Origin of the sequence: Staphylococcus nepalensis (assembly GCF_002442935.1) — a bacterium.
Classification (GTDB): Bacteria; Bacillota; Bacilli; order Staphylococcales; family Staphylococcaceae; genus Staphylococcus; species Staphylococcus nepalensis.
Window position 1 is genome coordinate 1,499,460 of sequence record NZ_CP017466.1, and the last position, 57,671, is coordinate 1,557,130.

Consider the following 57,671-nt stretch of genomic DNA (forward strand, 5'->3'; position numbering starts at 1 on the left):
CAACAAGAAGCTAAATCTATACCAGAAATTTTTGAGGAATTCGGTGAAGAAACGTTTCGCAGTTTGGAATATAAATATTTAACTATATGTATTAACCAATTTGATATCATTTCCACTGGTGGAGGTATCATAGAAGGGGAACACGCTTATAATTTATTGAAAAATCAAAATTACGTTGTATGGCTAGATTGCGAATTAAACATTTTATACAATAGAATTAAAAATGACAGCAATAGACCAAATGCAAATAATAAATCATTTTCCAAACTAAAAAGCTTGTATTCATCTAGGGTTTCAAGATATAATGAAATCGCATTCATCAAAGTGAATAGTAGTAAATCGCTTTCAAACTTATATAATGAGATAATGAAATCGATGTAAAGCGAATGACCAGTATTAGAGAGAATGGTACATGATTTAATGTATCCATCGCCGAAGGTGCAAGTTTAACGAAACTCTCAGGCAAAAGGATAATACTGAGACGCATTCCTGGATTTATTGACAGGGTAGGCTTAGTCTACTCTGTCTTTTTTAATATAACAATAGGGGGTTTATTAATGGCTAATGAATTAAAACACACACCACTTTATCAAAATTTTGTGGATCTCGGGGCAAAAATTGTTGAATTTGGTGGCTGGGCAATGCCAGTCCAATTTTCAAGTATCAAAGAAGAACATAATGCTGTTAGAACTAAAATGGGATTATTTGATGTCAGCCACATGGGTGAAATTCTTATAAAAGGCCCTGAAGCTGATAAACTTGTACAATACTTGCTTTCAAATGATACTGACAATTTAGAAACAACAAAAGCTCAATATACAGCATTATGTAACGAGCATGGTGGTATTATTGACGATTTAATTACTTATAAACTCAGAGAAAAAGAATATCTATTAGTTGTAAACGCTGGTAACACTGATAAAGACTTTGAGTGGATGAAAAATAATGCTACTAACTTTGATGCAGAAGTTTTAAATGTATCAAGTGATTATGGACAATTAGCTGTTCAAGGTCCAAATGCACGTGACTTTGTTCAAGAACATGTCAATATAGACATCTCTGAAATGTCTCCTTTCGAATTTAAACAAGATGTTGAATTCTTTGGAAAAAAAGTGATACTGTCACAATCCGGTTATACTGGTGAAGATGGTTTTGAAATTTATTGTAAATCTGAAGATACGCCATATCTTTGGGTATCCATTTTAAAATATGATGTGGCCCCTTGTGGTCTAGGCGCAAGAGATACATTAAGATTAGAAGCTGGTTTACCATTACATGGACAAGATTTAAGTGAATCAATAACGCCTTATGAAGGTGGGATAGCATTTGCAGCTAAACCCTTAATTGATGCAGATTTTATCGGAAAAAGCGTTTTAAAAGATCAAAAAGAAAACGGTTCGAAACGAAGAACAGTTGGAATTGAAATGATTGATAAAGGAATTCCAAGAACAGGTTACACAGTTTATGATGTCGATGGTAATGAAATCGGTGAAATTACATCAGGTACGCAATCTCCATTAAGTGGTAAATCCATTGGTTTAGCTATAATAGATAGAGATGCTTTTGAAATGGGAAAAGAAATTATAGTGCAAATTAGAAAAAGACAAGCTAAAGCAAAAATTGTTAAAAAAAATCAAATTAGTAAATAATTTAAAGGGGTGTTACTGTGAGTCATCGTTATATTCCGTTAACAGAGCAAGATAAACACGAAATGCTAGAAACTATTGGTGCTGGTTCAATCAATGAATTATTTGGAGATGTTCCAAAAGACATTCTATTAAATAGAGAATTAGCTATCCCAGATGCAGAATCAGAAACAACATTAACTAAAAGACTAAGTAAAGTTGCAAGTAAAAATATTACTAAAGAAACACACACATCATTTTTAGGCGCTGGTGTCTATGATCACTATGCCCCAGCAGTAGTAGATTCAATGATTTCACGTTCAGAATTTTATACGGCTTATACACCATATCAGCCTGAAATTTCCCAAGGTGAATTACAAGCCATTTTTGAATTCCAAACGTTAATATGCGAATTAACTGATATGGATATCGCTAACTCATCTATGTATGATGGGATTACAAGTTTTGCAGAAGCATGTATTTTAGCATTTAATCAAACTCGTAAAAATAAAATTGTTGTTTCTAAAGGGATGCACTACCAAGCATTACAAGTATTACACACTTATGTTAAAACACGTAAAGAATTTGAAGTCGTTGAAGTGGATTTAGATGGAACAATCACTGATTTAGAAAAGCTTAAAAATGCTATTGATGACGAGACTGCAGCAGTTGCGGTACAATATCCAAACTTTTATGGCTCAATTGAAGATTTAGAAAAAATCCAAGCTTTAATTGAAGATAAAAAAGCATTATTTATCGTTTATGCAAACCCAATTGCACTTGGATTATTAACACCACCAGGTAGTTTTGGAGCGGATATCGTAGTAGGAGATACTCAACCATTTGGTATCCCAACGCAATTCGGTGGACCACACTGTGGTTTCTTTGCTACTACTAAAAAATTAATGAGAAAAACCCCAGGACGTCTAGTTGGACAAACAGAAGATCAAGATGGAAATCGTGGTTTTGTTTTAACTTTACAAGCGCGGGAACAACATATCCGTAGAGATAAAGCAACATCTAATATTTGTTCAAACCAAGCTTTAAATGCTTTAGCTTCATCTATATGTATGTCTGCTTTAGGTAAACAAGGTATTTATGACATTGCAGTTCAAAATTTTGAAAATGCAAATTATGCTAAAGAGCAATTTAGGCAACAAGGCTTTGAAGTTAGCAATGGTACATCATTCAACGAATTTGTCGTTAAATTTGATAAATCTGTCAAAGATATCAATGATGCGTTAATCCAAGAAGATATTATCGGAGGTTTCGATTTAAGCGAAATTGGAGAAGGCTTTGACAGTCATATGCTGATTGCTGTAACAGAATTAAGAACTAAAGATGAAATTGATACATTTGTTAAGAAAGCAGGTGAATTAAATGGTAGTAAGTAAATCTAGTCCATTAATTTTTGAGCGTTCTAAAGAAGGTCGTTATGCGTATTCATTACCTAAAAAAGAAATTGATAATAAAGCTGTAGATAAATTATTAGATGATAAATTTATAAGAAAAGACAAAGCTGAATTCCCAGAAGTGGCCGAGTTAGATTTAGTTCGTCACTATACAGAATTATCAAATAAAAACTTTGGCGTAGATACAGGTTTTTATCCTCTTGGCTCTTGTACGATGAAATACAATCCAAAAATAAATGAAAAAATTGCAAGAATCCCTGGATTTGCTGAATCACATCCATTACAAGATGAATCTCAAGTGCAAGGTTCATTAGAAATCATCCATAGCTTGCAAGAAGAATTAAAAGAGATTACAGGTATGGATGAAGTTACACTACAACCAGCAGCTGGCGCCCACGGAGAATGGACAGCGCTTATGATTTTCAAAGCATATCACGAAAAAAATGGCGAAGGACATCGTAATGAAGTCATCGTTCCTGACTCAGCTCATGGCACAAACCCTGCTTCAGCAGCGTTTGCTGGATTTAAAGCTGTAACTGTTAAGTCTAACGAACGCGGAGAAGTTGATATTGAGGACTTAAAACGCCTTGTTAACGACAACACAGCTGCAATCATGCTCACTAACCCTAATACGTTAGGTATTTTTGAGCAAAATATTATGGATATTCGAAATATTGTGCATGAAGCTGGTGGCCTATTGTATTATGACGGTGCTAATTTAAATGCAATTATGGATAAAGTCAGACCAGGCGACATGGGATTTGACGCTGTTCATTTAAACTTACACAAAACATTTACAGGACCTCATGGCGGCGGTGGCCCAGGTTCAGGCCCAGTAGGCGTTAAAAAAGAACTTGCCCATTTTTTACCAAAACCAATGGTGGTTAAAGAAAACGACGTCTATAAATACGATAATGATATTGAAAACTCAATCGGACGTGTTAAACCATTCTACGGGAACTTTGGAATTTATTTAAGAGCATACACTTATATTAGAACTATGGGTAATAAAGGCCTTGAAGAAGTTTCAGAAGCTGCAGTATTGAATGCAAATTATATTAAAGCACGCTTAAAAGAACATTTCGAAATTCCATATGAACAATATTGTAAACACGAATTTGTCCTAAGCGGTTCTAAGCAAAAAGAATTTGGTGTTCGTACATTGGATATGGCGAAACGTTTACTAGACTTTGGTGTCCATCCGCCAACAATTTACTTCCCGCTTAACGTAGAGGAAGGTATGATGGTAGAACCAACAGAAACAGAATCTAAAGAAACGTTGGACTATTTCTGCGATACTATGATTGAAATTGCTAAAGAAGCAAAAGAAAATCCTGATAAAGTATTAGAAGCACCACATACAACAATTATTGATCGTTTAGATGAAACACAAGCTGCGCGTCATCCAGTATTGAAATTTGAAAATTTACGTTCAGAAAAATAAAAGTTCTGAAAGCGTCATATTTAAGGTATAAGTTAGACATCCCATTTTTTAACATGATGTCGTTTGTCCTCTAAAACAAAGGTAATTAAAAAACGTTAAGATATCAATATCCCAAGTATTTTATAAAACGGGTGGTTTTTACATAAATCTAAGTAAAAAATCACCCGTTTTTTTAAACATTTATTTAATTTGATATATTTACAAACATCAAATTTACGTTTGGCTTAATCTATACGTCTTTAAATGTAGACGATGCGCTTATGGCTTTGTTTATCAAATATTAAAAATATTACCAGTTAAATTTCTATTTTAAATACTCATTGAATGCGTTATTAGTTTGTGTACATCGTAACGTTAATAGATATTTACTACCATATAATTATGCCAATTTTTATTGTGTTGTTCCTCAGAATATATATGAATGAGAGATGACGAAATCCAAGTATATTGGTAAAATCTGAATAGAGTTTAAATATAAAAAAACACCTTCATTATTAAATGAAGGTGTTTTTTACTTTGAACATAAACATTTATATCTCATGCTCATTTAAATAATTGATTAATAACTCATTTTTTTGATTTGATTTTACCAGTCCATTTTTTATATCCGCCTTTGAGCATATATATATCTTTATACCCATTCTTCTTTAAAATTCTAGCGGCACGATAGCTAGCAATTCCGTTAGCATCACAAAGATAAATAGGTTGGTCTGTTCTCAAACCTTGAAACCTTTGTTTGAACATTGTGATTGGAATGTTACGAGCACCATTGATATGACCATAATCATAATCTACTTTTTCTCTCACATCAATAACTTGAGCTTTACGCAAACCATTATGGAATTCATTTTGGTTTAATTCAATGACCGCTTTTTTGTTCAAATATCTGTTAAATAACATATAAGCGACGATTATTATTAAAATTGCTAAAGCTATAAACCAAAAATTACTCATCTTGCATCCTCCCTAATTAACCGATATTATATATTATAAGACTGTTAGCACAATTTATCAAAATATTTTTATCACAAACTGTACACATTGCTAACAAATTTTAACAATTATTGAAAACGATAACACAATTTGGCTGTTACCACAATTTAATTTTAATGAATGGAGTTTTGAGTGTGACTGAAACATGGCATTTTATCAATACAGGTAGTAATGATCCATTTTATAATATGGCAATGGATGAAGCATTATTAAATTTTGTTTCAAGAGGTGAGATTGACCCGGTAATCAGATTTTACACATGGAATCCAGCAACACTTTCAGTAGGTTATTTTCAAAGACTAACAAAAGAAATAGATATACATAAAGTAAAAGAAAAAAGTTATGGCCTTGTTAGAAGACAAACAGGTGGTAGAGGTGTACTTCATGACAAAGAATTAACTTATAGTGTTATTGTACCAGAAACTCATCCAGAAATGCCAAAAACTGTTACAGAGGCATATAGAGTTATTTCAGAAGGTTTACTTGAAGGTTTTAAAGTGTTAGGTTTCAATGCTACTTTTGCCATACCGCGTTCTAAAGAAGAAAGAGCTAAATTAAAACAGCCAAGAAGTGCAGTTTGTTTTGATGCGCCAAGTTGGTATGAGTTAGTAGTAGAGGGACGTAAAATCGCAGGCAGTGCACAAATGAGACAAAAAGGCGTGATACTTCAACATGGCTCATTGTTACAAGACATTGATGTGGACGATTTATTTGATATGTTCATATATAAAAACGATCGCTTAAAAGAGAAAATGAAACAAGCTTTTGTTGATAAAGCTGTGGCAATAAATGACATATCAGATAGACATATTACATTAAAGGAAATGGAACATGCTTTTGAAGAAGGATTTAAAAAAGGATTAAATATAGATTTTAAACCTTTAACATTAACGCCAAAACAAAATGAAGAAGTAAAAAATTTAATAGAAAAATATAAATCTGAAGAATGGAATTATAGGAAATAAATTTATGAACCATTTAGGATTAAATACAAACGGGCCTGGGGTATAAATATCTCAGGCTCGTCATTACATATAACAAGTAGATAATTGGAATAAAACATAAAGTTATATTTTTTATTGGGTTGAATGAGTAAAATATAAGTCTGTGCTTTATCCCTTTGTAAACTTTTTCCTAATGATCCATATAAAAACGGACCGAAATCCTAAATGAAATTTCGGTCCGTTTTCTATACCACCTCATGCTATTCATTTATGAAGTTTCAAAACATCAACTACTTTTTCTTGTTTCGTTTTCTATATTTTCTTTGAGCACGTTTGTATTTTCTTTGATCTTCTGTTAAAAAGAAGAAATAATAAATCGCATAAATAATTCCTGCAAAAATAGCTAAACTAATAATCATTTTTACAAAACTAAATAAAAACGCATCTAAGTTAAGTAATAAGCCGATTAATGCAATAGCGATTACGATATAAAATATTGCTTGTTTCAAAATAAACACTCCTATTTGATTGTATCCTTAGTTATTGTTAATACTCACCTTTGACAAAGTAGCTTGACCTTTTTGGATTTTCTTTTTGTCTTTTTCATTATAACCGTCTCTAATGTCATCCATAGCTGAATTGAGTTCTTTATTTAATTTATTTATATTTTTACTTTTCTTTTTATCTTCATCACTCATTTTATCTTTATCAATTTTACTTTTATATGTAGTGTAAGCAGAATCAAGTTTATTCGTAATATCTGTTAATTTTGATTGTATTTTTTCGCTTTTTTTGTTTTTTGATACGTCATCTTCAATATTAGTGTAATCATCAATTGCTTTAGTAACATTTTGATAATATTCAGAAGAAGCTTTTATATGATTTAGCTTATTTTTGTTATTTTTAGCGTTTTTAATATTATCCTTATCTTTTTCCAATGCAGAAATATTTGTTTTTTCTTTCTTGATTTCAATTTTTAAATCTTGGATATCACTCTTTAATTTATGATTTTCATCACGTAGTTTTGTTGTCTTATCTTCTAATGGGCCTAAATTTTGACTCCCACACCCAGCGAGTATACACGAAGCTACTAAAATAGCGACCAATTTTTTCTTCATAACTCTCTCCTAATTCAAAAACTATAAATTTATACAATAATTATGCTATCATTTTAATGTATATAAAGGAAATGTACAAATTTATTGAATAGGGGGATTAATATTGAATAGAATTGAAAAATTAAATGCTGCAATAGAGGCAAAACATTTAGAAGCGGTTATTGTGTTGTCAGACTACAACAGACGATTTTTATCTGGGTTTACAGGAACGAGTGGCGCACTTATCATCACAAAGGATGAAAAATTATTAATTACTGACTTTAGGTACATAGAACAAGCTACTACACAAGCACCTGATTTCAAAATTGTTAAACAACAAGGTCAACTTGTAGAATCTATTAAAACTACGCTAGAGAAATTAAATGTACAAAATGTTGGTTTTGAAGGTAATTTAGTCAGTTATGATACTTATTTACAATTGAGTAAATCTTATATAAGTTTAATCAGTATATCAGGTTTAATTGAAAAAATAAGAGAAGTTAAAGATAAAGATGAAATCGCATTTATTCAAAAAGCTGCTCAAATTGTTGACGAAGCTTATGAATATATCTTAACAGTTGCTAAAGCTGGTATGACAGAACTACAGTTAAAAGCTAAATTGGAAAGTAAAATGTTAGAACTAGGTTCAGAGGGGCCATCTTTTGACACTATTGTTGCTTCAGGGGTTCGCGGTGCACTTCCACATGGCGTAGCAAGCGATAAAGTAATTAACGAAGGTGAATTGATTACATTAGACTTTGGTGCTTATTACAAAGGTTATGCATCAGATATTACCCGTACCTTTGCTATAGGTGAACCAGAGCAACAATTAAAAGAAATTTATAATATTGTATTAGAAGCTAATTTAAAAGGAATAGAAGCTGCTAGAAAAGGGATAACTGGTAAAGCGTTAGACGCAGTTGTAAGAGACTATATCACTGAAAAGGGGTATGGTAATGCATTCGGGCATTCTTTAGGTCATGGTATCGGTTTAGATGTTCACGAAGGCCCTAATTTATCTAAAAAATCTGAAACAGCTTTAGAGATAAATAATTGTGTTACAATTGAACCCGGTATATATTTAGATGGTATTGGTGGCGTTCGCATAGAAGATGACATTTTAATCACTGAAAATGGTTGCGAACGCTTTACTAAATCGTCTAAAGACCTTATTATTTTATAGAAGACCTTATATTAAGGAGGAGACTGAATGATTTCGGTTAATGATTTTAAAACAGGTTTAACAATTTCTGTAGATAATGGCATCTGGAAAGTGTTAGATTTCCAACACGTAAAACCAGGTAAAGGTGCTGCCTTTGTACGTTCTAAACTACGTAATTTACGAACAGGTGCAATTCAAGAAAAAACATTCAGAGGCGGAGAAAAAGTTGAAACTGCAATGATTGAAAATCGTCGCATGCAATATTTATACGCTGATGGAGACACTCATGTTTTCATGGATAATCAAACATTTGATCAAATTGAACTACCTGCTGATTATTTAGAACATGAATTGAATTTCTTAAAAGCAAATATGGAAGTTCAAATTCAAAGCTATGAGAATGAAACTTTAGGTGTTGAATTACCTAAAACTGTAGAACTTACTGTAACAGAAACAGAACCAGGTATTAAAGGTGACACTGCTACAGGTGCTACTAAATCTGCTACTGTTGAAACGGGTTATACGTTAAATGTACCTTTATTCGTTAACGAAGGTGACACTTTAGTAATTAACACAAGTGATGGTAGTTATGTATCAAGAGCTTAATCTTTTTAACGTCATAAGTTTCTAAAAAATTTATGGTACTCAAAAGCCTTTCCACTCTATTTATTGGAAAGGCTTTTATTATTTAAGGATAACCATATTACATACGATATAAAATTAGAGGGGTTTTAAAAAGTAAAATAACTCAAAAATTTCGATGGCATTGAGATAAAAAATATTTTATACGGTTATAGCGCAACGAGTTATAATAGAAAGTGTGTATATGCTTGAATTGAACATTTTACTAAAGTAAAATAAACTAGGTAAATGAAAACAATCTGAAGGAGTCAGTATTTATGAATTTTAAAGAAATTAAAGAATTAATTGAAATTCTTGATCAATCTAGCTTAACTGAAATTAACATTGAAGATAAAGGGAACATCGTTAATTTAAAAAAAGAAAAAGAAACTGAAATCATTACGCCGCAAGTTTCACAACAACCAATGCAACAAGTAGCGCCGCAACAAGCCGTTACACCAATTCAATCAACAAGCGAAAGTTCTGAAGAAGGAAGCGCCGCACAAGAAAATGACAACTTAGAAACAATTAACGCGCCAATGGTTGGTACTTTCTACAAATCACCTTCACCAGAAGAAAGTCCATATGTTCAAGTAGGCGATGCAGTGTCTAACGAATCGACTGTTTGTATATTGGAAGCGATGAAACTATTTAACGAAATACAAGCTGAAGTCACAGGGGAAATTGCAGAAATACTAGTAGAAGACGGTCAAATGGTAGAGTATGGCCAACCGTTGTTCAAGGTGAAATAATGAATAAAATTTTAATTGCAAATAGAGGGGAAATTGCTGTAAGAATCATTCGTGCTTGTCATGATTTAGGTTTACAAACTGTGGCTATATATTCTGAGGGAGATAAAGATGCATTACATACTCAAATTGCTGATGAAGCATATTGCGTCGGCCCTACTCAATCTAAAGATTCTTATTTAAATATCCCTAATATTTTATCTATTGCAACTTCTACAGGTTGTGATGGCGTTCACCCAGGGTATGGCTTTTTAGCAGAGAACGGGGATTTTGCTGAACTTTGTGAAGCCTGTCAACTTAAGTTTATTGGACCAAGTTATGAGTCTATTCAAAAAATGGGAATCAAAGACGTTGCAAAAGAAGAAATGAAACGTGCTGAAGTTCCTGTTGTGCCTGGTAGTGAAGGTTTAGTCCAAGATATTAAAGAAGCCAAAAAAATTGCCAAAGATATTGGTTATCCAGTGATTATAAAGGCAACTGCTGGTGGCGGTGGTAAAGGTATACGTGTAGCACGTGATGAAAAAGAATTAGAAACAGGTTTCAAAATGACGCAACAAGAAGCTGAAACAGCATTTGGTAATGGTGGACTATACTTAGAAAAATTCATCGAAAACTTTAGACATATTGAAATACAAGTAATTGGAGATAGTTATGGTAATGTGATCCACTTAGGCGAACGTGATTGTACAATACAAAGACGTATGCAAAAACTTGTGGAAGAGTCCCCGTCTCCTATTTTAACTGATTCTAAAAGACAAGAAATGGGTAATGCAGCAGTAAGAGCTGCAAAAGCAGTAAACTATGAAAATGCTGGAACGATTGAATTTATCTATGACTTAAATTCTAATGAATTTTACTTTATGGAAATGAATACACGTATTCAAGTTGAGCATCCTGTAACTGAAATGGTAACTGGCATTGATTTGGTGAAATTACAATTAAAAGTGGCCATGGGTGAGAAGTTATCATTTACTCAAAAAGACATCCATATTCAAGGACATGCTATAGAGTTTAGAATTAATGCTGAAAACCCATATAAAAACTTTATGCCTTCTCCAGGAAAAATCACACAATATCTTGCCCCAGGTGGTTTTGGAGTAAGAATTGAGTCAGCATGTTATACTAATTACACAATACCACCATATTATGATTCTATGGTAGCCAAATTAATTGTGCACCAACCAACAAGAGATGAAGCAATTATGACTGGCTTACGAGCATTAGGAGAATACTTAGTATTAGGCATTGATACTACAATTCCATTCCATATTCGTCTTCTAAATAATGATATTTTCAGAAGTGGCGAATTTAATACTAATTTCTTAGAAACTTATAATATTATGGATGATCAAACTAAATAGGAGGTATGTGAAATGGTTAAAGTAGCAGAATCATCACATTCCAATTTAGGAAAAATAGAAATTGCGCCTGAGGTTTTGACTATTATTGCGAGTATAGCAACCTCTGAAATAAAAGGGCTAGAAGGACATTTTAAAGAAATTAAAAACTTAAGCGTGGAAAAGATTACTAAAAAACAATTATCGCGTGGTATTAAAGTAGATACAAAAGATGATGGGATTCATATAGACGTATATTGTTCACTATCTTATGGTGTTAATATCTCAGAAACTGCAAGAAAGATACAAACAACCATTTATAACTCTTTAACTACTATGACAACGATTGTTCCTAGCCAAATTAATGTCCACATTACACACATTGAATCTACAAATTAAATATATAATGCAAATTGACTTTAATGCAGTCATTGAAAAAGAACTAAGCTTTTAAATAACTTATGCTTTTCTTTTCTAAAATGAGTAATAAAGTAAACAATGCGAGAAGGAGTTTATAATGAGTCGAAAAGAATCAAGAACACAAGCCTTTCAAACTCTATTCCAACTAGAAATGAAAAATAGTGATTTAACCATAGATGAAGCGATTAGCTTTATCAAAGATGATAATCCCGATTTAGAATTTGATTTTATTAGCTGGTTAGTAACAGGTGTCAAAGATCATGAATCTGTATTAGATAATAAAATTGCGCCTCACCTTAAAGATTGGACGATTGACAGATTATTAAAATCTGATCGAATTATACTAAGAATGTCTACATTTGAATTGTTAAATAGTTCGACACCACAAAAAGTAATCATAAATGAGGCTGTTGAATTGGCAAAACAATTTAGTGATGATGAACATTATAAATTTATTAATGGTGTATTAAGTAATATTGAATAAAAGAGTGATATAATATGTCAGATTATTTAAGTGTTTCGGCTTTAACAAAATATATCAAATATAAATTTGACCAAGACCCACATTTACAAACTGTACTACTTAAAGGTGAGCTTTCTAACTTTAAAAAGCACAGTAGTGGTCACCTTTATTTTAATGTTAAAGATAAAAATAGCGTTATTAGCGCGATGATGTTCAAAGGTAATGCCTCAAAAATAGATTTCGAACCAAAAGAAGGGGACGAAGTATTATTAGAGGCACGCGTTTCTGTGTATGAAAGACGTGGTAATTACCAGATTTATGTCAATAAAATGCATATTGATGGAATTGGTAATTTATATCAAAAATTAGAACAATTAAAAAAGAAATTAACTAAAGATGGCTATTTTGATTCAAACCATAAAAAGTTAATACCTAAGTTCCCCCAAAAAATCGCAGTATTAACTGCCGGTACAGGGGCTGCGATACGTGATATTCATACTACAATCAATAGTCGCTACCCTTTAGCAGAACAAATTCAAATTAACACCTTAGTACAAGGGGAACAGGCTAAAAACGATATAATTGAAAAAATAAAGCAAGCTGATGAATTAAATGTAGATACAATTATAATCGGACGTGGTGGCGGTTCTATTGAAGATTTATGGAATTTTAACGAAGAAGATGTGGTAAAAGCAATTTATGCTTGTGAGACGCCTATTATCTCAGCAGTAGGTCATGAAACAGATTTTACATTAAGTGATTTTGTGGCAGATGTGCGTGCAGCAACGCCTACTCAAGCCGCTGTTATGGCTACGCCAGATCAATATGAACTTAGACAATATCTCCAACAACTCAAGCTTTCGCTTACAAGGTTTATTAACCAACATATACAACAGCAAAGAAAGCATTTAGAACATGTTGCTTCTTACTACAAATTTAAAACACCAACTCTGTTATATGATCAACAAATTCAAAAGCGTGATGATTTAGAGAAACAGCTTAATTTAAATATAAATTTCAAAATCAATCAGCATAACCAACAATTACAGTTAATGAAACAGAACTTTAACTTAAAATACTTTAAGCAAAGTATCCACAGAGAACAAACAACGATTTCTCAAAAACAAATGGAACTTAATAAATTAATGAATCATTATATTACAAAACAAAAAAACAATTTAACTGCCAAACTAGAAAGCTTAAATAATCTGAGTCCAACAAATACAATGTTACGTGGTTACACTATTGTAAACAAGGAAGACAAAGTGATAACGAGCACTAATGATTTGGTTGAAAATGATAACATTGTGTTAACAATGAAAGACGGCATTGTTGATGCACAAGTTAAGAAAGTAAGGTGTAATGATGACCAATAACACGCAAAGTTTTGAAGAAATGATGAAAGAATTAGAAAATATAGTTCAAAAATTAGACAGTGAAAATGTTTCATTAGAAGAGTCTTTGAATTTATATCAACGCGGTATGACCTTATCTGCTAGTTGTGATGAAACATTAAAAAATGCTGAAAAAAAAGTGAATGAACTAATGTCAGAAGAAAGTACTGATAACGTTCAAGAAACGGATAAGGTAGAAGATAATGACGAATAATAAAATGAATCAATTAATCAAAGAAATCAATCAACTATTAGGACAAACGATTCCTCATTCCTCACTGGGTACAGATTTAGAAGACAGCATGCGATACTCATTAGAAGCCGGAGGTAAACGCATTAGACCGGTTTTACTATTATTAACATTGGATATGCTATCAACGGATTATAAACTTGGTTATACATCTGCACTCAGTTTAGAAATGATTCATACTTATTCATTGATTCATGATGATTTGCCACCAATGGATAATGATGATTATCGTAGAGGTAAACTTACAAATCATAAAGTTTATGGAGAATGGAAAGCCATTCTAGCTGGGGATGCATTACTTACTAAAGCTTTTGATGTTATTGTCAACGATGCAAATCTCAAAGATAGTGTGAAAATGAACCTTATTAAACGTTTATCGTTTGCCAGCGGCCATTTAGGTATGGTTGGTGGACAAACACTAGATATGCAAAGCGAAGGCTCTGCTATTGACCTAAATACTTTAGAGCACATTCACCATGCCAAAACAGGGGCGTTATTAAAATTTGCTGTAATGGCAGCAGTAGATATATCTGAACCTGAACAAAATGTTGCCGATTTATTAGAAACATATAGTGAACACCTTGGTTTAATGTTCCAAATCAAAGATGATTTATTAGATGTATATGGCGATGAAACAAAATTAGGAAAAGCCACAGGCAGTGATATCGAAAATGATAAAAGTACCTATGTATCATTATTAGGTCAAAGTGGTGCTGAAGAAAAGTTACAATCACATACTAAATCTGCGTATGAATGTTTAGAACATTTACCAAAACAATATGATACACGTAACCTTGAATACGTTATAGAATTGTTCAATAATAGAGAATCTTAAATATTTCATAAGCGCGTCATTTTTACTTTAGTTTAAAACATAACAACCAAAAGAAAAACAAATCATAGATAGGGCCAGGGATTAGAACCTAATTAACTCATTAGAATTTGCGATTGGAACAGTACTCGCATTTTCAAAAATTTTTCTGTTCCATTATACATGCTTTTGTTGGCTAGAAAAAAGTTAAGAACTAAAACTTTGTTTTAAGAAATTTAACTTTAGAAAAGTTTAAGATTAAAAGGCTACATTAGGTCAAACGCATGTGTAAGCACATTTTTATTTTTACAGCACTATCTATTACTTATAATACATTTTGTGGCCGAGACATTAATAACGTCTCGGCCACTCATTTTTGTTGAACACAAACTATTATACTCGTTGGTAATGCTAGCAATATAATGGCCAACTTTACTTTGCGATACCTTCAAAGGGTAAGTCAACCAATGCTAACAACAATCCTCTATGTATAAAAGGTTGTTTATACTTTGAAATTTATAAACATATAAATAAATATTCATAATTTGACAGATACCACTATACTTAGTATTTTCAAAAATGATGAATTTGCCACAATTATAAACTATTAATAATTGCTTATCACTCGGTATATCAATATGGCGTTGCGATTTTATAAAATTAACTTTAGTAGTAGTATCATCTTCCATGTGTTAAAATCATTGTATAAATATTCGTTTATAGAGGTGCTATACATGGCTAAAAAATCAGTAAGACATATAAAAATAAGAGAAATTATCTCAAATGAAAAAATAGAAACACAAGATGAATTAGTAAAACGTTTAAATGAATACGAATTAAACGTAACACAAGCGACGGTTTCAAGAGATATCAAGGAATTACAATTAATCAAAGTCCCCACACCGTCAGGACAATATGTTTATAGCTTGCCAAATGATAGAAAATATCATCCCTTAGAAAAACTTGGCCGTTATTTGATGGATTCTTTTGTGAATATTGATGGGACTAGTAATTTACTTGTACTTAAAACATTACCAGGTAATGCACAATCTATCGGAGCTATTTTAGATCAAATAGATTGGGACGAAGTCTTAGGTACAATCTGTGGTGACGATACTTGTTTAATCATATGTCGTGATGAATCTGCCAGTGAAAAGATTAAAACGCGTATCTTTAATTTATTATAAGTTTAAGGAAGTGATTAATACATGCTACAAACCTTATCTATTAAACAATTCGCAATTATTGATGAATTAGAAATACAATTTGGGCAAGGTCTGACTGTTTTAAGTGGCGAAACAGGCGCCGGTAAATCCATTATTATAGATGCAATTGGACAATTAATCGGCATGCGTGCTTCATCCAATTTTGTTAGACATGGAGAGAAAAAAGCAATCATTGAAGGAATCTTTGATATCGATGATAGCAAAGAAGCCATCTCGATTCTTCATGATTTATCTATTGATGTAGATGAAGACTTTTTATTAGTCAAAAGAGAAATTTTCAGCTCTGGTAAAAGTATTTGTAGAGTCAATAACCAAACAGTTACTTTACAAGACTTACGTAAAATTATGCAAGAATTGTTAGATATACATGGCCAACATGAAACGCAAACATTATTAAAACAAAAATATCATCTACAATTATTAGACAATTATGCAGAAAATACATATAAAGATTTACTCGATAAGTATGTGGTAACTTATGATAAGTATAAAGCTAAGAAAAAAGAATTAGAGGATTTAGAATCAGCTGATCAAGCTTTATTACAACGTTTGGACTTATTAAAATTTCAATACGAAGAATTGCAAGAAGCAAATTTACTTGAAGATGAAGTAACACAACTTGAAATTGATATCAAACGTATCCAAAACTCAGAAAGTTTGAGTTTAGCATTAAATAATGCACATGTTACATTAACTGATGAACATGCAATTACAGATCGTTTGTATGAATTAAGTAATCAATTGCAATCTATTAGCGAGATACTACCTGATAAATATGATCGTTTGAAAGAGGACGTAGACCAGTTTTATTATACGCTTGAAGACGCTAAACACCAATTATATGACGATTTAACCAACACAGAATTTGATGAACAATATTTAAATGAGTTAGAATCTAGGATGAATTTATTAAATAGTTTAAAACGTAAATATGGTAAAGACATTAATGAGCTCATCATTTATCAAGACAAAATGGCAGATGAAATTAATAAAATAGAAAATTACGAAGAAAGTACTGCGCAATTACGCCAAGAAATCGATGATTTATACCATAATGTTATCGAATTAGGCGAAAAACTATCAAAAGAAAGACGAAAGGTTGCACAATCATTGCGTAATCATATAGTAGACGAAATCCAGAATCTTCAAATGAAAGATGCTAATTTAGAAATCTCATTCAAAACATTAGATGTGCCAAATCGAGAAGGTATAGAGCTTGTTGAATTTTTAATCAGTCCAAATAAAGGTGAACCATTAAAAAGTTTAAATAAAATTGCCTCTGGTGGAGAACTTTCTAGAATTATGCTTGCATTAAAAACAATTTTTGTTAAAACAAGAGGACAAACAGCAATATTATTCGATGAGGTTGATTCTGGCGTCTCTGGCCAAGCCGCACAAAAAATGGCTGAAAAAATGAAAGGGTTAGCTAAACATATTCAAGTCATATGTATTTCTCATCTACCCCAAGTTGCTTCTATGAGCGATCATCATTTGTTTATTAGTAAAAATACAAGTGCAGATAGGACGACAACACAAGTCCAAGAATTGACAGGAGAAGAACGAATCGATGAAGTAGCAAGAATGATTTCTGGAGCAAGCGTGACTAAACTCACTAGACAAAATGCTAAAGAAATGATTGAGCAAAACCATAAATCATAAATAAGATATCGCTTTTATTTTGTTATTTTAGGGAAAAGACAGAGTAAGACAAATAATCAGTGAAGGGTGTCGATTTTATGCAGTACCAACATTTAATTGAACCGTCAAACACATTAACTGGAAATGTAGCTGTTTTATATGCAAATGACGAGAAAATGATTGCTGTTTTAGTAAAGGTGTTAATGATGACTGATATTGATATCTACATCTACGATACACAAGATACTACTGAAATCATACGTTCTTTTAACTTAGAGTCACAAATTTTAAATAGAATTCATACTTTTACGTTTTCAAGTGATTATCAATTATTGAAACAATGTTCAGAAGATTTATCTCGTGGAAAAATTTCAGTTTTAATGAAAGGCAATATGAAAGCTTCTTCACTCTTATCATTTATATTGAGTAATAAAAACTTTATAGATAATTATGGCTTTTTAAATCACCTCGTATGTTTCAATGTACCAAATTATCATAAAACATTAATGGTTAGTGACGTAGCTTACAATATTTCACCTACCATAGAAGAGAAAAAACAAATTATTAATAATTTAGTTCATTTTAGCAAAAAATAGGGTACACCCACTTTAACATTGGTTTATTATCTTCAGTAGAATCCCCTCATAAAAAGATTCAATCCTCAGTGGATGCTGAAAAAATTAAACACATTTTTAATAGGGAAGCAAACGACTATTTAAATATTGATGGCCCCATTCTTTTTGATAATGCAATTAGCAAAAAGAATGCAATTCAAAAGAACATTAAATCTAATATTGCTGGAGATGTTGATGCGTTGATTGTCTCAAATACTGATGTTGGTAGTGTATTGTCTAAATCATTGGTTTATTTTAGTAATGCCAGTGTAGCAAGTTTATTACTTGGTGCAAAATTCCCAATCGTATTCACATCAAGAACTGAGAACAAACAAAATAAATTGGATTCTTTATTACTTGCTTTGAGAGCACAAAATTAAATTCAACTACTAAATTTATTTGAATTATTACACTAATATTAAGGTTATTAATTTTATAATGGCAAAATTTGATGTAAAATAGTAAAGGATATTAGTTAATAGATCAATTTCGAGTTTAAATTTTATATTATTCTAATTAATAGGTGCTGAGTTTTTCTATTAATTGAATTCTTATTGTAATCATTGTCGATAATCTTATAACATGGTAATCGATTAAAAGTATTGGTTTCTTCTAGTAATCATAAATTCAAGTGTGTATCGTTTTTTAATGATTTTAAAGTAAAGATACTGCAAACAAATCACTTTTAAAATTTAAAGGTGATTTCATTCGCATGTTTAAATAAATAACTTTGAAACAATATAGTTTACACAGTATGTGATTACCGTTTGAAATTTTGTTTGGCTAGTATATTTTAAACACTATATTTCTAGTTATCATCATATCATTTCAGGTAAACTAAATTTTAATCAATACAGCATACATAAACTTGTATAAATAGGATGCTTTAAGAAAAGGCTAATATGATAGTTAGGAGTCAAAACATGGCAGATGAAAAATATGATTTAGTAATTTTAGGTGGAGGAACAGCTGGATACGTATCAGCGATCAGGGCGTCTCAGCTAGGTAAAAAAGTGGCGTTAGTAGAAAAATCTATGTTAGGAGGCACATGCTTACATAAAGGATGTATACCAACAAAAGCGCTTTTGAAATCTGCTGATGTGTTGAGGACAGTAGCAAATTCAAGCGAATTTGGCGTCGATATAGATAATTTCAAATTGAATTTTTCGCAAATCCAAGCACGTAAAAATGAAGTGGTTCAACAAATGTTTAGCGGCGTTAAACAACTGATGGATCATAATAAAATAGATGTTTTTAATGGCGTTGGACGCATTTTAGGTCCTTCTATCTTTTCACCACAAAGCGGCACAGTTTCAGTAGAATACGAAGATGGAGAATCCGAGTTAATACCAAATAACAATGTACTTATTTGTACTGGATCTAAACCTATGTCATTACCATTTTTACCATTTGATGGAGACATAGTGTTATCTAGTGACGATATATTAAAATTAGACGAATTGCCACAATCGCTTGCTATCATTGGTGGTGGGGTTATTGGTTTAGAGTTTGCGTCTCTCATGGTAGATTTTGGTGTTCAGGTTTCAGTAATTGAAGCCGGTGAAACTATTTTACCGACTGAAAGCAAACTATTGGCTAAGTCTCTACAAAATGAATTAGAAAATAGAGGCGTGACATTTTACATAAATACACAATTAGCAGAAGCACAGTGTTCAGTAAACGAAAATAATATTGAATTAATACTCGGAGAAGATGTTCAAGTATATGACAAAGTATTAGTCGCAATTGGTCGTAAACCGAACACTACAGATATCGGGTTAAACAATACGAAAATTGAGTTGACCGACAAACAGCACATTGTTGTTAATGAATATCAACAAACAAAAGACAAACATATTTATGCTGCTGGTGATTGTATAGGTAAATTACAATTAGCTCATGTTGGTTCAAAAGAAGGGTTGACAGCTATTGAGCATATGTTTGATGTTTCGCCAATACCTATAGATTATAATAAAATGCCTAAATGTGTTTACACCCAGCCTGAAGTTGCAAGTATTGGTAAAAATAAAAATGAAGCGACTCATGAAGGTATAAAAGCAAAAGCAGTTAAAGTGCCATTTAAAGCAATAGGGAAAGCAGTAATTGAAAATACCAAAAATCTAAATGGCTTTTGCGAAATCGTGATTGATCAAGAAAATGATACGGTATTAGGCCTCAATATGATCGGACCACATGTGACCGAACTTATTAATGAAATATCATTGTTCCAATTTATGAATGGTTCAACTTTAGAATTAGGTTTAACAACCCATGCACATCCTTCACTTTCAGAAGTGTTAATGGAACTAGGATTAAAAGTTGAAAACAAATCAATTCACGTTTAATTAAGGAGGATTCAAAATGTTTGATTATAAATCAGCAGGTCTTAGTAAATCTGAACTACAATCTATGTATAAGTGGATGGATTTAGGCCGAAAAATTGATGAACGCATGTGGTTATTAAACCGTGCAGGGAAAATCCCATTTGTTATAAGTTGTCAAGGACAAGAAGCAACACAAATTGGAATGGCTTTTGCAATGCAAGAGGGAGATATTTCATCACCCTATTATAGAGATCTCGCACTAGTAACATATTTAGGTATGACTCCGCTAGATTCAATGTTAGCCGCTTTTGGTAAACGTGATGATATTAGTTCTGGCGGAAAGCAAATGCCATCACATTTTAGTAAAAAAGAAAAAGGCATCTTATCTCAAGGTTCACCAGTAGCAACACAAATTTTACATGCGGTCGGTGCAGCTTTAGCACTCAAAATGGATAACAAACAAAACATCGCAATGACAACTGTAGGTGAAGGTAGTTCAAACCAAGGCGATTTCCATGAAGGATTAAACTTTGCCGGCGTACATAAATTACCTTTTATTTGTGTCATAGAAAATAATAAATATGCTATTTCTGTACCTGATTCATTACAATATGGTGCAGAAAAATTATCAGATCGTGCGTTAGGATATGGTATTCATGGTGAGCAAGTAGATGGTAACGATCCGATTGCTGTTTACAAAATAATGAAAGAAGCGCGTGAGCGTGCATTAAACGGTGGCGGCTCAACTTTAATTGAAGCGATGTGTACAAGGATGACAGCACATTCGTCTGATGATGACGATACATATCGTCCACAAGAAGAACGAGACGCGTTAAAATCATTAGATTGTAACCTTAAATTTAAAGCATTTCTATTAGAAGAAGACATTATCGATGAACAATGGTTAGAGGAAGTAGAGAAAGAACATAAAGAGATTATAAATCAAGCGACAAAAGAAGCTGAAAAAGCACCTTATCCATCACCAGAAGAAACTTATACACATGTTTACGAAGAAGGGAGCTTAAATAATGGCTAAAATATCTTATTTAGAAGCTATCCAACAAGGCTTAGATCAAGCAATGGAAAAAGATGACAACGTATTTGTATTAGGAGAAGATGTTGGTAAAAAAGGAGGCGTCTTCGGTGTAACGTTGGGATTACAGGAAAAATATGGCATCGCACGTGTATTAGACACGCCCTTAGCCGAATCTAATATTGTAGGGACTGGCATCGGTGCAGCAATGATGGAAAAACGACCAGTTGCTGAAATACAATTTGCAGAATACATTTTACCTGCTACAAACCAAATTATGAGTGAAGCGGCAAAAATGAGATACCGTTCAAATAATGATTGGCATTGTCCTATAACAATCCGTGCTCCTTTTGGCGGGGGTATACATGGAGCGTTATACCATTCACAAAGTGTGGAGTCTATTTTTTCATCTACGCCAGGTTTATCTATTGTTATCCCTTCTTCGCCATACGATGCAAAAGGGTTACTGCTCTCATCTATTGAGTCTAACGATCCCGTTTTATATTTTGAACATAAAAAAGCTTACCGCTTATTAAAAGAAGAAGTGCCAGATTCATACTATACTGTGCCGATTGGTAAAGCGGATGTAAAACGTGAAGGTGAGGATATTACAGTATTTACATATGGTCTATGTGTAAATTACTGTATACAGGCTGCTGATATGTTAGAAGAAGAAGGTATTAATGTAGAGGTAGTTGATTTACGTACGGTATATCCTTTAGATAAAAAAACAATCATTGAAAGAGCAAAAATGACAGGGAAAATATTATTAGTCACTGAAGACAACCTAGAAGGTAGCGTTATTTCTGAAGTTGCTGCTATTATTTCCGAAAACTGTTTATTTGACCTCGACGCACCTATCATGAGATTAGCTGGACCTGATGTGCCATCAATGCCGTTTGCGCCGACGCTTGAAGATGAGTTTATGATGAATCCAGAAAAAATAAAAACGAAAATGCGTGAACTCGCAGAATTTTAAGGAGGCACAATCATGGAAATTAAAATGCCTAAACTCGGCGAAAGTGTACATGAAGGAACAATAGAACAATGGCTGGTTTCTGTAGGCGATAAAATCGAGGAATATGATCCTCTTTGTGAAGTGATTACTGATAAAGTAACAGCTGAAGTACCTTCTTCTTATGCAGGGACAGTTCGCGAAATCATTGTTGAAGAAGGTACTACTGTTGAAGTTGGAGAAGTTATTTGCTACTTAGAGACAGAAGAAACAGTATCGAACGATAGCGATCAGACCCACCCAAAAACTGAAACTGAAGTGAAATCAACACAAAATGATAAAAATACAAAGGGTCAAGCGCATAATAATACAAGTTTATCAGAAAGCGAACCTAAAAATAACGGTAGATTTTCACCTGTAGTATTTAAACTGGCTTCTGAACACCAAATAGATCTTTCCCAAGTTACGGGTACTGGCTTTGAAGGTAGAGTAACTAAAAAAGATATTGAAAATGTCATTAAAGAAGGAACTCATAAAATAGGTTCTGAAATCATTGCACCTAAAGATTCTCCTAAAGTAAGTAAGCAAGTTCAATATAATGAACCTTCTCCAGGTTCAGCTATACCAGTTAATGGTGTACGTAAGCAAATAGCAGAAAATATGGTGCACAGTGTCAATGAAATTCCACATGCATGGATGATGGTCGAAGCTGACGCTACGAATCTTGTTAAAACGAGAGATTACCATAAAAACAGTTTCAAAGAAAACGAAGGTTACAACTTAACTTATTTTGCATTCTTTGTTAAAGCTGTAGCTGAAGGGCTAAAAGCATATCCGCTTCTAAATAGTAGCTGGCAAGACTCTGAAATAGTGATGCATAAAGATGTTAATATATCAATTGCCGTAGCTGATGAAGAGAAACTATATGTACCAGTTATTCAAAATGCGGATGAAAAATCACTTAAAGGTATAGCGAGAGAAATAAATGATTTAGCTCAAAAAGCACGTAACAAAAAGTTAAGAACAGAAGATATGCAAGGTGGCACATTCACAGTGAATAACACCGGAACATTTGGTTCAGTGTCATCGATGGGCATCATTAACCACCCTGAAGCAGCTATTTTACAAATTGAGTCTATTGTTAAAAAACCCGTAGTCATTGAGGATATGATAGCAATTAGACATATGGTTAATTTATGTATTTCGATTGATCACCGTATTTTAGATGGCTTACAAGCAGGAAGATTTATGAACTTTGTAAAAACAAGAATTGAGCAATACTCTATTGAAAATACAAGTATATACTAAGATTGTTATTGCATTATTTATCAAATGCTCAATGTTTTTAAAATTAGAGCGATGTATTTCATATTTATATTATGTTTGTGTGGAATACCATTTCGTCCTCTCAGCTAAACATCAAAACGCTTGATATAAATGTATTTTGGTACCAGTTACCGGCTAACAATTTTATACCATGATGCAGCTCTGACATTGCTTTGTCATAAGTATTTGTTAAAGATGTCATTAAAAAGAAGTAAGCCTTTGAAATCAAAAGTGTTCATTTTGGTTTCTAGTTTACTTCTTTTATTTTATATTTTAAGTATTTATTTCAATGTCTTTAACGTTTCCATGGAGTTTGTCATGCCTTACACATTGAACGCACATGTTGAACTATTGTTTAGATATTAGTAGAATGAAGTTAATAAATTGATAATGAAAGGTGATTTGAAAATGGATTTAAATTTTGATTTATATATGAATGACGTAGTAAGCCAAGCTAGAAATGAAATAGAAGAGGCTGGATATGAGCAATTAACAACTGCAGAAGAAGTAGATAAAGTATTAAATCAAGATGGGACTTCACTCGTTATGGTGAATTCAGTTTGTGGTTGCGCAGGTGGCATCGCAAGACCAGCAGCAACACATGCTTTACATTATGATGTATTACCAGATAGACTTGTTACAGTTTTTGCTGGGCAAGATAAAGAGGCAACGCAACAAGCAAGAGATTATTTTAAAGGTTATGCGCCATCTAGTCCATCATTTGCGTTAATAAAAAATGGTGAAATTACTGAGATGATAGAACGTCACCAAATCGAAGGTCATGATGTCATGGATGTCATCACTCAATTACAAAACTTATTTGAAGCATATTGTGATGAAAGATAGAGGATAAATCGATGTCGCGGTTAAATCCATATCGAATCGGATTTAGAACAATTAAAACAGCTATCGGCATGGCGCTGGGGATTATTATCGCTAAATTCATAGGTTTAGATAATTTTGCTTCTAGTGCCATTTTAGTTGTGCTTTGTATTAAGCACACGAAAGTACACTCTCTACAAGCAATTGTATCTCGGTTTGTCTCATGTTTATTAATCTTAATTATAGGATCTTTCGTTTTTAGTTACTTAGGTCAAAGTGCCATTGTACTCGGACTCATCGTACTTCTGTTTATACCACTCACTGTAGTTTTCAAAGTACAAGAAGGCGTGGTAACAAGTTGCGTTATCCTACTTCACGTGTTTAACGCAAATACCATCGATATACACTTATTTATAAATGAAGTTTTACTGTTAATTGTAGGTCTTGGTATTGCTTTTATAATGAACTTAATCATGCCTAGCTTAGATTTTAAATTAAAGCAATATAAAGACGAAATAGAAAGTCAATTTATAGTTATATTTGAAAGATTCAGCGCTACGTGTAAAGACCCAAAGCAAACTTTAAATATTTCTTTTAATCAATTACAACTCACAATTCAAAAAGCAAAATCAATAGCCTTTAGAGATGTTAAAAACCATTTTGTTCGTAACGAAAATTCTTATTACCACTATTTTGATATGAGAGAAGAACAACTAGAATTATTAGAAAGAATGGCTAAAATGATTAATCATATTGAAACGCAAGATGCAATTTTGTCAAAAATATGTGGCTTATTTTCTGAAGTTGCTACAAATGTAAATAGTAATGATTATACAGTGTTAAGATTGCATTCTTTATATGAAATAAGAATAGAACTAAATCAATTAGATTTACCAAAATCACATGCTTCTTTTAGAACGAGAGCGAATATGATGCAATTGTTAAATGAATTGGAAAAATATTTAGAAGTCAAATCACAATTTGGTTCTTTAAAACTGCACAAAAATAAAAAACTACCAAACCTTTCATAAAATAATAAAAAGCGAAACATATACAAATTGATCACCTTAACTTGTATAGTGAGAAAGCATAAAAATCTATCTTTTTAAAGATTTTGTATAGCTCTGGCAAGTATAATTAGAAAAGGTGCAAACGTTGAAATTTTTTTACAAGCAATCTGAAGAGACCTATCTGGGTCTCTTTTTTATATAAAGGAATCAATAGGGGTATATGACATGTGAACTCAAGTTTATACTTAATTGCTAACCAACTTTATAATCGCATTACAACGCTCATAACTTATATCCATAGACGCATTTTGATTCTAGGTATTCTCCTCATCAATATTATAGATAAACGTATGATATTGACGTTGCAAGTTTTTTAGCTAGTTTTTAAAATTAGATTAAAAAAAATATCATTTAACGATGGCATCAATAACACCTAAACCGTTAAATGATATTTTAACAAAATCTGTTTTTTAATCAGTTCAAATTTTTTATTTTAACTTGTTAAAGGAACAATACTTGTTAATATTAATGCAAGTACTACGGCCACTAACATTATTACAATAATAACTCTTAATACTTTGTTGTTATTCAAAGTTTATTCCTCCAAATCTTATATAAGCATTTCACTTTTTCAAATTAAATCATTCTCTTGATTACAATAATACATCACTTTCACTGCATTATTATATCATAATACGCGTTATACGTATAAACATATTAGTTTTTCTTAACTTTGTATTTATGTAAACTAATATAAGTAATCACGATGTAGAAAAGGGGATTTAATAATGATAAATAAACAACGTCTTTTAGATACGTTTTTAGAATTAGTGAAAATCGACTCAGAAAGCGGTAATGAGCAACCAATTCAAAGCTATCTCAAAGCTATCTTAGAAATGTATAATATAGAAATGGTTGAAGATAACGCAAGTAGTGAGACTGATTTAGGGGCAAATAATTTAATATGTACATTAAAATCTACGCCCAATTTAGCCTCTCTCGACAAAATATATTTTACAAGCCATATGGACACCGTAGTGCCTGGTCAAAGCGTCAATCCAACAGTGAAAGACGATGGATACATATATTCGGATGGATCCACCATATTAGGTGCAGACGATAAAGCAGGATTAGCTGCAATTTTAGAATTTATTCGCGTTCTTTCTGAAAAGAATATACCTCATGGCCAAATACAATTTATTTTAACTGTAGGCGAAGAAATTGGTTTAAAAGGTGCTAAATTTCTCGATCAATCATTACTAGATTCAGATTACGGTTACGCAATAGATGCAAGCGTACCTGTAGGCACAACTGTTATCGGTGCACCGACTCAAATGAAAATAAATACAACAATATATGGTAAAACCGCGCATGCAAGCACGCCTACTAAAGGGATAAGTGCTATCAACATTGCTGCTAAAGCTGTTAGCGAAATGAATTTAGGCCAAATTGATACTTATACTACGGCGAATATTGGTCGCTTTGAAGGAGGTTCAGCAACCAATATAGTAGCTGATAAAGTAACTCTGAACGCAGAAGCACGTTCCCATTCAGAAGAAGGTATCATCAAGCAAGTCAATCACATGAAATCTGTATTCGAAACGATAGCTAAGAAATACGATGGCCATGCAGAAGTAGATATAACGAAAAGTTATCCTGGGTTTAAATTGTCTGATGACTCAAAAGTAACTACTGTGGCAAAAGCTAGTGCCTCTTCTCTAGGATTAGAAGCCAATACTGTTATCGCAGGCGGAGGGTCAGATGGTAATATAATAAACGAACTTGGTATACCAACTGTTATTTTAGGTGTGGGCTATGAAAATATTCATACAACAGAAGAAAGAATCTCGGTTCAATCTTTAAACTTACTGGCCGAACAACTTTTAAGTATTAATCATGTATTAAATTTGCAGACTATAAACTGATTAAGTGAATACTTAGTTACCTTTGTGATACAATATACTAGAAAACTTTAATAAGAGAGGTTAGTTAAATGACACAACAAATTGGTGTAGTAGGTTTAGCCGTAATGGGTAAAAACCTTGCTTGGAATATTGAATCACGTGGATATAGCGTTTCAGTTTTTAACCGTTCTTCTGAAAAAACAGACGAAATGGTCAAAGAATCTGAAGGAAAAAATATACATCCAACATATTCAATGGAAGAATTCGTAAATTCTTTAGAAAAACCCCGTAAGATTTTATTAATGGTAAAAGCAGGCGCTGCTACTGATGCAACGATTGATACATTGTTACCGTTATTAGATGATGATGATATCTTAATCGATGGTGGTAATACAAATTATCAAGATACAATTAGACGTAATAAAGCACTTGCTGAAAGTGGCGTTAATTTCATTGGTATGGGTGTATCTGGCGGTGAAGTTGGTGCATTAACAGGACCTTCACTTATGCCTGGTGGACAAAAAGACGCATTTGATAAAGTCAGTCATATCTTAGAAGCAATTTCAGCAAAAGCAAAAGACGGCGCACCATGTGTAGCTTATATTGGACCTAATGGCGCTGGTCATTATGTTAAAATGGTTCATAATGGCATAGAATACGCTGATATGCAATTAATTGCTGAAAGTTATGCAATGATGAAAGATTTACTAGGTATGTCTCACGAAGATATAGCGCAAACATTTAAAGATTGGAATGCTGGTGAATTATCAAGTTACTTAATTGAGATTACTGGTGACATTTTCAATAAATTAGATGATGAAACTGATGGACCTTTAGTTGAACAAATCTTAGATACTGCTGGTCAAAAAGGTACAGGTAAATGGACATCTATCAACGCATTAGAATTAGGTATTCCATTGACTATTATTACTGAATCTGTATTTGCTCGTTTTATCTCTTCAATTAAAGAAGAACGTATAAATGCTTCAAAACAATTAAATGGCCCAAATGCTAAATTTGAAGGAAACAAAGAAGCATTTCTAGAAAAAATTCGCAAAGCGCTTTACATGAGTAAAATATGTTCTTATGCACAAGGTTTTGCTCAAATGAGAAAAGCAAGTGAAGACAACGAATGGGAACTTCAACTTGGTGAATTAGCTATGATTTGGCGCGAAGGTTGCATTATCCGTGCACAATTTTTACAAAAAATAAAAGAAGCATATGATAATGATAAAGATTTACAAAATTTATTATTAGATCCTTATTTCAAAGATATTGTAACGAATTATCAAGATGCTTTACGTGATGTAGTAGCAACAGGTGTACAAAATGGCGTCCCTACGCCAGGTTTCTCTGCAAGCATTAACTATTATGATAGTTACCGTTCAGAAAACTTACCTGCTAACTTAATCCAAGCACAACGTGATTATTTTGGTGCGCATACTTATGAACGTAAAGATCGTTCTGGCATATTCCATACACAATGGATTGAAGACTAGACTACGTATATAATTGACGATTTAAGCAAAGCATAGCGCTTGGGATATAAATACCCATGTTCAAAATAAGAGGGCCAACCCGTAATATCGGGTTGGCTCTCTTTATATTTAAAACCTTATGTTTTTAAATATAATATGGCTCAATTCTCACTAACAATGTAAATGTCAATCTTAACTCCTATGAATGATAGAATACGATTTGTAAACAAAATGAAAATAGAATATATTTTTTAACATATTACTTGTTATCAATAACAATAAATATACAACTTTACCTCCAACACAATACAGGTTAGTAACATTGATTTTTATGCAAGCGATTGCATATATCTTTTGACTTTTATTTACTTATTCATTACGCTAATCATGCAACTAAATAATAATTTAGCCCTCAGTAGCAGAGATGAAGAAGTTAAATATATGATTTTTCATCATTCAGTGGACGAATTTATTTTATTATATCCTATAGAACTTGATAAAAGCACTAATTTATTAAAATTACATAAAGCACCTTATGCAGTAATGGGTAAATCTTTAGATGATAATGATGACTTCTGAATCATTAACTAACTACCTTATACAACAAAATCATACACGTTTATTGTTTTTAGCTGAAAAAGATAAATATCAAGTTGTTAAAGATATAATCTGCGGTTTGCAAAACATATTTCAATTTAATGAAGTTACAGCGATATTAAATTGATTGATATAGATATAGGGCGAATAAAAACTATTTGAATACCTTAATATCAATACATAAATTGCCAACTGGTATAATTATATCTGGTACTATGTTAAATCATCTTCTACTTAGTATTTAAACATTAAAATTACAGATGATATACATACTAATACTATTAGCAAATATTATATAACAAGATTTGCGACATCTCCTTAAATAACGGTAGAGATATTTTCAAAATCTTTGAGAGAACGTGCTAGATTAAAATTAGTAGCATTGATTAAAAATCCAAAAATAAAGAAACAAAATATTGAAATAGTTACGAAAATTAATAAACTTAAATCCATACATATAAAGGAGCATCTATATGATTAAACAATGGTGGAAAGAAGCTGTTGCTTACCAAGTTTATCCACGAAGTTTTAAAGATACAAATAATGATGGTATTGGTGATTTAACAGGTGTTATAGAAAAATTAGATTATCTTTATGATTTAGGCATTGATGTGATTTGGCTTAGTCCAATGTATAAATCCCCTAATGATGACAATGGTTATGATATTAGTGATTATAAAGATATTATGGATGAATTTGGAACGATGTCAGATTTCAACCAACTGTTAGAAGCAGTGCACCAAAGAGACATGAAATTAATTTTAGATTTAGTAGTTAATCATACGTCAGATGAACATCCATGGTTTATAGAATCAAAATCTAGTATAGATAATCCTAAAAGAGACTGGTATATATGGAAAGATCCAAAACCAGATGGCTCTGAACCAAATAATTGGGAAAGTATATTTAATGGTTCTACATGGGAGTTTGATGAACATACTGGTCAATATTATTTTCATTTATTTAGTAAAAAACAACCAGACTTAAATTGGGCAAATGACGAAGTAAGAAATGCAATTTTTAATATGATGAACTGGTGGTTTGAAAAAGGCATCGATGGTTTTAGAATAGACGCTATTACTCATATTAAGAAAACATTTGAAGCAGGTGATTTAAATGTGCCTGAAGGTAAAACTTATGCACCAGCATTTGAAGTTGATATGAACCAGCCGGGCATTCAAACTTGGCTACAAGAGATGAAAGCTAAGTCGTTGAGTAAATACGATATTATGACTGTAGGAGAAGCAAATGGTGTGAGCCCTGATGATGCTGAGCTATGGGTTGGTGAACAAATCGGAAAATTTAATATGATCTTTCAATTTGAACATTTAGGTTTATGGAATTCTGGCGATATCAAATTTGACGTAAATGCTTATAAAAAAGTGCTGAATCATTGGCAGAAAAAACTTGAAAATGTTGGATGGAACGCATTATTTATAGAAAACCATGACCAACCTCGTCGTGTATCAACTTGGGGAGACGATACATATTATTGGTTTGAGTCAGCTACAAGTCATGCTATTGTTTACTTTTTACAACAAGGGACACCGTTTATCTATCAAGGGCAAGAAATCGGTATGACAAATTACCCATTTAAAGATATTGAGACCTTTAATGACGTAGCCGTAGTAAACGAATATAAAATCGTCAAAAAGCAAGGTGGAGATGTTACAAAACTATTAGATAAACACAAGGTGGAAAATAGGGATAATTCACGTACACCGATGCAATGGGACGATTCTGATTTTGCAGGGTTCTCCCAAGTAGAACCTTGGTTCCCAGTCAATCCAAACTATAAAACAATTAATGTTGCACAACAACAAGATGACCCAGATTCAATTTTAAACTTTTATAAGTCATTAATTAACTTGAAAAAATCTCATGACATTTTTACTTACGGTATATTTAATTTAGTAGATCCAGACAACAGTCAAATATTTGCTTATACAAGAGAATTGGGTAACCAAATGGTTTTGGTAGTTGGTAATTTAACAGATAAAAAAGCAACACTTAATTATCCAATCAATTTCAAACAAGAAAATATATTATTACACAATTATAAGCATAGCTTCCTAGATGTTGAAAACATTCAACCATACGAATCGTTTGTTATTAGAATATAAGTGAATTTAGTGAATTTGCTCAATAAACAAATTAAAAAACGGACAGATCATAAAAAATAAAACGCATCTTCATTTTATTAGAAGAAAAAATTTCTAATTTTGGATCTGAATACTTATCTTAGTATTATAGTTCAAGCTGCAGTATCTCACTCGTAATATCCTACTTAAGCAATCAGTATGTTAAAAACCACAATGATTTCAATGTAAACAAAAAAAGACAAGAGCTAGGGCTCTTGTCTCAAACTGTCGACAAAGTCTCCAATTTTGTTGGCAGTTTTTTTGTACGCTTTTCGTGGACACTGATTTAGCCTGTAGTATTCAGCTAGCGCTCTTCTCTCAGGAGTCGGCCAAACCACTGCCGGTATGATACAAAAATATTATAATATATAAATTAAAGAGTGGTAGTGTTTATTATTTTATTTAAATGCTTAATAATCTAATTTATTATATTGTTCTTGATCGACAGGCATCCATAATTGGACTTTCGTGAAAGGGTTGTCGAAAGAAATATCAAATGGGTATATTTCAACATACAGACTATTATGCTCATAAGGTAAAGTCATTTGGAGACTCGTTTCAATATAATACCAAGCTTCATTAATGACATAGTCTATTTCACCCTGTAAGTTGAATTTAGCATATTGTCTTTCAGGTAAAAATCGATCTTCTAAATGTGCAGGATAACGTTCACTAGGAACACCTACAAATATTTCCATGCCTTGATCAAGTGGGCAGTTAACCACAAATAGTTCATATGGACTGACATCATTATATCGTTGTAATTCTTTAATTTTACCTTCAACCAATAAATCTTCTAAGAAATCAGGTACTTTATAAGGGTTATCTATTTCCTCTGAATCTAAAAATTTAGCATAACCTACTAATGAAATACCTGGCGTATCTTCCAAACGATACGTATAGGGTGCGCGTTCAGTAGTAGTAAGTTTAATATAAAGCCTTGGTTGCATTTTTAATTCGTCTCGTTTTGTATTGACTTGAATAGGAGAAACGCCATGAAAGTCACTAAAATCATTGGCAAAATCATTAGTATCTTTGTAGTTGTACTTTTTTGCGACATCCACCAAGCGCGTTGAACCGCTTAAAATATCTTTGGCTGCTAAAGTTAATCTTCTTGATCTAGCATATTCTGTTGGTGACTGGCCCACAATCATTTTAAATGATTGGTCAATATGGAACGGTGAAAGACCAACGTAATCACTCAATGCTTGCAAATATAGAGGCTCTAGCAAATGATCTTCAATATACACAATTGCCTGTTGAATTTGCTTGATGACGTCCAAAACTTTCACTCCTAATTTAGTTAAATACAAGTATATATTTAACTTTGTTTCTATACATAATGTTATGAATAATTGATGATTAATACTATTTTACATCATTTTTGTTCTACTGACATCTCAAAAATATTAAATAGGATAAAATGTAAACAAGTTAAAAATTACTTATGTATGATTCAATCAATAGTCTAAATCATAACACAAACGAGGTATAAGAAAAAAGCAACAACACAAGCTATATTTCAAACTTGTATTATTGCAATATTTAAAAACTATAAATTAGTGTATATCGTCCCACCAATGGAAACCATCTCTACTTAAAAGTAATTCACTAGCTAATGGGCCGTTTGTCCCAGCAGTGTAGTTAGGGAATTCTGGTTCACTTTGATTCCATTCTTCTTGAATCGCATCAACAAATTTCCAAGTTGATTTTAATTCTTCCCAATGCGTAAAGTTCGTCGCATCACCATTTAAACAATCAAATAATAAATTTTCATAAGCATCTACCGTGTTCATTTTATCTTGTGCGCTCATCGCATATGATAATTGAACTGGCTCAGTTTCGATACCTTGAACATTTTTTTTGGCGTTTAAATGAAGTGAAACGCCTTCGTTAGGTTGAATATTAATTACTAATAAATTGGAATCTAATTTTTTATCTGTTTTGTAATATAGATTCATTGGTACTTCTTTAAATTCTACAACGACTTGAATGGTCTTACTCTTCATGCGTTTACCAGTTCTAATATAGAATGGCACACCAGCCCATCTAAAGTTATCGATTGTTAATTTACCGGAAACAAAGGTTGGTGTAGTAGAATCTTCAGCTACGCGATCTTCGTCTCTATAACGCTTAACCTTTTGACCTTCAATGATACCTTCATCGTATTGTCCACGAACAAAGTTTTGACGGACTTCATCAGGTTGTAATTTACGTAGTGATTTCAAAGCTTTTACCTTTTCTGCTCTGATATCTTCACTTTTCAGACTGATGGGTGCTTCCATTGCTAGTAGGGCGACCATTTGTAACATATGGTTTTGTACCATATCTTTCAATGCACCACTAGACTCATAGTAACCGCCTCTATCTTCAACACCTAAAACCTCAGATGAAGTAACTTGGATATTTGAAATATATTTGTTATTCCATAACGGTTCAAACATCGCATTAGCAAAACGTAATACTTCAATATTTTGTACCATGTCTTTGCCTAGATAGTGATCAATACGATAAATTTCTTCTTCTTTAAACGAATGACGCAATTGTTCATTTAATTCTTCAGCAGATTCTAAATCTGAACCAAACGGTTTTTCAATGACTAAACGTTTGAAACCACTTGTATCTGTTAAGCCAGAAGATTTTAAATAATCTGATATAACACCAAAGAAATTAGGCGCCATAGCTAAATAAAATAATCTATTGCCTTGTAATTGGAACTCATGATCTAATTTATTACTAAACTCTAATAACGATTGATAACTTGCTTCATCACTTACGTCATGCTTGTGATAAAATACGTGCTCCATAAACTTATCTAGATGCTTAGTGTCTTTGACATGTTCTTGAATTGACGACTTCACTTGACTACGGAAATCATCATTTGATAAGTCTCTTCTACCAATTCCAACAATCGCAATATGTTCATTCAAATTTTCTTGCTGATATAAATGGAATAGCGATGGAAATAATTTTCTGTGACTAAGATCACCAGTTGCTCCAAAAATAGTTATTAAGCATGGGATATCTTTATTTCTAGTATTCAAGATCAAAACCTCAATTCTTTATTAAATCTGTATTTATTATAGACCAATCTACTGCTATGTTCCCACAATTTTGCTTATGTTATCATATTTTATTATATTTTTCGTTCTTTTATATGATAAAATATGAAGCAGAAGAGGAGGCATATGCATGGAAATTACGTTTTTTGGGACAAGTGCTGGTCTACCAACTAAAGACAGAAATACGCAGGCAATTGCTTTAAATTTAGAGCCTTATTGTAATAGTATTTGGCTTTTTGATGTCGGTGAAGGGACACAACATCAAATACTGCATCACTCAATTAAATTAGGGAAAGTAGATCACATTTTTATTACGCATATGCACGGAGACCATATTTTTGGATTGCCTGGTTTATTAACAAGTCGCTCTTTCCAGGGCGGAGAAGGTAAACCACTTACAATTATTGGGCCTAAAGGTATAAAGTCGTATGTAGAAACTACACTTAATTTATCAGAATCTAAGTTAAATTATCCTGTTACATATATCGAGATAGAAGAACAACTATCTTACCAACACAACGGTTTTAATGTTGAAGCGTATATGCTAAACCATGGCATACCATCATTTGGATACAGAGTAGAAGCGCCCTATAAATCTGGTAAAATTAATGTTGAAGCACTTAAAAAAATTGGTTTAGAACCTGGACCTAAATATCAAGATGTTAAAAATAATGAAACATTCGAATACAAAGGAACAATATATAATTCCAACGACTTTAAAGATGATGCTACAAAAGGGCCAGTTGTAGCGATATTTGGTGATACAATGCCATGTAAAAACGAATTGCTTATCGCACGCGATGCGACAGTAATGGTACACGAAAGCACATATATAGAGGGTGACAAAACATTGGCTAATAGTTATCATCACAGCCATATTGATGACGTTTTTGAATTAATCAGAGAAGCTCAAGTAGACTATAGTTTGATTACGCATATCAGTAATCGTTATACCAAAGAAGAAGTTAATGAAATTAGTAAAAGATTAAAATCTTTAGATGATACACCGCCATTTAATTTTGTTAGTGATTTTGATTCATGGCAGTTTTGAAAATAGGATTGAGAAATAAATAATATTTCAATCTCGAATATCATAGTAGCACTAGGTGACTGGAATGCAAATGTAAAGTCTATTTCCATTAAAAAAGCGGGGCAGAAAGTCTGGTTTTTAATCAGATTTCCTGTCCCGTTTCCGTGTAACAAACATAAATGAATCTCAAAGTTAATATGCTTTAGTTTTAAAAATCAATAGTTTTTTATTGCAATTTAAATTACAATTATGCTTAATCATTATCTTGGTTTGATAATTCAATACTTCTATTAACTGCAGCACGTAGACAATCTTCAAAAATACCTTCGATGTCGTGCTCTGCTAACGCATTAAGTCCTGATTGAGTCGTTCCACCTTTAGAAGTAATATTCTTTCTTAACTGTTCCATACTTAATTCTGAACGTTCAATCATTTTACTTGTACCTATAATTAAATTACGAATGGATTCTTCTACTTGGGATTTTTCTAGGCCCAAACGCGTACCAGCAGTAACGTATTGTTCAAATACATGATATAAAAAGGCTGGCCCACTACCTGTAATGGCTGTAACTTGATGCAAATTATCTTCTGAAACTTCAATAGCAGAGCCAAACGCATTTATTAAATCATCAACTTCTTCTTTAGATTTAGCTCCGAAATTATTTGAGAAACTAATACCGGTTACGGAATGTCCTACTTGAGCGTTAGTATTTGGCATAGTACGTGCGATAGGATTGCTTGTTTCTAATTTATCTTTAATATAACTAATCGGTAACCCAGCCATGATTGAAATAAATTTATTTTTTTCGTTGATATGAGGTTTAATTCGCTCAGCTAAACTATCAAAATCATACGGTTTAGTGCCTAAAAACACATAATCAGCATCTTTTAATAAAGCGGCGTCGTCATAACTATAATTAACGCCTAATTCGTCTGCATATGCTTTTAATGCTACTTCATTAGATCGATTGGTTAAATAAATTTTATCGGAATCAATTACTTTAGAGTTAACAATTCCTGTAAATATTGCATGTGCCATATTACCAGCACCATAAAATACGAGTTTCATGTAAAGACTTCACTTCCCCTTTGTTTTTTATGTTTCCATACTAACATAGTTTTAAAATATGGCTAATAATTTTAAAAAATGCATGACAAAATGCAATTCAATACATATACTAGTACTAAGTTCAAAAAGGTAGGGGTTTCATTATGATTGGTAAACATTATGTTTTAACAGGTGGCACAAGCGGGTTAGGTCAATCTATTTTACAGTCACTACTTCATAAAAGCGTGTATGTAACAGTGCTTGCAAGAAACCCAGAGAAATTAAATTACATTAAAGCGCAATACGACACAAATCACTTAACTATAATCAAATGTGATTTACAATCTCAAGCACAAATTTTAGATTTAGATATGCATTTTAAACATACAAAAATTGATGGTTTCATCTATAGTTCCGGACTAGGTTATTTTAAATCAATAGAAAACCATACAGTAACTGAAATGCAAGAAACCTATAATTTAAATGTGGTCCATTTTAATATTTTATTAAAAGTGTTACAACCTTATCTATCTAAAAATCCTTCTATTGTTGGTATTGGTAGCCAATCTGCTTTTTTAACACAAGGCTATGCAGCGCATTATGGCGGAAGTAAAGCGGCCTTGAATCAAGTGTTAAACGCACTACGCATAGAAAAACCAAATTATCATGTCATGACTGTCAACACTGGCCCAATAGCAACACCGTTCCATGATAAAGCAGACCCAACCTTAAAGTTTGCTCAAAAATATAAAAAAATGATGCTTAATCCTGATGTATTAGCAGACCAAATTATTAATAGTATCATAAACAAAAAGATAGAACTCAACGAACCCAAATGGATGCATATCATGCTAAAGTTTTATCAATTACTACCTCGTTTTATTGAAAAAAACTTTGTGTCATTGTTTAAAAACAAAGCTTAACCTTTTTACACAATGTCTAAATGATAAATCCAATATATCAAATAATTTTTTTATTATTAAGCTAGAGTTCTATAACTTTTATACTCTTTTTAGTTTAAAAAAGTTTAAAGCAAATAGTTATATCCAAATAACATAAGGCGTATTACTTCGGATAATTCAGGTAAATGGGATAGTCAAAAATGGTATCTATGAAAGTTGTGCTATTTTAGCTAACAATTGAATTGTATTCTAAAAAGGAGATAGGCGTTTTTAAGTTTGAGTCTACTGCTGCTGACAAAAGATGAACTTAAACTATTTATTTCTAATAACGCTATTTTTACAAAATAAAAAAACGTCAAGTTCCTTATAACTTGGAACCTAACGTTTTTGACTAAATGAAAAAAAGAATTAATTTAAGTGCTGTGTATAGTTTAAATCTTTAACACGATCTTGGGCTGCTTTTAATTTTTCTAGGCTTATATCTTTCGAATGTAGGTAGTTGTTTACATTTTCGTCTAGCTGTTCTGGGCTACTTGCACCAACGATAATAGAACCTAAAGCATCGTGTGAGGTTAAATAATTAAAGGTAAGCGCAGTTAAATTACTTTCTATTTCTTTAATTGAAGCAATTGTTTCTCCTAGTTCTTGATACGTATAATCAAAAATACCTTCGCTAAATTTTGAATCTAACACACTATTACTTTTTGCTGTTAATAGGCCTTTAAATACTGGCCCACGAGCTAAGACTTTTACTTTTTTAGCATGCACATCATCTAATAATGGCTCTGGTCTGTTATCAATTAAATTAAATTGAGACATAAGTGTTTCGATGTCGCTGTGTTTTAAATAATAATCAATCACGTTAGGTCTAATTGACGAGATACCGTAAGCTCGTATGATGCCTTCCTTTTTTAATTCGTCAAAGGCGCTAATCGTTTCATCCAAAGGATCACCGATTGTTCCGCCATGCAATTGATATAAATCTAAGTGGTCTAAACCTAATCGTTGTAGCGAACCTTTAACTGCTTCTTTAATATAAGATTTAGAAGGATCCCATGTTGTAGAGCCATCATCTTTCAAACGATTACCCACTTTCGTTCCAATTACAATATCGTCTCTGTTTTGATATTTTTTTAAAGCTTCTCCTACTATAGCTTCGTTTACACCTTTATCATACATATCAGCTGTATCAAAATACGTGATACCATGTTCTATTGCACGTTCTATGATAGGTTCTGCTTGCTTTTTATCAGTGCCGAGACTCATACAACCTAAACCTAACTCTGAAATTTCAATGCCACTTTTTAAAACATTTTTTTGCATGTTGTTTCTCCTTTCGATACACTTAAATAATAGGGCGTAGACATAATAAAGTAAGATGAACATTTTCATTATTAACTATCTATACATAGCTAAAAAACAAATAAATCATTTAACGCATTGATTTGTTAAATCGCTAACCCCTTAATTACTAATGTGTTTATCTTAACAATATCTTAAACCAATTAAAAGGACTGTGATTATTTATGAACTTATTTGAAAAAACAATACATAGAGCTTCCATTTATAAAGGCGCGATCATCGATTTGGAAGTCCACGATGTTGAACTACCCGACGGTCAAAATTCTAAACGTGAGCTGATATATCACAATGGCGCTGTTGCTGTTTGTGCTATCACGCCAGATGATAAGATTATATTAGTCAAACAATTTCGAAAAGCATGTGAAAAACCACTTTTAGAAATCCCAGCTGGTAAATTAGAAAAAGGGGAAGAGAGAGAAGCTGCAGCAAAACGTGAGCTCCAAGAAGAGACCGGTTATATTGCTGAAGAATTAGAACTTATTTCAGAAATGTATGGTTCTCCAGGTTTCTCAAATGAAAAAATATCTATATATTTAGCTAAAGATTTAAAAAATGGCGAAATGCATTTAGATGAGGATGAATTTTTAGAATTAGAATACTATCATATGAGTGAGATACAAACAATGCTAGATAATAAAGTATTAGAAGATGCAAAAACCATTATCGCGTTACAATATATTTTACTTAATTATAATCATTATAAATAAGAGGCGAGAATACTTGCGCTTTTTATCAATTATTGGTATTTTATATATATAAATCATAACTAAATTAAAATGATTATAATTATTAGTAGGGGAGTGAGGCTTCCGTGGAAGAACGTTTAAATCGCGTGAAGCAGCAATTACAGCAATCATCTTATAAATTGACTCCACAACGCGAGGCAACTTTGAGAGTTTTAATTGAAAATGAAAAAGATCATTTAAGTGCTGAAGATGTTTATTTAAAGGTCAAGGATAAGGCGCCAGAAATTGGACTTGCAACGGTTTATCGTACACTAGAATTATTAGCAGAACTCAAAGTAGTTGATAAAATAAATTTTGGCGATGGCGTAGCTCGTTTTGACTTAAGAAAAGAAGGTGCAAAACATTTCCACCATCATCTAGTTTGTATGGAATGTGGGAAAGTAGAAGAAATCGAAGAAGATTTGTTACCTCGTGTGGAGGAAAGAGTCGAAAATGAGTTTAATTTTAAAATATTAGACCACCGTTTAACGTTTCATGGTGTATGCGCTTCATGCCAAGCTAAAGGAAAATAAATCGAAAATGACTATTTCAGAAATAGAGGTAGTATAGTGAATAATATGATAGATGAATATTTAAAATTTATACAACTTGAAAAAGGATTAAGTGTAAATACAATAGGCGCATATCGCCGCGATTTAAAGAAATATGCTGAATTTATAGAATCACGCAAAATCAGCCATATAGATTTTGTAGATAGACAATTAATTCAAGAATGCTTGGGACACCTTCATGATGAAGGTGCCTCTTCGAAATCATTAGCTCGATTTATTTCAACCATACGAAGCTTTCATCAATTTGCTTTAAGAGAAAAATACGCTGCCAAAGATCCAACTGTATTAATTGAAACACCTAAATATGATCGTAAATTACCAGACGTATTAGAAGTCGAGGAAGTACTTAGATTATTAGAAACACCTAATTTATCTAAAAATAACGGTTATAGAGATAGAACAATGCTAGAATTGCTTTATGCTACAGGTATGCGCGTTTCTGAACTTATCCAAATTGAATTAGAAGATATTAATTTAATTATGGGGTTCATACGTGTATTTGGTAAGGGGAATAAAGAACGTATTGTACCATTAGGCGATACAGTTATTGAATTTTTAAATACTTATCTTGAAACAGTTCGACCTCAACTTTTAAAAAACACTGTAACTAATGCACTATTTTTAAATATGCATGGAAAACCTTTATCAAGACAGGCTATATGGAAAATGATTAAACAAAATGGTATTAAAGCAAATATTTTGAAAACTTTAACACCTCATACTTTAAGACATTCATTTGCAACACACCTGCTGGAAAACGGAGCAGATTTACGTGCAGTTCAAGAAATGTTAGGGCATTCTGACATTTCAACTACGCAATTGTATACACATGTGTCTAAATCACAAATTCGTAAAATGTATAACGAATTTCATCCACGAGCATAAACACAGACCAGTTTATTCGGTTGAATAACTAGTCTGTGTTTTTTAACATAGTATATGTGGAAAATATAACTTCAATAAAAAGCCACTATAATTTTATTGTGCATTATGTCGCGCTTGTAATGCACGTTGTCTAGCAGCTTCAACTTCAGTACGATCTCTTTTTAAATGGTGATCTATAATATAACTATCTTCTATTTTATAAAAAGTCACTATATAATTAGGATATCTTTTTAATATGTCTTCTTCCATTTCGTTTGTAATAGGTAATTGAATTGGCGTAAAAGTTCGTTCTCTATTAACTGTGTTTATCAAAGTTTGTATTTGCTGTTGATATGCTTGTATATCAAGACCAATGTTTAAAGCTGAATCAAATTTTCGAATCACACTTAATGCCTTTTTAAAAGATTTAACAGCGCCTACAAAATTTTGTCTTCTGTAATGATAACAACCTGTCGCAGTTAAGATTAAACTAACAATTGCGTCCTCTTTACTATAATGCGGGTTTGCTTTCCAAGCATCTTCTAAAATGTCATGACAAAGAAAGTAATGTTGTTGCGTATGAAATTGAAAATAAAAATCTTGTAATGCATTTCTTAACATGAATATCGCTCCAAATTTAAATGTTTATACTAAACATGCTATAATATTTTAGTGAATTCCGCACTTAACTTGCTAATATGAGGTAGATAAAAATGTATGAAGTAAAACTCGATGCCTTTAATGGACCTTTAGATTTATTATTGCATCTTATTCAAAAATTTGAAATTGATATATATGATATTCCTATGAAATCATTAACAGAGCAGTATATGCAATATATACATGCGATGAACCGATTAGAAATTAACGTGGCAAGTGAATATTTAGTTATGGCATCAGAATTACTTATGATTAAAAGTAAAATGCTATTACCTCAATCAGAAGACGTTGAGGATATAGACGATGATCCACGTGAAAATTTAGTTGAACGATTAATAGAATATCAAAATTATAAAGCGTATACAGTTCTTTTAAATGAAAAAAGAGCAGAAAGAGAACAATATTATGCTAAACATCCAACTGATTTAACGCATTTAGAATCAAATGAAACTTGGGATTCAAACCATACGATTGACTTAACTGAATTGATCATCGCCTATCAAAAAGTAAAAAATCGTGTCGAATATCAAACGCCTAAAACAGTCGATATTCGAAAAGATACATTTACAATTCAACAAGCTACTTCTCAAGTTACCAAACGTTTGAAAGATCATGAATCATTTAACTTTTTTAGCTTATTTAATTTTACTGAACCATTAGAAATGGTGGTTACTCATTTCCTTGCAATACTAGAAATGTCAAAATCAGGTATTGTAAATATAGAACAGCAAAAAAGCTTTGAAGATATAAATATTTTAAGAGGAGTTAACTATGGCATTGAACGATAAAGGAGTTCTAGAAGCATTACTTTATACAGCTGGGGATGAAGGACTTGAAGAAAAGCAAATTCTAGAGATATTAGAAATTGATCAAAATACATTGCATACTTTAATCACCGAATATGATGCTTCTGGGCTAGAGATCCAACATTTTGGCAATAATTATGTACTTACAACAAAAAAAGATGCTTCAGAATATATCGAAAAATTAATAGAACAAAAATCAAAATTGAAATTATCACAAGCAGCTATGGAAGCTTTATCTATTATTGCATATAATCAACCCTTATCTCGTAGTGATATCGAAATGATTAGAGGCATTAATTCAGATGGTGCCGTTAAAACTTTGATAGCGCGTGGTTTAATTGAAGCGAAAGATGAACAAGATTCTAGAAGCCAACAGCTATATACAACAGAGTTATTCCTAAATGTATTCGGCATTGAACATTTAGATGATCTACCAACTACAGATGAAGAAGATGAAGAAATTGAAGCTTTCTTTAGTAACTTAGTCAACCAAAAAGGAGATAATAATGAGTAAAGAAATAGAAAGATTACAAAAACGTATTGCAAACAGTGGTTATACTTCAAGACGTAAAGCTGAAACCTTAATCACAGAAGGTAAAGTCAAAGTAAACGGTGAAACAGAAACTGAACTAGGTACAAAGGTAAAGCCTACTGACACGGTGGAAGTAGAAGGCGTTAAATTGGAACAAGAAGATAAATTATATATCCTTTTTTATAAACCAGCGCAAGTGATTACGAGTGTGTCTGATGATAAAGGTAGAAAAGTAGTTACTGATTACTTTAAACAAATCAAAACAAGGATTTATCCAGTTGGTCGTTTAGATTATGATACATCTGGTTTACTATTGCTAACGAACGATGGAGAATTCACAAATTTAATGACGCACCCACGTTACAAAATTAAAAAGAAATACGTCGTTAAATTAAAAGGTTATCTTATGCGTGAAGAAGTTAAAGCGTTAGAACAAGGCATTAAATTAGAAGATGGTAAGACGCAACCTGCCAACGTAAAAATTAAAAATCAAGATAAAGACAAAAATTCAACGCTTGTAGAGATTACAATAACGGAAGGACGTAATAGACAAGTTAGACGTATGTTTGAGCATTTTGGTTACCAAATATCAAAATTACAACGTATAGAATTTGGGCCTTTAGATTTAAAAGGATTGAATGCTGGTGAAGGCAGAGTGCTTACACCGCATGAAGTAAAAGTATTACGTCAATTGGCTGAACATGGTCATTAATTGTGAGAACCTATAGGCAACAACCAGATATTGATAAAAAATTCACAAACTTTTCATTCTTAAGCACTTTTATGCTTCAACCTATGATATAATGTGATTGAAATTGAAAGATAGCAGTGTGGGAGGGTACGAAACCTATGTCAAACGAAATACTTATCGTTGATGATGAAGATAGAATCAGACGATTATTAAAATTGTACTTAGAAAGAGAATCTTTTGAAACACATGAAGCTAGAGATGGACATGAAGCGTATAAAATGGCAATGGAACATGATTATTCATGTATTTTATTAGATTTAATGTTGCCAGAGATGGATGGTATTGCTGTTGCATCTAGATTAAGAGAACATAAAGAAACACCTATTATTATGTTAACTGCAAAGGGTGAAGAAACAAATCGAGTAGAAGGATTTGAATCCGGTGCAGATGATTATATCGTTAAACCTTTTTCACCTCGCGAGGTTGTATTACGTGTCAAAGCTTTATTAAGACGCACTCAGGTAGCACATACAGAACAAAGCGAACCCCATGCACGAGATTTAATCGAGTTTGAACATCTTGTGATTGATAATGATGCGCATAGAGTACTGGCTGATAATAATCAAGTAAACCTGACACCAAAAGAATATGAACTTTTAATCTTTTTAGCGAAAACACCAAACAAAGTCTTTGATCGTGAACAGCTTTTAAAAGAAGTCTGGCACTATGAGTTCTATGGTGATTTGCGTACAGTTGATACACATGTAAAACGTTTAAGAGAGAAATTAAATCGAGTTTCAGAGAATGCAGCTCAAATGATTCAAACCGTTTGGGGTGTGGGTTATAAATTCGAGGTTAAATCTGATAATGAACCGACTCAATAATGTCGTAGTAAAACTGTGGTTAACTATAATCTTTATAGTAACGACAGTTTTAATTTTATTAAGCGCAGCCCTTATAACGTTTATACAATCTTACTTTACGCAAGAAACAGAGGATTCATTACTCAAAGATGCAAAAAGAATTAGCCATTTGGTTGAAAGTTCAGATGATAAAGCAACAGCTATTAGACACAGTAAATCATTAATCGAAGGTCCAGTAGGTCTGATTATTATGAATAACAAGCACATGGATAGTGCAAATAAAGATGAAACTAAAGAAAAGATGTTCAGAGAAATTAAAGATAATAAAGATTACGAAAAAGTATTCGACAAAGGAGAGCAAATATCAGAACACGTCACGGTTGATATAAAACAACAACAAAAGACATATATATTAATTGGCTATCCATCTAAAAATCTTGATTCCAGTCAGCATAATAGCAAGTACAGTGGTGTATTTATTTACCAAGATTTAAAAACGATTGAAGATACAAACAATGTCATTACTGTCATTATTTTAATTATTGCTATAATATTTTTAGCTATAACGACAGTATTTGCATTTTTCTTATCTTCTCGTATCACAAAACCACTTAGAAAATTAAGAACACAAGCACTCAAAGTTTCTAAAGGGGACTATGCACAAGTTGTTCCTGTTAATTCACGAGATGAAATAGGTGAACTTTCACGGGCTTTTAATACGATGAGCTCTGAAATACAACAACATATAGATGCACTATCATCTTCTAAAAATATACGAGATAGTTTAATTAACTCGATGGTCGAAGGCGTACTAGGATTTAATGATAAAAAAGATATTATTATATCTAATAAAATGGCACAAAACATTTTAAAAATATTGGATAAACATGATTTAGAAAAACTAGATCGTCAAAACGAATTAACATTTAAAACAAAACAAACACAATTCGAAGAATACGAGATTAGCACACGTTATTTTGTTATTATTTCAAGTTATATCGAACAAATACAACCAGACGGTAGAAGCGGTATTGTTGCAATTATTCGTGATATGACAAATGAGCATAATATTGACCAGATGAAAAAAGATTTTATTGCTAATGTATCACACGAACTCCGCACACCCATTTCTTTATTGCAAGGTTATACAGAATCAATCGTAGATGGTATTGTAACTGAACCTGAAGAAATACATGAATCATTGTCTATTGTACTGGACGAAACGAAACGTTTAAATCGTTTAGTAAATGAGTTACTCAATGTAGCACGGATGGATGCTGAAGGGTTAACCGTAGAAAAGGTTGTACAACCCATCGATCCGTTATTAAGCAGAATGCAACAAAAATACCAAAAACAAGCAAATGATTTAGGTTTAACTATGACTTTAAATCCCAATACTCAGAATCAATTGTGGTATTTTGATACAGATAGAATTGAACAAGTGTTAACTAACCTTATTGATAATGCTACTAGATATACTGAACCTGGCGATTTAATTTCAATTAGTTATGGCGAATCTGATAATGAAAATATACTTTATATCACTGATACTGGTTCTGGTATAGCACCTGAGCATTTACAGCAGGTATTTGATCGTTTTTATAAAGTTGATACTGCACGTAAACGTGGCAAACAAGGTACTGGCTTAGGGTTATTTATTTGCCGTATGATTATTGATGAACATGGAGGCTCTATAGAAGTAAAAAGTGAACTAGGTGAAGGTACGACTTTCATTATTAAACTACCAAAACCAGTGGATCACGATATTAGTAAATAAATTTGCTAACATATAATTGTAGCAATCTCTCTTAATATTAAATAATTCAGAAATAACGTATTTAATTTAGAAAGAATGGGCAATAAGTTAAACCTGTATCATTTTATAACCATTCCATATTTGTATTTAAAAGTACATGAATACCTTCATCTAAAGTCGAGATTAGAAATCAGTTAACATATTCTGTTTTCTAATCTCGTTTTTAATTTTATAAATGCTACTGTTTTAATGAATAAGAGCATGTCTGTTGTTTTTATCTGAGTAATAGGCTATGATATATTTATAAAAATTAAGAAATTCATCTTCGGGGCAGGGTGTGATTCCCAACCGGCAGTAAATAAAGCCTGCGACCTATTTATCTTTTAAAGATAGATGGCTGATCTAGTGCGAATCTAGAGCCGACAGTATAGTCTGGATGGGAGAAGATGGAGGGTTTTTGTTATGCAATTAAATCCTCCTTTTCTATGCAAGGTGAATGGAAGGAGATAATTTAATATGCAACAACAAACCAAAAGACTTATTACAATAAGTATGTTAAGTGCGGTTTCATTTATTTTAATGTTTATCAAATTTCCGATACCATTTTTACCACCGTATTTAACGTTAGATTTCAGCGATATTCCAGCATTGTTAGCTACTTTTAGCTTAGGCCCAATAGCAGGAATTATTGTATTGTTTATAAAAAACTTGCTTAATTTTTTGTTTAATATAGGCGATCCAGTTGGCCCTATTGCCAACTTTTTAGCTGGAGCAAGCTTTATTTTAACAGCTTTTTACGTTATCAAACATAAATCTACAATTAAAACACAAGTGGTTGGCTTTAGTATAGCTACGATTGTCATGACAATCGTCTTAAGTATTTTAAACTATTTTGTTTTATTACCGCTTTACGGAATGATAATGAACCTTTCTAATGTAGTTGAAAACATTAAAATCGTTGTTGTTTCAGGCGTTATTCCTTTTAATATTATTAAAGGAATCATTATTTCATTAATATTTATACTTTTATTCAAACGTTTAAAGCATATTTTACCTAAATAAATATATATAATAACCATAAGAAAGCTGGATGAAACCCATTTTATAAATAGGAGTTCAAAGTCCAGCTTTTTTTATGATGTGGTCTTATGGATACAATTATAAAACTAAATTGATTATTTAAAAATAAAAAAACCCAGCGTTTTCATTTGTTTAATGACTACACTGAGTTTTATAAGATGTTTTATTTGAATAGATGCTTTATTCAAATTTTAAAGGGTCTCCATCAAATGATTCTTCTTCAATTTTAATGGAATCTGTTGGGCAACCTTCTAATGCGTCTTCCATATCTTCATATAATTCTTCTGGTACTTCTGCAGTACCTTGGTTGTCATCTAGTATAACGTACGCGATACCTTCGTCATCGTAATCATATATATCAGGGGCAGCAGCACCACAAGCACCACATGCAATGCATGTATCCATATCAACAATTGTATATTTAGCCAATTTCTTCGCCTCCTTTAACAAACATGCTACACTAATAACACAATTAGTATTGTAGTTACTGTTTTAAATTTTTTCAAATGTTTTCGTTTTATAAAATGAGGGAGTAAACATGTATAATATAATTCACTTATCACTTACACAAGCACACAATTACAAAACTGAAAAAAGCATATATAATATTATCACAGGGAAAAAGTCTCATCAAACCTTTTTTGACGCCTGTAGTCAGCAACTCTTATCATTGTATCATAGCTTACCCAACCTAAAGTATCCATCATTTGTGGGAAATGTTCATGATTTCAAAATGAACGAAGATTCGGAACAACGTATACGCGTTCATCCGCGCCATACATACGATAGCTTATTAAATACATTTAAAGCAATTCAACTGCTAGTCCAAACAGTTTCTAATACAGAACATGGGATGTTTCAATTTATCCCTGTTACCCATCACAGTACAATTCAACGACGGGTAAAAGCAGTATATAAGGAAATTAAAAACGCTGACACACAATATAAATTAATTGAAGAGTTAAATGTTTTATTCAAATCGATTATAGAAAAAAATAACACACTTTACATACACTATTACTTGCAAGGTTTTGAAGAAAGCATGTATACACGACAGCAAATCAGTCTAATAGAAAATGTCTCTCAAAAAAGACTGTTTGAATTAGAATTAAATGATTTGGTCATGATGATGTTTGAATTAGAAGAACAAGCAAAGTATCCCATTTTAAACCAATTAATCATACTACCGACACTATTATTTAAGACTGAACAAACGTTTAGCGGAATTAAAAATGGTCTGAGCTTTAATCAATTAGCAAATATGCAAAACGTTAAACCTAATACAATTGAAGACCATATATTAGAGTTATTTATAAAAGGTTATTTATCTAAATACAAAGATTATTTAAATAGTCAACATGACACTTCATTTTTAAGATTTTATATCGGAAATCGTGGTGAGCGGTTAAGAAATTATAAAGAAAAATTTCCAGAACTCAGTTATTTCGAAATTAAATTATTGATTGTTGGATTTGAAAGAGGTGATTTAAATGTTACAACATGAATTACAGAAGTGGTTCGGGTTTGACTCGTTTAAACCTGGACAGCAAGCAATTATCGAACATGTACTCAATGGCAAAGATACTTTAGGCATATTACCTACAGGTAGTGGGAAGAGCCTTTGTTATCAATTGCCAACTTATATTAAGCAAAAACCAACACTTATTATTTCACCCTTAATATCTTTGATGGACGACCAAGTTATGCAATTAAAACTTCATGGTGAACACTATGTTTCGTGTATTCATTCTGGTTTAGATGAAAATGAAAAACAACAAAATATGCAATTATTAAAACATAGTCGTTTTATATTTTTAAGCCCAGAATTTTTGTTGCAACCGCATAATTTCAAACTCATTCAAAACTTGGATTTAGGCTTGATTGTTTTAGATGAAGCACATTGTCTTTCTGAGTGGGGATACGATTTCAGACCTCATTATGCGCTTGTGGGCAAAATTATCGACCATTTTCCTGAAGCCAATGTACTTGCATTAACTGCTACAGCTCCGCCATATTTAACATCTGACTTAAATCAGATGCTAAATAAAAACTTCATTATTGTAAAAACTACAATGAATAGAGAAAACATATCTCTAACCCATAAAAACTTCGAAGACGATCATGCTAAGTTAAAATGGTTGCTACCACTTTTAGAACATTCAGGACCGACTATTATATACGTTTCATCAAAAAAAATGTGTCTCAACTTAGCAAAAGCAATTTATCAGTATGGGTTTTTAACAGGTATTTACCATGGAGATTTAACTTATCAAGAAAGGCACACAGTTCAACACCAATTTATAAACAACGAAATCCCAATTATTGTTGCAACAAGTGCATTTGGGATGGGCATCAACAAAAAAGATATTCGCACTATTATACATTTCCATTTAACTACTAGTCCATCTAATTATATGCAAGAAATTGGACGTGCTGGCAGGGATGGTGCATATAGTCAAGCTATAAGTCTTTTCCAGCCAGATGATAGTTACCTATTAGAAACGTTGCTGTTCGCTGATGTTATTACAGAAGAGGATGTAAACACTTTTGAGTTAGGCATGTTTTTGCCTCCAGAAAAGATAGAAATATTAGAGGTTTTATTTAGCTATTACTCTATTAAACAATTACGGCATATCTTTGCGACTGCGTTTCAAAGGAAAAAACAAGGTTATCATCGTATGCTGGGCTATAAACAGTTAGATCAATGTCGAAGAGCTTATATGGTTGAATTTTTTGGAGAGGAATTATCAGAAAAACCAAACCACTGTTGTGATAATGATTCAGAATTAATTGATATAAATATCGTAAATAGAAAAAAAGTAAAAAGAAAAATGGATTATAATGAAAAATTACAAAATCTTTTCAAATAAAAGATAAATGCTTTACTTCCGTTTTTCAATCAAGCTATAATACTAAATACATACTCATTTTATAGTTGTTTTATATATATAATTTATACATATTTACTACTTTTCAGGGTAAAACTGTATATAATAAATTAAAATACGGAAGGATGATGAATTTGTCTAATAATAATTTTAAAGATGATTTTGAAAAAAATCGTCAATCCATTGATCCAAAAGAACACAAGGATGATGTAGAGAACTCTGTCAATGATTCCGTTGACAATGTAAAAGAGGAAGTTTCTGATAAAAAAGACGAACAATTCCCTCCAAGAAATGCTCAAAGGAGACAGCGTAGAAGAGAAACCGCAACGCATCAAAATGAAGATAATCAATCTAATATTGATGACAAAGAAAGTACATCTAGTCAAGTTGACGCCGATCAACAGCAAGATAATGATACATCATCAAAATCAAATGAAATGAATAAAAACCAAGACCCTTCGGAAAATAATAATATTAATCAAAATCGCAGTGAAAAAGAAAATACAGCAGCTCAAGACAAGCAAACTAAAGATCAAAGTAGCAAGAAAAAAGGCGCTGCTGCCACTGGTGGTGCTGCCGCTGCTGCAGGTGCGAGTGCCGCTCATTCAAATGCTTCTGGTGGTAATGATGGCAATAATGATAACAATAACGATGATAAAAATGATGACGACAATAATGATGAAAATAACAAGAAAAAAGGCGGTTTATTCAAAAAAATATTGCCTATTATTGCTGCAATCCTCATTTTAGCTGCAATTGGAATTTTTGCTGGTATGGCCTTAAATGGTAATAATGACGATAGCAATAGTGATGATAAACAAGTAGCTGATAATAAAGATAAAAATGATGATTCTGATAAAGACAGCAAGAAAGATTCTGATAAAGATTCTGGTAGCGATAAATCTGATAAAGATGATGACCAATCAGCATCAGATAATAGTAATGATAGTTCAAACCAAGCAAATTCTGGTTCAGAAAGTAATGCATCTAACAATCAAGATCAAGCTGCTACTTCTGACCAAAATAATCAAAACAATCAAAGTGACCAATCACAACAAGAAGATCAAGCCACTAATCAAAGTGACGGTTCAAATGGTTCATATGACCAAAATCAGAATGCGAACTCGCAGAACAATCAGCAAGATAACCAGCAAAATGATCAAGCATCAAGCAACAATTCAGGCCAACAAACACATACTGTAAATGGGCAAAACTTATACAGAATAGCAATCCAGTATTATGGAAGTGGCTCAACTGAAAATGTTGAAAAAATTAGAAGAGCAAATGGCTTACAAGGCAACGATATTCATAATGGCCAGCAACTAGTTATTCCAGAATAATGTTTGCTTATGATTTAGCAATAAGAGTAGGAATAGGAAATCAAATCTAATTTTGATTTTTGTCCTACTCTTATTTTTATTGTAATTAAATTTTCAAATTCTATCTCTTGGCTTTTTTTTATGTCCTGGTATAATAAATGGGTGGTAAAAGGAGGACAAAACTATGCAAACAGTAGAAAGTATTATCATAGGAGGCGGTCCTTGTGGTTTAAGTGCCGCTATTGAACAAAAGAAAAAGGGAATCGATACATTAGTAATTGAAAAAGGGAATGTTGTAGATGCTATTTATAATTATCCAACACATCAAACTTTCTTTTCTTCTAGTGATAAATTAAGTATTGGGGACATTCCATTTATTGTCGAAGAAAGCAAACCACATCGTAATCAAGCACTAGTCTATTATAGAGAAGTGGTCAAACATCATCAATTGCGTATCAATGCTTTCGAAGAAGTCCTTACTGTTAAAAAAATCAATAATCGATTTACGCTTACGACTACTAAAGACGTTTATCAATGTAGATTTCTGACGGTAGCTACAGGGTATTACGGTCAACATAATGCGCTTGAAGTAGAAGGTGCAGAGCTACCAAAAGTGATGCATTATTTTAAAGAAGCACATCCTTATTTTGATCAAAATATCGTCATTATCGGTGGTAAAAATTCAGCAGTAGATGCAGCACTTGAATTAGAAAAAGCAGGCGCTCATGTGACGGTAATCTATCGCGGCTCTGACTATCCGAAGGCCATCAAACCTTGGATATTACCAAATTTCGAATCATTAGTAAGACATGAAAAAATTAATATGGCATTTGAATCTGACGTTACGAAAATCACTGAAGAAAGTGTCATTTATGAACAAAATGGTGATTTAATTGAAATTCCTAATGATTACGTTTTTGCTATGATTGGTTATCATCCAGATTACAATTTCTTAGAATCAATCGGTATAAAAATTAATAGCAATGAATATGGAACAGCACCCGTTCACAACAAAGAAACTTATGAAACAAATGTCGAAAATTGTTATATAGCTGGTGTTATTGCTGCAGGAAATGATGCTAACACAATTTTTATTGAAAATGGTAAATATCATGGTGGTATTATCACTCAAAGTATATTAGCTAAAAAACAAACACCACTGGAGTCTTAATTTATTAAAAAAGAGTGAGACAAGTTACATAAACTTTAAAATCGGTTTATTCTAAAGTTTGTAATGTGACAAGTCTTACTCTTTTTTGATTTATCTTATAATGGCGCTTCAAAATATTTTTTTAATTGTTCGTCATTTAAATGATTACTTAAACCGATTAAAAGTTTTAATCTTGCTTTTTGGCCGTTTAAGCCATTTGAGAAAATGACGCCTTTTTCTTCTAACGTTGCTCCGCCCCCTTCATAAGCATATATAGGACCTACAATACCGTTAAACGATCTCGACACAAGTATAATAGGGATATTATTCCGTAAACATTGATTTAAACCTTCTAAGCAAGTGGGAGGCAAGTTGCCTTGACCCAATGCCTCTATAATGATGCCATCAACTCGGTTATCACTATGAAAAGTTAGTACGTCGCTTTTCATACCCATATACGATTTAACAAGTGGTATATTTAGATTTTGGTTTATCTCCGTTAATACTAAATGTTCAAATGGGCGGTGATGAAATTGTACACTTTGTTTAGTGATTACACCTAATGGACCGTGATTCGGGCTCTGGAAAGTATTTGTATTGGAAGTATGGGTTTTGGTAACATTTCTAGCTGTATGGATTTCATCGTTAAAGACAACCATAACACCCATGTTCATTGCTTCATCACTTATAGCTACTCTAATTGCAGACAAAAAATTATAAAGTCCATCTGCGCCAATTTCGTTTGAGGAACGCATTGCACCAGTTATAGCAATTGGCTTAGAAATATTTAGTGTTAAATCTAATAAATAAGCTGTTTCTTCTAAAGTATCCGTACCATGCGTGATAACGTAACCATCATAATAGTTCTCTTTTTCAGATTTTATGATAATTTGTTTTAATTCCTCTACATATTTAATATTCATGTGTGGCGAAGGTACATTAAAAGGTGTTATTTCAGTCACATCAGCATATTTTTTTATAATATTTTGATGATTGGAAATAGGATTATCAGTATTCGTTACGACTTTATTTGATTCATCTTGAGACATGCTAATTGTGCCGCCAGTATGTATGACAAGAAGTTTTTTCATGTGTGCATTCCTCCTATTTATAAAATACATATTTATGATAAAATATTATTTATAAAACAACAAGGAAGGGTTACTAAAATGAAACCAATTAATATCGCATTAGATGGACCTGCAGCAGCGGGTAAGAGTACAATAGCTAAGCGTGTTGCAGCTAAATTATCTATGATATACGTAGATACTGGCGCAATGTACCGCGCCATTACATATAAATATTTACAATTAAATAATACTGAAGATTTTTCAAGTCTTGTTCAATCATCAGTATTGTCTTTGACATATGATGAAGAAAAAGGACAAAGGGTAATTCTAGACAACCAAGATGTTACGGATTATTTAAGAGAAAATGATGTAACAAATCATGTTTCTTATGTAGCTTCAAAAGAGCCTGTACGTACATTTGCTGTAGAAAAACAACAAGAATTAGCAGAAAAAAAAGGAATAGTGATGGATGGAAGAGATATAGGCACAGTTGTGTTACCTGAGGCAGAATTAAAAGTATATATGATTGCTTCAGTGGAAGAACGCGCCATTCGTCGTCAAAAAGATAATGAATTAAGAGGTATTCAATCTAATGTTGAACAATTAAAACAAGAAATTTCTGACCGTGATCAATATGATATGAACCGAGAAATATCTCCGTTAAAAAAAGCAGAGGATGCAATTACTATTGATACTACGGGCATGAGTATTGAAGATGTTACAAATGAAATTTTAAATTTAGTCAGTAAACTTTAACCAATTTATTGCACGTTAACCTTTGATTAAGATTTAGGTCTCTTCTATTAAAATAATGTAAAAAAGTTATAAAATACCAAAAACAGGGTATAATATCATAGAACATTTTTTATTAACGGGTACTGCATATATATCAATGTAAATTGCTATTGAAATTAGAATATTAAATAAAGCAAAATATCAATTTACATCATTTTAACGATTGGAATTAGGATGCCTACTATAAAGTGGAATTTCTTGACAATTCTGTCAAATTATAAGATGTTATAAATATGTAGTGTAATAAGGAGGCAGACAAGATGACTGAAGAATTCAACGAATCAATGATTAACGAAATTAAAGAAGGGGATAAAGTTACTGGCGAAATTCAAGAGATTGAAGAAAAACAAGTCGTTGTACATGTAAATGGCGGCAAATTCAATGGTATTATCCCTATAAGTCAACTTTCAACGCATCATATTGACAACCCAAGTGATGCTGTAAAAGTTGGAGACGAAATCGGTGCTTATGTTACCAAAGTAGAATATGATGAAGAAAATGAAACAGGTGCTTATATTCTATCTAAACGTCAATTAGAAACTGAAAAATCATATGAATTTTTACAAGAAAAATTAGATAATGATGAAATCATTGAAGCTAAAGTCACTGAAGTTGTTAAAGGTGGGTTAGTTGTAGATGTTGGTCAAAGAGGATTTGTACCAGCTTCATTAATTTCTACTGATTTTATCGAGGATTTCTCTCATTTTGATGGACAAGTTCTAAAATTAAAAGTTGAAGAATTAGACCCAGCAAATAATCGCGTCATTCTTAGTCGTAAAGCTGTAGAAGCATTAGAAAATGCAGAGAAAAAAGAAGAGCTACTAAACAAATTGGATGAAGGCGATGTAATTGACGGTACCGTAGCACGTTTAACGAATTTTGGCGCATTCATAGATATTGGTGGCGTAGACGGTCTAGTACATGTTTCTGAATTATCACATGAACATGTTAAATCACCTGAAGATGTCGTTTCAATTGGTGATAAGGTGAAAGTTAAAGTTAAATCTGTAGACAAAGATTCTGAACGCATTTCCTTATCCATCAAAGATACGTTACCAAGTCCATTCGAATCACTAAGAGGCGAAATTAACGAAGGTGAAAACATTGAAGGTAAAGTAGTTAGACTTACAAGTTTTGGCGCCTTTGTTGAAATTAAACCTGGCGTGCAAGGATTAGTTCATATTTCAGAAATTAGTCATTCACATATTGGTACGCCTGGAGAAGTATTAGAACCTGGAGAAATAGTAAGTGTTAAAATACTAAGTATTGATATTGAAAAAGAACGTATTTCACTTTCTATTAAAGCAACATTACCAGATGAAAATGTCGTTGAAAGCGATAGTGAAACGACACAATCTTATTTAGACCATGGTAATGACGACGAAGACAATCCAACATTAGGAGACGTTTTCGGAGATAAACTTAAAGATATTAAGTTTTAATAGATACACTTGAGACCAATTTTAAATCTTGTCCTATTTGAATTAGGGCAAGATTTATTTTTTTAATGTACATAGAAACAACTACGTAATTATTCTATCACTGAATACCAAAATGAATTCATTAATAATTTCTTTTGAAATACTTTCCCCTTATGATAGAATTATAGAGATTAAAAAAGAGAGGAAGTTAGTTATGACTAAACCTATAGTTGCTATTGTAGGAAGACCTAATGTGGGTAAATCTACAATTTTTAACAGAGTCGTAGGTGAACGTGTCTCTATTGTTGAAGATACACCAGGTGTGACTCGCGACAGAATTTATTCATCAGGTGAATGGTTAACGCATGACTTCAATATCATTGATACAGGCGGTATTGAAATTGGAGATGCACCATTCCAAACACAAATAAGAGCGCAAGCTGAAATTGCCATAGATGAAGCTGATGTCATCATTTTTATGGTTAATGTACGAGAAGGATTAACACAAAGTGATGAAATGGTAGCACAAATGCTATACAAATCAAAAAAACCAGTTGTTTTAGCTGTCAATAAGGTCGATAATCCTGAAATGAGAAATGACATATATGATTTTTATTCACTTGGTTTTGGAGACCCATATCCAATCTCTGGTTCGCATGGATTAGGATTAGGGGATTTATTGGATGAAGTAGTTAAACACTTCAAAGAAGAAGAACCAGACCCATACGATGAAGATACCATACGTTTGTCTATTATCGGTCGTCCTAACGTCGGTAAATCAAGCTTAGTTAATGCTATACTAGGTGAAGATCGAGTGATTGTGTCCAATGTGGCAGGTACAACCCGAGATGCCGTCGATACTGAATATAGTTATGATGACCAAGACTATGTACTTATTGATACTGCTGGTATGCGTAAAAAAGGTAAAGTATATGAAAACACTGAAAAATATTCAGTGTTACGTGCACTTAAAGCGATTGAACGCTCTAATATCGTATTAGTAGTTATTGATGCAGAACAAGGTATCATCGAACAGGATAAGCGTGTTGCTGGCTATGCTCATGAAGAAGGTAAGGCTATCGTTATAGTTGTTAACAAATGGGATGCAGTAGATAAAGAAACAAATACAATGAAAAAATTTAAAGATGAAGTTCGTAAAGAATTTCAATTCTTAGATTATGCTCAAATTGCATTTGTTTCAGCTAAAGAAAAGAAACGTTTATCTACGCTATTCCCTTATATCACTGAAGCTAGCGAAAACCATAAAAAACGTGTTCAAAGTTCA

Annotated in this window: 58 protein-coding genes and 2 riboswitches (2 of these 60 cut by a window edge); of the genes, 47 read left to right on the plus strand and 11 right to left on the minus strand. The window is 32.2% G+C overall.

Features of this window, described 5'->3' with window-relative positions:
• The 4 genes from BJG89_RS07100 to gcvPB form a co-directional block, all read left to right on the plus strand.
• Positions 1–381 carry the 3' portion of a shikimate kinase gene (locus tag BJG89_RS07100; RefSeq protein WP_174221779.1) on the plus strand. It extends 114 nt beyond the left edge of the window, so only the last 381 of its 495 coding nucleotides appear in the window; its start codon lies off the left edge, out of view; the stop codon is at positions 379–381.
• A gap of 5 nt (positions 382–386) precedes the next feature.
• Positions 387–484, plus strand: a riboswitch (glycine riboswitch).
• Between the two features lie 73 nt (positions 485–557).
• On the plus strand, positions 558–1,649 hold the full coding sequence (gene gcvT / locus BJG89_RS07105; protein WP_096809520.1) for a glycine cleavage system aminomethyltransferase GcvT: 1,092 nt from the start codon (positions 558–560) through the stop codon (positions 1,647–1,649).
• 17 nt (positions 1,650–1,666) lie between these two features.
• On the plus strand, positions 1,667–3,019 hold the full coding sequence (gene gcvPA / locus BJG89_RS07110) for an aminomethyl-transferring glycine dehydrogenase subunit GcvPA (RefSeq protein ID WP_096809522.1): 1,353 nt from the start codon (positions 1,667–1,669) through the stop codon (positions 3,017–3,019).
• Positions 3,006–4,481: an aminomethyl-transferring glycine dehydrogenase subunit GcvPB gene (gene gcvPB, locus BJG89_RS07115; RefSeq protein ID WP_096809525.1), complete on the plus strand. Its 1,476-nt coding sequence runs from the start codon at positions 3,006–3,008 to the stop codon at positions 4,479–4,481. The genes gcvPA and gcvPB overlap by 14 nt, the downstream gene beginning before the upstream one ends.
• Before the next feature lie 567 nt (positions 4,482–5,048).
• Here gcvPB and BJG89_RS07120 read toward each other — a convergent pair.
• Positions 5,049–5,435, minus strand: a complete 387-nt coding sequence (locus BJG89_RS07120) for a rhodanese-like domain-containing protein (protein ID WP_096809527.1) — start codon at positions 5,433–5,435, stop codon at positions 5,049–5,051.
• A 173-nt stretch (positions 5,436–5,608) separates the two neighbouring features.
• Between BJG89_RS07120 and BJG89_RS07125 the strand changes: the two genes are divergently transcribed.
• Positions 5,609–6,439 (plus strand): lipoate--protein ligase family protein, encoded by an 831-nt coding sequence (locus BJG89_RS07125; RefSeq protein WP_096809530.1) that lies wholly within the window; start codon positions 5,609–5,611, stop codon positions 6,437–6,439.
• 269 nt (positions 6,440–6,708) lie between these two features.
• Here BJG89_RS07125 and BJG89_RS07130 read toward each other — a convergent pair whose 3' ends face one another.
• Both BJG89_RS07130 and BJG89_RS07135 read right to left on the minus strand, forming a co-directional pair.
• Positions 6,709–6,927 (minus strand): SA1362 family protein, encoded by a 219-nt coding sequence (locus BJG89_RS07130; RefSeq protein ID WP_096809532.1) that lies wholly within the window; start codon positions 6,925–6,927, stop codon positions 6,709–6,711.
• Between the two features lie 27 nt (positions 6,928–6,954).
• On the minus strand, positions 6,955–7,536 hold the full coding sequence (locus BJG89_RS07135) for a hypothetical protein (RefSeq protein ID WP_096809536.1): 582 nt from the start codon (positions 7,534–7,536) through the stop codon (positions 6,955–6,957).
• 103 nt (positions 7,537–7,639) lie between these two features.
• Here BJG89_RS07135 and BJG89_RS07140 point away from each other — a divergent pair, with 103 nt between their 5' ends.
• From BJG89_RS07140 to BJG89_RS07225, 19 genes are all read left to right on the plus strand, one after another.
• Complete coding sequence (locus BJG89_RS07140) at positions 7,640–8,698, plus strand: M24 family metallopeptidase (protein ID WP_096809538.1); 1,059 nt, start codon at positions 7,640–7,642, stop codon at positions 8,696–8,698.
• A 27-nt stretch (positions 8,699–8,725) separates the two neighbouring features.
• Positions 8,726–9,283 carry an elongation factor P gene (gene efp, locus BJG89_RS07145; protein WP_096809542.1) on the plus strand — a complete coding sequence of 186 codons (558 nt, stop codon included), beginning with the start codon at positions 8,726–8,728 and terminating at the stop codon, positions 9,281–9,283.
• 293 nt (positions 9,284–9,576) lie between these two features.
• Positions 9,577–10,050: an acetyl-CoA carboxylase biotin carboxyl carrier protein gene (accB, locus tag BJG89_RS07150; protein WP_096809545.1), complete on the plus strand. Its 474-nt coding sequence runs from the start codon at positions 9,577–9,579 to the stop codon at positions 10,048–10,050.
• A complete protein-coding gene (gene accC, locus BJG89_RS07155) occupies positions 10,050–11,408 on the plus strand; it encodes an acetyl-CoA carboxylase biotin carboxylase subunit (protein ID WP_096809547.1) in 1,359 nt (452 codons plus the stop codon). Before accB ends, accC begins: the two co-directional genes overlap by 1 nt.
• 12 nt (positions 11,409–11,420) lie before the next feature.
• The gene (locus BJG89_RS07160) at positions 11,421–11,783 is read left to right on the plus strand and encodes an Asp23/Gls24 family envelope stress response protein (protein ID WP_096809550.1); all 363 of its coding nucleotides are present in this window, start codon (positions 11,421–11,423) and stop codon (positions 11,781–11,783) included.
• 118 nt (positions 11,784–11,901) lie between these two features.
• On the plus strand, positions 11,902–12,288 hold the full coding sequence (gene nusB / locus BJG89_RS07165; protein WP_096809553.1) for a transcription antitermination factor NusB: 387 nt from the start codon (positions 11,902–11,904) through the stop codon (positions 12,286–12,288).
• A gap of 14 nt (positions 12,289–12,302) precedes the next feature.
• Positions 12,303–13,643 carry an exodeoxyribonuclease VII large subunit gene (gene xseA, locus BJG89_RS07170; protein WP_096809556.1) on the plus strand — a complete coding sequence of 447 codons (1,341 nt, stop codon included), beginning with the start codon at positions 12,303–12,305 and terminating at the stop codon, positions 13,641–13,643.
• Positions 13,633–13,875 carry an exodeoxyribonuclease VII small subunit gene (locus BJG89_RS07175; RefSeq protein WP_229719009.1) on the plus strand — a complete coding sequence of 81 codons (243 nt, stop codon included), beginning with the start codon at positions 13,633–13,635 and terminating at the stop codon, positions 13,873–13,875. Before xseA ends, BJG89_RS07175 begins: the two co-directional genes overlap by 11 nt.
• Complete coding sequence (locus BJG89_RS07180) at positions 13,865–14,746, plus strand: polyprenyl synthetase family protein (protein ID WP_096809562.1); 882 nt, start codon at positions 13,865–13,867, stop codon at positions 14,744–14,746. The genes BJG89_RS07175 and BJG89_RS07180 overlap by 11 nt, the downstream gene beginning before the upstream one ends.
• Positions 14,747–15,456: 710 nt before the next feature.
• Positions 15,457–15,909 (plus strand): transcriptional regulator AhrC/ArgR, encoded by a 453-nt coding sequence (gene ahrC, locus BJG89_RS07185; RefSeq protein WP_096809565.1) that lies wholly within the window; start codon positions 15,457–15,459, stop codon positions 15,907–15,909.
• Positions 15,910–15,930: 21 nt separating this feature from the next.
• Complete coding sequence (recN, locus tag BJG89_RS07190; protein ID WP_096809569.1) at positions 15,931–17,607, plus strand: DNA repair protein RecN; 1,677 nt, start codon at positions 15,931–15,933, stop codon at positions 17,605–17,607.
• Between the two features lie 77 nt (positions 17,608–17,684).
• Positions 17,685–18,182, plus strand: a complete 498-nt coding sequence (locus tag BJG89_RS14790) for a phosphate acetyl/acyltransferase (protein ID WP_232514164.1) — start codon at positions 17,685–17,687, stop codon at positions 18,180–18,182.
• Positions 18,183–18,199: 17 nt separating this feature from the next.
• Positions 18,200–18,580 (plus strand): phosphate acyltransferase, encoded by a 381-nt coding sequence (locus BJG89_RS14795; RefSeq protein ID WP_335682195.1) that lies wholly within the window; start codon positions 18,200–18,202, stop codon positions 18,578–18,580.
• Between the two features lie 543 nt (positions 18,581–19,123).
• A complete protein-coding gene (lpdA, locus tag BJG89_RS07200; RefSeq protein WP_096809571.1) occupies positions 19,124–20,545 on the plus strand; it encodes a dihydrolipoyl dehydrogenase in 1,422 nt (473 codons plus the stop codon).
• Between the two features lie 16 nt (positions 20,546–20,561).
• On the plus strand, positions 20,562–21,560 hold the full coding sequence (locus BJG89_RS07205; protein ID WP_096809574.1) for a thiamine pyrophosphate-dependent dehydrogenase E1 component subunit alpha: 999 nt from the start codon (positions 20,562–20,564) through the stop codon (positions 21,558–21,560).
• Complete coding sequence (locus tag BJG89_RS07210; RefSeq protein ID WP_096809577.1) at positions 21,553–22,536, plus strand: alpha-ketoacid dehydrogenase subunit beta; 984 nt, start codon at positions 21,553–21,555, stop codon at positions 22,534–22,536. Before BJG89_RS07205 ends, BJG89_RS07210 begins: the two co-directional genes overlap by 8 nt.
• A gap of 12 nt (positions 22,537–22,548) precedes the next feature.
• Positions 22,549–23,820: a dihydrolipoamide acetyltransferase family protein gene (locus BJG89_RS07215; RefSeq protein ID WP_096809579.1), complete on the plus strand. Its 1,272-nt coding sequence runs from the start codon at positions 22,549–22,551 to the stop codon at positions 23,818–23,820.
• Positions 23,821–24,246: 426 nt separating this feature from the next.
• Positions 24,247–24,684, plus strand: a complete 438-nt coding sequence (brxB, locus tag BJG89_RS07220) for a bacilliredoxin BrxB (RefSeq protein WP_096809582.1) — start codon at positions 24,247–24,249, stop codon at positions 24,682–24,684.
• Between the two features lie 11 nt (positions 24,685–24,695).
• Positions 24,696–25,691 (plus strand): aromatic acid exporter family protein, encoded by a 996-nt coding sequence (locus BJG89_RS07225; protein WP_096809584.1) that lies wholly within the window; start codon positions 24,696–24,698, stop codon positions 25,689–25,691.
• Positions 25,692–26,163: 472 nt separating this feature from the next.
• On the opposite strand, the gene prli42 is transcribed toward BJG89_RS07225, so the two are convergent.
• Entirely contained in the window at positions 26,164–26,262 is a 99-nt protein-coding gene (gene prli42 / locus BJG89_RS14455) for a stressosome-associated protein Prli42 (protein WP_157772540.1), read from the minus strand.
• A 196-nt stretch (positions 26,263–26,458) separates the two neighbouring features.
• Here prli42 and BJG89_RS07230 point away from each other — a divergent pair, with 196 nt between their 5' ends.
• The 5 genes from BJG89_RS07230 (at position 26,459) to BJG89_RS07240 (ending at position 31,772) form a co-directional block, all read left to right on the plus strand.
• Complete coding sequence (locus BJG89_RS07230; protein WP_096809587.1) at positions 26,459–27,595, plus strand: M20/M25/M40 family metallo-hydrolase; 1,137 nt, start codon at positions 26,459–26,461, stop codon at positions 27,593–27,595.
• A 68-nt stretch (positions 27,596–27,663) separates the two neighbouring features.
• Complete coding sequence (gene gndA, locus BJG89_RS07235) at positions 27,664–29,073, plus strand: NADP-dependent phosphogluconate dehydrogenase (protein ID WP_096809590.1); 1,410 nt, start codon at positions 27,664–27,666, stop codon at positions 29,071–29,073.
• Between the two features lie 420 nt (positions 29,074–29,493).
• Entirely contained in the window at positions 29,494–29,631 is a 138-nt protein-coding gene (locus BJG89_RS14460) for a hypothetical protein (RefSeq protein ID WP_157772541.1), read from the plus strand.
• Positions 29,612–29,776: a hypothetical protein gene (locus tag BJG89_RS14465; protein WP_157772542.1), complete on the plus strand. Its 165-nt coding sequence runs from the start codon at positions 29,612–29,614 to the stop codon at positions 29,774–29,776. The genes BJG89_RS14460 and BJG89_RS14465 overlap by 20 nt, the downstream gene beginning before the upstream one ends.
• Positions 29,777–30,122: 346 nt before the next feature.
• Positions 30,123–31,772: a glycoside hydrolase family 13 protein gene (locus BJG89_RS07240; protein WP_096809593.1), complete on the plus strand. Its 1,650-nt coding sequence runs from the start codon at positions 30,123–30,125 to the stop codon at positions 31,770–31,772.
• A gap of 428 nt (positions 31,773–32,200) precedes the next feature.
• Here the strand turns inward: BJG89_RS07240 and BJG89_RS07245 are convergent, their stop codons facing one another.
• Together BJG89_RS07245 and zwf are read right to left on the minus strand one after the other, a co-directional pair.
• The gene (locus BJG89_RS07245) at positions 32,201–33,073 is read right to left on the minus strand and encodes an AraC family transcriptional regulator (RefSeq protein ID WP_096809595.1); all 873 of its coding nucleotides are present in this window, start codon (positions 33,071–33,073) and stop codon (positions 32,201–32,203) included.
• Positions 33,074–33,349: 276 nt separating this feature from the next.
• Positions 33,350–34,834 carry a glucose-6-phosphate dehydrogenase gene (zwf, locus tag BJG89_RS07250; RefSeq protein WP_096809597.1) on the minus strand — a complete coding sequence of 495 codons (1,485 nt, stop codon included), beginning with the start codon at positions 34,832–34,834 and terminating at the stop codon, positions 33,350–33,352.
• 148 nt (positions 34,835–34,982) lie between these two features.
• Between zwf and rnz the strand changes: the two genes are divergently transcribed.
• On the plus strand, positions 34,983–35,903 hold the full coding sequence (gene rnz, locus BJG89_RS07255; RefSeq protein ID WP_096809600.1) for a ribonuclease Z: 921 nt from the start codon (positions 34,983–34,985) through the stop codon (positions 35,901–35,903).
• A 232-nt stretch (positions 35,904–36,135) separates the two neighbouring features.
• Here rnz and proC read toward each other — a convergent pair whose 3' ends face one another.
• Positions 36,136–36,951, minus strand: a complete 816-nt coding sequence (gene proC, locus BJG89_RS07260; RefSeq protein WP_096809603.1) for a pyrroline-5-carboxylate reductase — start codon at positions 36,949–36,951, stop codon at positions 36,136–36,138.
• 143 nt (positions 36,952–37,094) lie between these two features.
• Here proC and BJG89_RS07265 point away from each other — a divergent pair, with 143 nt between their 5' ends.
• Positions 37,095–37,853 carry an SDR family NAD(P)-dependent oxidoreductase gene (locus tag BJG89_RS07265; RefSeq protein ID WP_096809605.1) on the plus strand — a complete coding sequence of 253 codons (759 nt, stop codon included), beginning with the start codon at positions 37,095–37,097 and terminating at the stop codon, positions 37,851–37,853.
• 387 nt (positions 37,854–38,240) lie between these two features.
• Here BJG89_RS07265 and BJG89_RS07270 read toward each other — a convergent pair whose 3' ends face one another.
• The gene (locus tag BJG89_RS07270) at positions 38,241–39,155 is read right to left on the minus strand and encodes an aldo/keto reductase (protein WP_096809607.1); all 915 of its coding nucleotides are present in this window, start codon (positions 39,153–39,155) and stop codon (positions 38,241–38,243) included.
• A 203-nt stretch (positions 39,156–39,358) separates the two neighbouring features.
• Between BJG89_RS07270 and BJG89_RS07275 the strand changes: the two genes are divergently transcribed.
• The 3 genes from BJG89_RS07275 to xerD all read left to right on the plus strand — a co-directional run bounded on the left by BJG89_RS07275 (position 39,359) and on the right by xerD (position 41,376).
• The gene (locus BJG89_RS07275; RefSeq protein WP_096809609.1) at positions 39,359–39,901 is read left to right on the plus strand and encodes an NUDIX hydrolase; all 543 of its coding nucleotides are present in this window, start codon (positions 39,359–39,361) and stop codon (positions 39,899–39,901) included.
• A gap of 104 nt (positions 39,902–40,005) precedes the next feature.
• The gene (gene fur, locus BJG89_RS07280; RefSeq protein WP_096809611.1) at positions 40,006–40,452 is read left to right on the plus strand and encodes a ferric iron uptake transcriptional regulator; all 447 of its coding nucleotides are present in this window, start codon (positions 40,006–40,008) and stop codon (positions 40,450–40,452) included.
• A gap of 45 nt (positions 40,453–40,497) precedes the next feature.
• On the plus strand, positions 40,498–41,376 hold the full coding sequence (xerD, locus tag BJG89_RS07285) for a site-specific tyrosine recombinase XerD (protein WP_242692936.1): 879 nt from the start codon (positions 40,498–40,500) through the stop codon (positions 41,374–41,376).
• 93 nt (positions 41,377–41,469) lie between these two features.
• On the opposite strand, the gene BJG89_RS07290 is transcribed toward xerD, so the two are convergent.
• A complete protein-coding gene (locus BJG89_RS07290) occupies positions 41,470–41,976 on the minus strand; it encodes a DUF309 domain-containing protein (RefSeq protein WP_096809615.1) in 507 nt (168 codons plus the stop codon).
• A 92-nt stretch (positions 41,977–42,068) separates the two neighbouring features.
• Between BJG89_RS07290 and BJG89_RS07295 the strand changes: the two genes are divergently transcribed.
• The 6 genes from BJG89_RS07295 (at position 42,069) to BJG89_RS07320 (ending at position 47,725) form a co-directional block, all read left to right on the plus strand.
• Positions 42,069–42,803: a segregation and condensation protein A gene (locus tag BJG89_RS07295; RefSeq protein ID WP_096809616.1), complete on the plus strand. Its 735-nt coding sequence runs from the start codon at positions 42,069–42,071 to the stop codon at positions 42,801–42,803.
• On the plus strand, positions 42,787–43,335 hold the full coding sequence (gene scpB / locus BJG89_RS07300; RefSeq protein WP_096809618.1) for an SMC-Scp complex subunit ScpB: 549 nt from the start codon (positions 42,787–42,789) through the stop codon (positions 43,333–43,335). Before BJG89_RS07295 ends, scpB begins: the two co-directional genes overlap by 17 nt.
• Positions 43,328–44,065, plus strand: a complete 738-nt coding sequence (locus tag BJG89_RS07305) for a pseudouridine synthase (protein ID WP_096809620.1) — start codon at positions 43,328–43,330, stop codon at positions 44,063–44,065. Before scpB ends, BJG89_RS07305 begins: the two co-directional genes overlap by 8 nt.
• 137 nt (positions 44,066–44,202) lie before the next feature.
• Positions 44,203–44,928 (plus strand): response regulator transcription factor, encoded by a 726-nt coding sequence (locus BJG89_RS07310; RefSeq protein ID WP_096809622.1) that lies wholly within the window; start codon positions 44,203–44,205, stop codon positions 44,926–44,928.
• A complete protein-coding gene (locus tag BJG89_RS07315; RefSeq protein WP_096809624.1) occupies positions 44,912–46,684 on the plus strand; it encodes an ATP-binding protein in 1,773 nt (590 codons plus the stop codon). Before BJG89_RS07310 ends, BJG89_RS07315 begins: the two co-directional genes overlap by 17 nt.
• A gap of 296 nt (positions 46,685–46,980) precedes the next feature.
• A riboswitch (FMN riboswitch) is annotated at positions 46,981–47,115 on the plus strand.
• A 64-nt stretch (positions 47,116–47,179) separates the two neighbouring features.
• On the plus strand, positions 47,180–47,725 hold the full coding sequence (locus tag BJG89_RS07320) for an ECF transporter S component (RefSeq protein ID WP_096809626.1): 546 nt from the start codon (positions 47,180–47,182) through the stop codon (positions 47,723–47,725).
• Positions 47,726–47,923: 198 nt separating this feature from the next.
• Here BJG89_RS07320 and BJG89_RS07325 read toward each other — a convergent pair whose 3' ends face one another.
• Positions 47,924–48,172: a ferredoxin gene (locus tag BJG89_RS07325; protein WP_019468351.1), complete on the minus strand. Its 249-nt coding sequence runs from the start codon at positions 48,170–48,172 to the stop codon at positions 47,924–47,926.
• Between the two features lie 109 nt (positions 48,173–48,281).
• Here BJG89_RS07325 and BJG89_RS07330 point away from each other — a divergent pair, with 109 nt between their 5' ends.
• From BJG89_RS07330 to ypdA, 4 genes are all read left to right on the plus strand, one after another.
• Positions 48,282–49,247, plus strand: a complete 966-nt coding sequence (locus BJG89_RS07330) for a helix-turn-helix domain-containing protein (RefSeq protein ID WP_096809627.1) — start codon at positions 48,282–48,284, stop codon at positions 49,245–49,247.
• Positions 49,234–50,613, plus strand: a complete 1,380-nt coding sequence (locus BJG89_RS07335) for a RecQ family ATP-dependent DNA helicase (RefSeq protein ID WP_096809629.1) — start codon at positions 49,234–49,236, stop codon at positions 50,611–50,613. Before BJG89_RS07330 ends, BJG89_RS07335 begins: the two co-directional genes overlap by 14 nt.
• A 146-nt stretch (positions 50,614–50,759) precedes the next feature.
• The gene (locus BJG89_RS07340; protein ID WP_411756566.1) at positions 50,760–51,971 is read left to right on the plus strand and encodes a LysM peptidoglycan-binding domain-containing protein; all 1,212 of its coding nucleotides are present in this window, start codon (positions 50,760–50,762) and stop codon (positions 51,969–51,971) included.
• Positions 51,972–52,134: 163 nt separating this feature from the next.
• Complete coding sequence (gene ypdA, locus BJG89_RS07345; RefSeq protein ID WP_096809633.1) at positions 52,135–53,121, plus strand: bacillithiol disulfide reductase YpdA; 987 nt, start codon at positions 52,135–52,137, stop codon at positions 53,119–53,121.
• 95 nt (positions 53,122–53,216) lie between these two features.
• Here the strand turns inward: ypdA and BJG89_RS07350 are convergent, their stop codons facing one another.
• Positions 53,217–54,191 carry an asparaginase gene (locus BJG89_RS07350; RefSeq protein WP_096809635.1) on the minus strand — a complete coding sequence of 325 codons (975 nt, stop codon included), beginning with the start codon at positions 54,189–54,191 and terminating at the stop codon, positions 53,217–53,219.
• A 78-nt stretch (positions 54,192–54,269) separates the two neighbouring features.
• Between BJG89_RS07350 and cmk the strand changes: the two genes are divergently transcribed.
• The 3 genes from cmk to der form a co-directional block, all read left to right on the plus strand.
• Complete coding sequence (gene cmk, locus BJG89_RS07355; protein WP_096809637.1) at positions 54,270–54,926, plus strand: (d)CMP kinase; 657 nt, start codon at positions 54,270–54,272, stop codon at positions 54,924–54,926.
• Positions 54,927–55,225: 299 nt separating this feature from the next.
• On the plus strand, positions 55,226–56,407 hold the full coding sequence (gene rpsA / locus BJG89_RS07360) for a 30S ribosomal protein S1 (protein ID WP_096809639.1): 1,182 nt from the start codon (positions 55,226–55,228) through the stop codon (positions 56,405–56,407).
• A 193-nt stretch (positions 56,408–56,600) separates the two neighbouring features.
• Positions 56,601–57,671, plus strand: the 5' portion of a protein-coding gene (der, locus tag BJG89_RS07365; RefSeq protein ID WP_096809641.1) for a ribosome biogenesis GTPase Der. Its footprint extends 240 nt past the window's final position; the window shows 1,071 of its 1,311 coding nt (coding positions 1–1,071); the start codon lies at positions 56,601–56,603; its stop codon lies off the right edge, out of view.

What these genes read in the sequence shown, in the direction of transcription:
- gcvT (WP_096809520.1), top strand. Translation starts at nt 558, where the DNA reads ATGGCTAATGAATTAAAACACACACCACTTTATCAAAATTTTGTGGAT.
- gcvPB (WP_096809525.1), top strand. Translation starts at nt 3,006, where the DNA reads ATGGTAGTAAGTAAATCTAGTCCATTAATTTTTGAGCGTTCTAAAGAA.
- BJG89_RS07120 (WP_096809527.1), bottom strand. Translation starts at nt 5,435, where the DNA reads ATGAGTAATTTTTGGTTTATAGCTTTAGCAATTTTAATAATAATCGTC.
- BJG89_RS07135 (WP_096809536.1), bottom strand. Translation starts at nt 7,536, where the DNA reads ATGAAGAAAAAATTGGTCGCTATTTTAGTAGCTTCGTGTATACTCGCT.
- efp (WP_096809542.1), top strand. Translation starts at nt 8,726, where the DNA reads ATGATTTCGGTTAATGATTTTAAAACAGGTTTAACAATTTCTGTAGAT.
- accB (WP_096809545.1), top strand. Translation starts at nt 9,577, where the DNA reads ATGAATTTTAAAGAAATTAAAGAATTAATTGAAATTCTTGATCAATCT.
- accC (WP_096809547.1), top strand. Translation starts at nt 10,050, where the DNA reads ATGAATAAAATTTTAATTGCAAATAGAGGGGAAATTGCTGTAAGAATC.
- BJG89_RS07160 (WP_096809550.1), top strand. Translation starts at nt 11,421, where the DNA reads ATGGTTAAAGTAGCAGAATCATCACATTCCAATTTAGGAAAAATAGAA.
- nusB (WP_096809553.1), top strand. Translation starts at nt 11,902, where the DNA reads ATGAGTCGAAAAGAATCAAGAACACAAGCCTTTCAAACTCTATTCCAA.
- xseA (WP_096809556.1), top strand. Translation starts at nt 12,303, where the DNA reads ATGTCAGATTATTTAAGTGTTTCGGCTTTAACAAAATATATCAAATAT.
- BJG89_RS07175 (WP_229719009.1), top strand. Translation starts at nt 13,633, where the DNA reads ATGACCAATAACACGCAAAGTTTTGAAGAAATGATGAAAGAATTAGAA.
- BJG89_RS07180 (WP_096809562.1), top strand. Translation starts at nt 13,865, where the DNA reads ATGACGAATAATAAAATGAATCAATTAATCAAAGAAATCAATCAACTA.
- ahrC (WP_096809565.1), top strand. Translation starts at nt 15,457, where the DNA reads ATGGCTAAAAAATCAGTAAGACATATAAAAATAAGAGAAATTATCTCA.
- recN (WP_096809569.1), top strand. Translation starts at nt 15,931, where the DNA reads ATGCTACAAACCTTATCTATTAAACAATTCGCAATTATTGATGAATTA.
- BJG89_RS14790 (WP_232514164.1), top strand. Translation starts at nt 17,685, where the DNA reads ATGCAGTACCAACATTTAATTGAACCGTCAAACACATTAACTGGAAAT.
- lpdA (WP_096809571.1), top strand. Translation starts at nt 19,124, where the DNA reads ATGGCAGATGAAAAATATGATTTAGTAATTTTAGGTGGAGGAACAGCT.
- BJG89_RS07205 (WP_096809574.1), top strand. Translation starts at nt 20,562, where the DNA reads ATGTTTGATTATAAATCAGCAGGTCTTAGTAAATCTGAACTACAATCT.
- BJG89_RS07210 (WP_096809577.1), top strand. Translation starts at nt 21,553, where the DNA reads ATGGCTAAAATATCTTATTTAGAAGCTATCCAACAAGGCTTAGATCAA.
- BJG89_RS07215 (WP_096809579.1), top strand. Translation starts at nt 22,549, where the DNA reads ATGGAAATTAAAATGCCTAAACTCGGCGAAAGTGTACATGAAGGAACA.
- brxB (WP_096809582.1), top strand. Translation starts at nt 24,247, where the DNA reads ATGGATTTAAATTTTGATTTATATATGAATGACGTAGTAAGCCAAGCT.
- BJG89_RS07225 (WP_096809584.1), top strand. Translation starts at nt 24,696, where the DNA reads ATGTCGCGGTTAAATCCATATCGAATCGGATTTAGAACAATTAAAACA.
- BJG89_RS07230 (WP_096809587.1), top strand. Translation starts at nt 26,459, where the DNA reads ATGATAAATAAACAACGTCTTTTAGATACGTTTTTAGAATTAGTGAAA.
- gndA (WP_096809590.1), top strand. Translation starts at nt 27,664, where the DNA reads ATGACACAACAAATTGGTGTAGTAGGTTTAGCCGTAATGGGTAAAAAC.
- BJG89_RS14460 (WP_157772541.1), top strand. Translation starts at nt 29,494, where the DNA reads ATGATTTTTCATCATTCAGTGGACGAATTTATTTTATTATATCCTATA.
- BJG89_RS14465 (WP_157772542.1), top strand. Translation starts at nt 29,612, where the DNA reads ATGATAATGATGACTTCTGAATCATTAACTAACTACCTTATACAACAA.
- BJG89_RS07240 (WP_096809593.1), top strand. Translation starts at nt 30,123, where the DNA reads ATGATTAAACAATGGTGGAAAGAAGCTGTTGCTTACCAAGTTTATCCA.
- rnz (WP_096809600.1), top strand. Translation starts at nt 34,983, where the DNA reads ATGGAAATTACGTTTTTTGGGACAAGTGCTGGTCTACCAACTAAAGAC.
- proC (WP_096809603.1), bottom strand. Translation starts at nt 36,951, where the DNA reads ATGAAACTCGTATTTTATGGTGCTGGTAATATGGCACATGCAATATTT.
- BJG89_RS07265 (WP_096809605.1), top strand. Translation starts at nt 37,095, where the DNA reads ATGATTGGTAAACATTATGTTTTAACAGGTGGCACAAGCGGGTTAGGT.
- BJG89_RS07270 (WP_096809607.1), bottom strand. Translation starts at nt 39,155, where the DNA reads ATGCAAAAAAATGTTTTAAAAAGTGGCATTGAAATTTCAGAGTTAGGT.
- BJG89_RS07275 (WP_096809609.1), top strand. Translation starts at nt 39,359, where the DNA reads ATGAACTTATTTGAAAAAACAATACATAGAGCTTCCATTTATAAAGGC.
- xerD (WP_242692936.1), top strand. Translation starts at nt 40,498, where the DNA reads ATGATAGATGAATATTTAAAATTTATACAACTTGAAAAAGGATTAAGT.
- BJG89_RS07290 (WP_096809615.1), bottom strand. Translation starts at nt 41,976, where the DNA reads ATGTTAAGAAATGCATTACAAGATTTTTATTTTCAATTTCATACGCAA.
- BJG89_RS07295 (WP_096809616.1), top strand. Translation starts at nt 42,069, where the DNA reads ATGTATGAAGTAAAACTCGATGCCTTTAATGGACCTTTAGATTTATTA.
- scpB (WP_096809618.1), top strand. Translation starts at nt 42,787, where the DNA reads ATGGCATTGAACGATAAAGGAGTTCTAGAAGCATTACTTTATACAGCT.
- BJG89_RS07305 (WP_096809620.1), top strand. Translation starts at nt 43,328, where the DNA reads ATGAGTAAAGAAATAGAAAGATTACAAAAACGTATTGCAAACAGTGGT.
- BJG89_RS07310 (WP_096809622.1), top strand. Translation starts at nt 44,203, where the DNA reads ATGTCAAACGAAATACTTATCGTTGATGATGAAGATAGAATCAGACGA.
- BJG89_RS07315 (WP_096809624.1), top strand. Translation starts at nt 44,912, where the DNA reads ATGAACCGACTCAATAATGTCGTAGTAAAACTGTGGTTAACTATAATC.
- BJG89_RS07320 (WP_096809626.1), top strand. Translation starts at nt 47,180, where the DNA reads ATGCAACAACAAACCAAAAGACTTATTACAATAAGTATGTTAAGTGCG.
- BJG89_RS07330 (WP_096809627.1), top strand. Translation starts at nt 48,282, where the DNA reads ATGTATAATATAATTCACTTATCACTTACACAAGCACACAATTACAAA.
- BJG89_RS07335 (WP_096809629.1), top strand. Translation starts at nt 49,234, where the DNA reads ATGTTACAACATGAATTACAGAAGTGGTTCGGGTTTGACTCGTTTAAA.
- BJG89_RS07340 (WP_411756566.1), top strand. Translation starts at nt 50,760, where the DNA reads ATGAATTTGTCTAATAATAATTTTAAAGATGATTTTGAAAAAAATCGT.
- ypdA (WP_096809633.1), top strand. Translation starts at nt 52,135, where the DNA reads ATGCAAACAGTAGAAAGTATTATCATAGGAGGCGGTCCTTGTGGTTTA.
- BJG89_RS07350 (WP_096809635.1), bottom strand. Translation starts at nt 54,191, where the DNA reads ATGAAAAAACTTCTTGTCATACATACTGGCGGCACAATTAGCATGTCT.
- cmk (WP_096809637.1), top strand. Translation starts at nt 54,270, where the DNA reads ATGAAACCAATTAATATCGCATTAGATGGACCTGCAGCAGCGGGTAAG.
- rpsA (WP_096809639.1), top strand. Translation starts at nt 55,226, where the DNA reads ATGACTGAAGAATTCAACGAATCAATGATTAACGAAATTAAAGAAGGG.